Here is a 57671-nt window from a genome sequence, read left to right on the forward strand (position 1 = left end):
TGGACAATGGCGCGGATATCCGCCATATCCAGGCGATGCTGGGGCATGAGAAACTCAACACTACTCAGGTGTATACGCGGGTCGCCATCAAACAGCTCAAGCAGGTGCACAGCCAGACCCATCCGGCCGAGCGGGCAGATAATCAGCCGCCAAACGCTGACACCGAACCCCCGAAGAGCCGCCCATGCCCTGAATCCGCGGAAAGTAGCGTGCCAGACAGCCACCCTGATGCCAGCGGACAGCGCCCCGTCCCCGTTGAGTCCGCGGGGTTCCGTGCAGGGGCAGACCGTGGCCGGCCTGCCCGTCAGCTTCAGTGCCGGCGGGGGTAAATGGGCAATGGTCAGCGGCGGCCACGGTGTCCCCAACCACTCTGTGCCGGCTGCCCAAAGCCCATTTAACATAATGCAGGGAGATTGTGCGAAATTCGCCGTGCGGCCCTGCCGTCGCGCCCAGCCCCGAAGAGCGGCTCACATCGCACAATCTGCATTATGTCTGGCGCCCCCGCTATCAGCATCGCGGGGTGCACCGCACAAGGCTGACGCCTTCTGCTGTCAGCATCGGCGCACCCTCTCGGCAAACCCAGTGCCAATCTTAAGCAGCGTGCCCCGTTCCGGCAAAAACAGCGTCTTCTTTAGCGGCCTTGAGTGGCTCAGGCAAAGACCCCTGTAGGCAGGTCGGCCTGCGGCCTCCGCGGTTTTACCTCCCCCGCCCCGACCCTGCTGCATTGTCTGCGCGCGGCTCGCAGGCCTGCGGTTTGGCTTTGACGTGATGACAGGAATGTGCACAGGGGAATAAGTGCTCTTTTTTTCAACGTAAGCATACGGGTATAACTGACTACCCCCGGGAATTCCTTGTGCAGATAAAGGGTGACATGCTCAAGATAAAAGCCTTTAAAATTCCGGTAATGGCTCATATGAAATAAAATGAGGATCGTCATGACCTCGCTGAGAGAAAGGGAAGAGGAGCGCTTACGTTGACGTCATCCATTCTCGATAAGTTGTTGATGCCAGAGAGGGATAAATTTTTGGCAGAAGTCATCGACACAGCAATAAAGTTCTTCTAAGTTACCTTTACCGTGCTGTGGATTCAGACGGCGATGCGTCAACATGGACAACCCGACGTGGTGACGATGGATAAAAGTGGCGCCAATAAAGCCGCAGTGGACGAATTAAATCAGGGAAAACCTAAGGATAACGACATCATTATCCGGCAAAACAAATACCTTAATAATCTGATTGAACAGGATCACCGCAACATCAAACGGCGAACACGTCCTATGCTGGGGTTCAAAAACTTCAGACGGGCCCAGACCGTGTTGGCAGGAATTGAATTGGTCTGTATGTTGCGCAAAGGACAATACCGACAAAAAGAAGGGTGTCCGATTTCACCCGCGGCATTTTCCTATCAATTAGCTGAGTAAAAATCAATCACCTCATCTTCAATCGTACTTTCTTTGTTAATGCGACAGAACCAGATAGTCTTTATATAGTCACTCAATCAGGATGAAGTGACTAAATCTGATGTTTGTTTAGGAAGTGTTGATGTTTTGTGAGGGATTATTAGACAGCATGATGATTTGGTATAATTACTTTCGCCAAAAAACAACCAGACCTCACCATCATGCCACGAACTATGTTAACAGATCCCCAATGGAATAAGCGATCTGCGTTAATGCAACATGCGGGTTGGATTTATCACAAACCTGAACACCGTTTGACCTTTGAAGGCATTCTTTACCGAATGAGAACGAGCGTTCCCTGGCGCGATTTACCGCCAGAATTCGGCAAAGGGAATAGCATCTTTCAACGTTTCAATGCTTGGTCAAAGAAAGGGGTTTTACAGCTCATTTTCAAGTGGTTATCTGTGTTTGCTGATAGGGAATGATTTATTGATGGCAGTATTGTTCGAGCGCATCAGCACAGTGCCGGAGCGGCTTCAGATGATGATGAGGCTATTGGCAAAAGTTGTGGTGGACGTTCAACCAAAATCCATTTGGCCGTCGATAGTTACGGCTTACCTGTTCATTTTGAATTGTCCAGGGGACAAGTGCATGACATTGTTCATGCTAAAAGTTTAGTCGAACAATCGCCCCCTTCGGACTTTGTGATAGCTGACAAAGGGTACGACAGTCAGGTTTTCAGAAATCATATTGAACAACAAGGAACAACGCCGATTATTCCCTACCGAAAAAATAGCCGAAAATCGGATAAACAGATTGATAAATGTTTATATCGTTATCGTCATTTGGTGAAGAATGCGTTCGCCAGAGTTAAACATTTTCGTGCAATAGCAACAAGATACGATAAGCTTAAACGGAATTACGCCAGTATGTTGGCTCTGGTGTTTATCATTGTCTGGTTGCCCATGTGGGCTGATGAATTATGACCTTAAAACATCAACAGCCCCTAAATGCGACACCAAACCCCAGCTATACAAGCAAGGGGTTTTTCTAAAAACACTGTATTTAATCTTGTATGCTTCAGATATTACCTTAGATAATTTTTATTGAACAATTAGGAGAGTGAAAATGCCTTTTAATCAACCTTTTAGGGAAAAAGTTGCTCTTGATGACATCATTTATGGGTTAGATGGCGCCAGGATAAAATACACTGGAATGGAAAATGGGCCATTTACATTAGTTGAGCTTAGCAGGATTAAGTACAAAGTCAGACCTCACACCATAGATGAGTTTGTCGTTCAAGGTGAGCGAGAAGCGATATACCCAACCTATAACGCCGCAAAGGAAGTCAAGACATTTCTATCAGGACAGCTTCACATCATACCTTGAACGCCATGCAAAATATTACACAACCACACTAAGTCGATATCCACATAGGGGAAGCTTATTCAGCAGAAAAAATAGTAGTGTTCCAGTGCTTCTTTCAGCTTATTTTCGACATAAGTATGCATAAGTAACCACTAGATAACATTAACATTTATTCAGATTTATAGCACAAACCCTTCCTATAATATAAAAATAATCAGAAATTATTAAATTTAAATCACTAGACCTACTGAAGGGAGAAATATCACATTAACTCAGCATAAAACACCAACATAATTAAAATTTAATCATAAAAAACAACATAATGATATAAGGATAAAAAAATGCCATTCAATGCACCGTTTAGGCAAAAAATTCATCCCAATGATCTTATTTATGGACTAAAGGATCAAAGAATAAACTACACTAAAGAATTTCCTGAATTTAAACTCCTTGAACTAGAAATGAGTAAGTACAGAGTACGACCTCGAATAATAGATGAATATGTGATTCCCGTAGATGCTGAGATGAGGAGTGACGGTCAGGAACGAAAAAACAGAATGACCTTAGGGAGAAAACAGCGTTTCCAAAGTAACTTTATGTCATATCTTAGTCAGCATCCTAAATATTACACTACCCAAAAATCCTTGGCAGACATAAAAAAAGAAGAAGAAAGGGAAAAAACAAATGTTGACATAATGTCACAATTTGGTAGGAAATGCAAGGGAGGATTATCTTGGATAACCAGAAACGATGACGAAATGACCAAAGATATGCATGTACATTTTATTCTTGATAAGATAGACATGGAATATATAGTGCAAAAAAAAGAATATCCTGGTTCTCGGGGCTCGTCAGATATAACTGCGCGTGAGTTAAGATGGATTTATAGAAATAGACATTTTTTTCGGGTTCAACAAAAAATACAATTTTGGTTGAACGGTAAACCTACTACTCCACCTTGGGAGAGTAAGGAAGGCGAGGCATTATGGAATCAATACATACCCCAAAATGAGCCATTTTGATGGTCAGTCTCCCCCAAATAGGCTTAACCATTATATGGGAGTATGGCATTCCTATACATGACTACCAACGCTAGCTGTTTATTGAGAAATTATAGTTCCCCTCTATACTGCCATGAAATACACAGAATGAGGTTATTTTATGGCAGATACTCTCGCTTCGGTTCTGTCGCATTAACAAAGAAAGTACGAGTGAAGATGAGGTGATTGATTGTTCGCCGGGTGCTCCTGTTCAATCAGATTATTAAGGTATTTGTTTTGCCGGATAATGATGTCGCTATCCTTAGGTTTTCCCTGATTTTACTCGTCCACTGCGGCTTTATTGGCGCCACTTTTATCCATCGTCACCACGTCGGGTTGTCCATGCTGACGCATCGCCTTTTTAAAGATTTCCCTTTGATTTTGATATAGGTTTCGTCCATTCGCCACCGACGCCCAACAGCAGGCTTGCTCCGCCGATAGCGTTTGACCCTCAACGGGATCAGACGATGAACCCAGCGGGAGAGCGTGGAATGATCGACGGTTATCCCCCGCTCAGCTAGCATTTCCTCCAGGTCACGCAGGCTCAGTGCATAGGCCAGATACCAGCGAACACACTGAGCGATGATATCAACAGGATAGTGCAGGCGTTTGAATGCTTTTCGGATAAGGGACATCGGTGAATCACTCAACAAAAAAACGGCATGATACCCGGACACTGCTTAATACGACAGAACCCATCTATCTCCATCCGATAGATACAAATCTAGTTTGGAATAATAATTCCATTTTTTATGTATGAAAACAGATCTATGTTTAGTCTATTTTTCTAAATTTCTTATATCTATCAGACATTAATGTTCCAATATGCACTATTGCCCCATTGCGGAAAAATATTCGTTTATCCATGTCGTCCATAATAGGTTCAGAACTCATTATATTTTTATTAAAAGATTTGTTCATTTTATCAATTAAATTTTTTTCTTTTTCTTTCCCATGAAAATACATTTTAGTGACGGTAGTGGGTTCATGGCTGGCTTTCAAGATCCTTTTTTTCTTTTTATTAGGATAATTAGGATGTTCTTCACTATCATTTTCTCTTTCTTCTTTGCGATCTTTTTTATATTTCTCATAATTAAAAGGCCTAGAAGCAATATTTGTTATAAAAGCCTCAACGATAACATACTCATTATAATAAGAGGAATATTTCAATTTTCGAGAAAATTCAGCCGCAAAAGATTTTTCGATTTCACCGTATTCAAATCCCGCTGACTGGCAAAAAAACAAACGAATAACCCGATATTTTTTTAAGAAAGTCCCAAAAAATAACGTCAAAATACGTACTAATCTTTCTGGTTCTATATGAGAATATTCCTTTTTGTTGTCAGCAAAAAATTTGTCACCACCAAAAAGCGATGCTAGGAATCCATCATCATTTCCATGCCCCGATATAGTCAGACGTAAATAATGGGGGTATTCAGGCATTTTATCTTCATAAACGTGAAACCCCTCTGGGAAGAACTTAAGAAATTTCAACATAATAAAAACCCTATATCAGTAATTAACATTAAATAGATAATTATCATCTATATGAACTTATATAATAACAATCGGTAATTTTGATTATCATCGTAACTATTTTAGCCATATAAAAAAAAATAAAGTAAATATTTGTTCAATAACTCAAGTTTTGTTTCCTGTACTTTATGGGGTTTATGCTGAAATTTTGGTTCTGTCGTATTAAGCAGTGTCCGGGTATCATGCCGTTTTTTTGTTGAGTGATTCACCGATGTCCCTTATCCGAAAAGCATTCAAACGCCTGCACTATCCTGTTGATATCATCGCTCAGTGTGTTCGCTGGTATCTGGCCTATGCACTGAGCCTGCGTGACCTGGAGGAAATGCTAGCTGAGCGGGGGATAACCGTCGATCATTCCACGCTCTCCCGCTGGGTTCATCGTCTGATCCCGTTGAGGGTCAAACGCTATCGGCGGAGCAAGCCTGCTGTTGGGCGTCGGTGGCGAATGGACGAAACCTATATCAAAATCAAAGGGAAATCTTTAAAAAGGCGATGCGTCAGCATGGACAACCCGACGTGGTGACGATGGATAAAAGTGGCGCCAATAAAGCCGCAGTGGACGAGTAAAATCAGGGAAAACCTAAGGATAGCGACATCATTATCCGGCAAAACAAATACCTTAATAATCTGATTGAACAGGAGCACCCGGCGAACAATCAATCACCTCATCTTCACTCGTACTTTCTTTGTTAATGCGACAGAACCATATTCAAAGCTTTATATCACAAAGCAGGTTTTTCTGACACCAGTACTGTTGCCAGACACTTATAAACGAAAAAACCCAGACAACGATGGCTGGGTCTTTAAAATAGTTTCTTTAGCTTATTATTTACAAAACGCTTTTCGCCAGCTGAACAATATCAATCAGCGGTTGTGGCCAAATACCAAGGATCAACACCAGTAACGCACTGAGCAATACCACAATCCCGCCAGAGGTAAACGCCCAATTGCTTGGTGTATCACGATTCAGTGCTTTCGGTGCCGGCAGGTACAAGCTCACCATCACTCGTAGATAATAGTAAAGACCAATGGCACTACCCACGACAACTGCACCAGTCAGCCACCATAATCTTGCTTCAACACCTGTCGCGATAACATAGAATTTGCCAATGAAGCCAAATGTTAATGGTATTCCCGCCAATGACAACATCATAATAGTCATAACCGCTGACAGAATTGGTTTATGCCAGAACAAGCCACGATATGAGAACAGTGAATCCGCATCTGGCCCTCTGTACGGGCTAGACATCAAACTGACCACGCCAAATGCCCCGATGCTGGCAAGCAAATAACCGACCAGATAAATACCTGCCGTCTCTTCTGCCAAAGTATGATCTTTGATAGCCACCAATACCACCAGCAAATATCCCAAATGAGCAATGGATGAGTAACCCAGTAGTCGTTTGATATTGCTTTGTGTCAATGCCAACAAGTTACCAAATAGAATAGAGGCAATGGCAATCACAGTTAGCAGAATACGCAAGGTTGTGCTTTCAGCCACTGGCGCTTCAATGAATAAGCGCATGATCACCGCAAAGATCGCAACCTTACTTGCCGTTGCCAGAAAAGTTGATACCGGTGCTGGTGCGCCTTGATAAACATCCGGTGTCCACAGTTGGAAAGGCACGAGGGAAAGTTTAAAGCCCAGCCCTACGATCATCATCCCCAAACCAGCCAGCACTAACGGTTCATGCAGTTTGCTATCGCTCAAACTCTTGCCGAGTGATGCGAAAGACAAATCACCGGATTCTGCATACAGCAGTGCAATACCGAACAGCAAGAATGAAGACGCAGCCGCAGACAGCAACATATATTTGATGCCCGCTTCCAACGAACGTTTCTGACGATATGCATAACCCACTAAACCAAATAGCGGCAGGGTGATCAATTCAATTCCGATAAACAGTGATGCCATGTGGTTGGCAGAAGAGAGCAGAATTCCCCCAACCGCCGCAATCATCACCAACAGATAAAATTCTTCTTTATTATCGGGATAATTTTCCAACCATGAGTAGGCAAATGTCGTTGTTGCAAGGCTCGCAATCAGCACAAGGCCAGTATAGAACATTGCAAAACGATCTACATGAATCAATGGCGTGACATCCATTGGCTCCTGCTGTCCCACAAAATAGAGAGAGAACAGAGCCAGGTTTAGGCCAATCACCGTCAAGGTGACATTGGTGAAATGATCGCGTCGCCACGCAATGGACAGCATCACAACCACCACCGTCAATCCGACGATCAATAGCGGCAACAGTGCGATCAATTGTTCAGAAGTTATTGTCATGGCGAATTACGGCCTTGTAGTTAAAAGTGAAGCTGAATACCAATTCTGGATGTTACTCATTGCTGCGGCTGAGGTATCAAGAATTGGCTGCGGGTACACACCCAAAATCACCAATAAGACGACCAACAACAGCAAAATGGAAATTTCACGCACATCCATTCTCTGTAAGGGCTTATCCGTTTTTGGCGTACCGTAATGCGCTTTCTGCATCAAGTACAGTGCATAAACAGAGGCAAAAACCAAACCGAACACGGATACCGTAGTAACCAAGGTAAATTTACTGAAGCTGCCAAACAGGATCATAAATTCCCCAACAAAGTTACCGGTTCCTGGCATACCCAATGTTGCTACCGCAAAAAACAGGGATATCGCAGGCAAGAGTTGAATTCTTCCCCATAATCCACCCATTTGGCGCATGTCTCGGGTATGCAGGCGTTCATAGAGCTGACCACACAAAATAAACAAACCCGCTGCTGACAGGCCATGTGCAATCATCTGGATCACCGCTCCCTGATAAGCTAATTGGCTACCTGTGTAAATGGCGATAAGTACAAAGCCCATGTGGGAAACACTGGTATAGGCAATCAAACGCTTGATATCAGTCTGGCTGAATGCCATCCACGCACCGTAGAAAATACCAATGACGCCCAGCCACATCGCAATCGGAGCAAATTCCGCAGAGGCTTGTGGGAACAGGGGCAAACTGAAACGTAACAAACCATACGCCGCTGTTTTCAGCAAAATCCCCGCAAGGTCAACTGAACCTGCTGTTGGTGCCTGACTATGAGCATCTGGTAGCCAGCCGTGTAAAGGAACAACCGGCATCTTCACTGCGAATGCAATGAAGAAACCCAGCATTAGCAAATATTGAACGGTGTATGACATCGGCGTGTGCAACAGTTTTTCATAGTTGAATGTCCATTCGCCGGTTGCATCATGGTGAATGAAAGCCAATGCCAGAATCGAAATCAGCATCACCAAACCACTGGCCTGGGTATAGATGAAGAATTTCGTTGCCGCAGTAATACGAGTTTTACCTTCCGAGCCTCTGTGTCCCCATAGTGCAATCAGGAAGTACATCGGTACCAACATCACTTCCCAGAAGAAGAAGAACAAGAACAGGTCAATGGCAAGGAAGACCCCCATCACACCGCCCAATATCCACAACAGATTCAGGTGGAAGAAACCCTGGTATGGCTGGTTTTCATTCCACGAACAGAGGATTGCCATCAAACCCAGTAATGCAGTCAGCACCACCATTAGCAAGGACAAACCATCCAGTGCCAAATGAATGCTAATGCCAAAACGTGGGATCCACTGAAGCAAAAACTCGGATTGCCACTGTGGTATGCCCTGTGGGTTGGTGAGTGTATAACCTCCCTGTAACCACAGGTACAGGGAGAGTAACAGCGTCAGTCCCATCGCCAGAAGCGCTATCCAACGCGGCATACGGGTGCCGAAGCGCTCTGCCTGCCAACACAGCAGGCCTCCGATGAAGGGCAGAAGAATTAGCCAAGGTAGTAGCATGGCGCAATATGTCCCTTAATTAAACCAAAAGCAGCAGAGCTAAAACCAGCACTGCACCCAACCCCATAGAGGTAGCGTACCAACGGACTTGTCCGTTCTCACTCCAACGAAGCCCTTTATTGCCCCAACGTGACAATATAGCTGGAATGTTCATCAGTGAGTTCAAAGGATCACTCTGCAACAAACGAGTGATATTTTTGAATGGTTTCACAAATACCCAGTCATACAGTGCGTCAAATCCCCAGGCATGGAACCACCATGTGGAGAAGAAGCGACCTAATGCACTGTTCGCCGTAGCATTAACCACACTACGTTTGCCCAGATACAACGCAGCTGCCAGCAAGATACCGACAACAGCAATCACACCAGAAACGATTTCTAATGTCATTTTGCCATCATGCCCCACCACACTGTTTCCTGATAGAACGCTATCGGGTAAGACTCCCGCCAGCGGTGGCACAATCAGCGCGCCAACAAAAGTGGACAGCACCAGCAACACGGACAATGGCAAGGTATGGGTAATACCCTTGACTGGATGAGCATGGGTATTTTCTTCACCGTGGAACACGATAAAGATCATGCGGAAGGTATACAGTGATGTCATCAATGCTCCAATCAGCCCTGCCAGCATCAGGTTCATATGACCATTTGCCAATGCGCCCCACAGGATTTCATCTTTACTGTAGAAACCTGCTGTCAACAATGGCAGTGCTGACAACGCAGACCCACCCACCAGGAAGCAGAGATAAACAAATGGGATACGCTTGCTTAGGCCACCCATTTTGAAGATGTTTTGCTCATGATGGCAGGCCAGAATCACCGAACCAGAAGCCAGGAACAGTAACGCTTTAAAGAATGCATGGGTCATGAGATGAAAGATCGCGGCATCCCACGCCTGTACGCCCAATGCCAGAAACATGTAGCCAATCTGGCTCATGGTGGAGTAAGCCAGCACTCGCTTGATATCTGTCTGTACCAGTGCTGCGAAACCTGCCAACAGCAAGGTGATCGCACCAATAATACCGACCAAATGCAAAATATCAGGCGCCATCAAGAACAATGCATGACTGCGGGCAATTAGATAAACCCCAGCGGTCACCATCGTAGCGGCGTGGATCAGAGCAGAAACCGGTGTTGGGCCGGCCATCGCATCCGCCAGCCATGTTTGCAATGGTAATTGAGCTGATTTACCTACAGCGCCACCCAGAATCATCAAGGTTGCCCAATTGATCGCGCTAGAACCTGCTTCAATATGTTGTGGCGCCAATACCGCTAATTCGCGGAAACTCAATGTACCAAGCTGGTCGTAAAGGATAAACATGCCAATGGCAAGGAATACATCACCAACTCGAGTCACAATGAAGGCTTTCATTGCCGCCGCGCCATTGGCAGGGGTTTTGTAGTAGAAACCGATCAACAGGTAACTACACAGGCCTACACCTTCCCAACCGAGGTACATCAGCAGGATGTTATCTGCCAGCACCAATACCACCATACTGGCGATAAATAGGTTGGTATAGGCGAAAAAGCGGGAGTATCCCTCTTCACCACGCATATACCAAGAAGCATAGATGTGGATCAGAAAACCAACGCCGGTCACAACACTAAGCATCGTCAGCGACAGACCATCCAGTACCAGATTAATGGGGATGCTGAAATTATCTACCGCCATCCAGTTCCACAATGTTTGACTGTAAACCAGCCCCCCTGCTCCATCCTGAGTAAGAAAATCAATCGCAGCCCAGAATGTGACCAAAGCTGCCAACCCAACAGAACCAATCCCAATAGTGGCTGACAAATTTTCAGACCAGCGGCCACGGGAAAATGCCAATAGCAAAAATCCCAGCAGTGGCAACAGAATTGTTAAATAGAGTAAGTTCATCCGCGCATCTCACTGACTGTATCAATATTCAGGTTTTGGCGACGACGGTGCAACTGTAGTAACAGTGCCAAACCGATGCTCGCCTCGGCTGCTGCCAGAGTAATGGCCAGAATGTACATCACCTGACCATCAGGCTGGAGCCAATAGCTGCCAGCAACGACAAACGCCAGCGCTGAAGCATTGATCATGATTTCCAACCCGATCAGCATAAATAATAGATTGCGGCGGATAATCAGGCAGGTGAAGCCCAATGTAAACAGAATAGCCGCCAGAATGAGGCCATGGTGTAACGCTATCATTATTGTTGATCCTCCGCACGATTGCTGATCACTTCCCCTTGTCGGTTTTCACGGCCGATGTGGTAAGCCACTACCAATCCTGCCAACAGCAGCAAAGATGCCAGTTCAACAGCTAATACATAAGGCCCAAACAGGCTAATGCCCACTTCTTTGGCACTGACCACTTCACCACTGATTTCAGCGGATGACAGAGTACTGATGGCATAAACCAACACAATCAACAGGACGATAGACAAGATTGACGGGCCAATCCAAACTCGGGGCTGTAACCATAGCCGCTCCTGCTCGATAACTGATTTTCCCAGATTCAGCATCATCACGACGAAGACGAACAACACCATAATTGCGCCCGCGTAAACGATGATCTCCAAAGCACCAGCAAAATAGGCACCCATTGAAAAAAACACAACGGACAGTGCCAACAAGGAAATAATCAGATACAACAGTGCATGCACTGGGTTCGTATGGGTTATTACCCTGAGTGTTGCGAGAATAGCAACCAGCCCTGCGACATAAAATGTAAATTCCATGAATATCGCTCCTTACGGCAACAGACTTTTAACGTCGATAGGCTTGGCCTCATTGTCGGCTTCGCCTTTATCCTTGCCGTCAATTGCCATACCTGTCTTACGGTAAAAGTTATAGTCAGGATATTTACCTGGCCCTGAAATCAGCAGATCTTCTTTCTCGTACACCAGATCCTGACGCTTGTATTCACCCAGTTCAAAATCCGGTGTCAACTGAATCGCGGTAGTTGGGCACGCTTCTTCACACAGGCCGCAGAAAATGCAACGCGAAAAGTTGACGCGGAAGAATTCAGGATACCAGCGACCATCCTTATGCTCGGCTTTTTGCAGTGCGATACATCCCACTGGACATACCGCTGCACACAAGTTACACGCAACACAACGCTCTTCACCGTCAGGATCACGCGTCAGAACGATGCGCCCACGGTAACGGGGTGGCAGATAAACTGGCTCTTCCGGATACATTTTTGTTTCGCGTTTATGGAAGGCATGAAGCCCTATCATCCAAATACTGCGTACCTGGGTGGCGAAACCGACCACTAATTCTTTCAATGTCATGGTTCAATCCCCCCTTTATTGAGCGTTGTATAAAATAACTGCTGCTGTCGCTAGCATATTAAGTAACGTTAACGGCAGACAAACTTTCCAGCCAAACGACATTACCTGGTCATAACGAGGACGCGGCAATGCAGCACGGATCAAGATGAACATCATCATGAAAAATGCTGTTTTCAGCGCAAACCAGACGAATGGAGGCAAGAAAAGCCCATTCCAGCCACCAAAGAACAGCGTGACGATCAAAGCAGATACCGTCACAATCGCGATATATTCCCCGACAAAAAACAGACCGAATTTCATACCGGAATATTCAATGTGATAGCCGTCAGCCAGTTCTTGCTCTGCTTCCGGTTGGTCAAAGGGATGGCGGTGGCATACCGCTACCCCCGCAATGGCAAAGGTCAGGAAGCCAAAGAATTGAGGAATGACATTCCACACATGTTGCTGTGAGTTGACGATATCCACCATGTTAAAGGAGCCAGCTTGTGCCACAACGCCCATCATGGACATACCGAGGAAAACTTCATAACTCAATGTCTGTGCGGATGCACGCATCGCACCCAGCAAGGCATATTTGTTGTTACTCGCCCAACCAGCAAACAGCACGGAATAAACCGCCAAACCCGCCATCATCATGAAGAATAAGATACCAATATTCAGGTCTGCGACCATCCATGTCGGGCTTACCGGCACAATAACAAAGGCCAGCAGCATTGAGCAGAAGGCAATAACTGGGGCCAAAGTGAAAATGGCTCTGTCAGAAAAGCGCGGTGCCCAGTCTTCTTTAAAGAACATTTTGATCATGTCTGCGACAAGCTGCAATGAACCGCCCCAACCGACTCGGTTTGGCCCATAACGGTTTTGAAACAGGCCAAGAATGCGGCGTTCAAAGAAACTCATGAATGCCCCGCAGATAACCACGACCAGTAGAATGGCAACAGCTTTCAATACAGCAATCAGGATTTCAATGACCTCGGGAGTAAACCAGCTCATTATGCAACCTCCCGTAAGTTATGGACTGATTTGCCTGCCAGAACCGGCGGTATACCCGACATTCCCAGTGGCAAGCCGATTTGCCCTTGTGCCAGATTGCCGCTCAAACGCACGGCTAAACGCAGTTTCTGCCCTTCACAATCAAATGCCATCACAGCACCTTCTTTCACATTCAAATGCTCCGCATCTTTATGATTGATCATCACATACGGCTCAGGCATACGTGCCTGTATTACATCAGAACGTTGTGACAGTTCTTCACTGCCGAACAAATGGAAATAAGGCGCCACATGCCATTGATCTTTTTGCGCAGTGAATGCTGTCGGGATAGCGTCAAAGTAGTTCAACCCACCATCAACCGTTTCAATCAAACGAACGCCCGGATCGCCGAAACGCAGCTTGCCACCGATTTCAGCCTGAAATTTATTCCACGCTTGTGGTGAGTTCCAGCCTGGTGCCCATGCAAACGGGATTTGCTGACGTGGGGCATATGGGCTGTTGTTCCCTTCCATTGAGAAAGCAAATGCGGTATCGATATCCTGTGGTTGGCGCTGCTCATGGACACTGACATCAGCCAACATCGCTGTACGGCCACTGTAACGATGAGGTGAACGTGCCAATTTTTGGCCACGAATACGGAATGTCGCATCTGGTGCCGCATTGATGATGCCTTTGAATTGCGGCATCACTTTGACACAAGCTGCAATCACATGATCAAGTTGTGTCCAGTCCGTTTCACACTGCGTATAGGTGGTATACAAGGAATGCATCCAGCGCCAGCTTTCTAACATAACGATGGATTTATCATAAAATGCGGGTTCGTAAACCTGGAAATAGCGTTGGGCACGACCTTCCTGATTCACCAACGTACCATCGCTTTCAGCAAAACTGGAGGCCGACAGAATCAAATGCGCCTTATCCATGATAGCAGTACGTTGGTGATCCACGACGATCAGATTTTTCAGACTATCCAGTGCGCGATCAATTTTATCCGCCGGTGCATGACGATAGAGATCGTTTTCCATCACGATGGCGGTATCTGAATCCCCTTTAGCAATACGCTGTAAAGCAGAATCCAATGGCTGCGCCTCCATCATTGCCAGTCCCAGGCTATTGGCATATACAGCAACATAGGAAAGACCCACATCCGAACCTTTATCTTTCAGGGCCCATGCGATATTGGCAGCAGCCTGAATCAAAGCATCACTGCCTGGATTGCTGCCACTGATAATCAATGGTTTTTTCGCATCACGCAATGCATGCGCAATGATTTCTACTTTCGATTTCAGCTCATCCGGCAGATCATTAACGGCAGGTGCGATATTGTTCAAGGCATGTGCCACGGCAAAACCTAAGCGAGCCTGATCATCAACAGGTGCACGGTAGCTCCATGCTGCAATATCATCCAATCGGGTTTCATCGACACTGGTCAAGAAGAGAGGATACTTGGCATGTTGACCAATATTCATAACCGCCGCAATCTGCCAGTCTGCCACTTTCTGGGCGGCAGCCATTTCACGCGCTTTGCCTTTCACTGCCTGGCGTACAGATAACGCCATACGGGCAGCCGTTTGGGTCAGGTCTTCCCCTAACACCAACACCGCATCATAATCTTCAATTTCACGCAGGGATGGCGTATAGACTCCACCTTGCTGGAGAATTTCTAACATCATATCAAGGCGTTGCTGTTCTTCCGCTGAAATGCCGCTGTAGAAGTTTTCCGCACCCACCAATTCACGCAAGGCAAAGTTACTTTCAATGCTGGCACGCGGTGAACCGATGCCAATAGCATTTTTCGCCTGACGCAAAATGTCTGCACCCCCTTGCATAACCTGCTCAGCATTCAATGAAATCCACTGATCACCACGCAACTGTTGGGGCTGGCGAGGACGGTCGTCACGGTTGACATAACCATAACCGAAACGCCCGCGATCACACATGAAGTAGTGGTTAACCGTGCCGTTATAACGGTTTTCTATCCGGCGCAATTCACCATAACGTTCACCAGGGCTGGTGTTACAGCCAATGCTGCACTGTTGGCAGATACTTGGCGCAAACTGCATGTCCCATTTACGGTTATAACGTTCTGAATGTGTTTTATCGGTAAATACCCCTGTTGGGCAAATTTCAACAAGGTTACCGGAAAATTCACTTTCCAATGTGCCACTTTCAGGACGACCAAAATAAACGTTGTCATGAGCGCCATAAACGCCAAAATCTGTTCCATCCGCATAATCTTTGTAGTAACGGACACAACGATAACAGGCGATACAACGGTTCATTTCATGAGCAATGAATGGCCCCAACGCCTGATTTTTGTGAGTACGTTTGGTAAAACGGTATTTTCGGAATGAATGCCCCGTCATCACTGTCATATCTTGCAAATGACAGTTACCCCCTTCCTCACAAACTGGACAGTCGTGGGGATGGTTGGTCATTAACCATTCCACAACATTGGCACGGAACTGTTTAGCTTCTTCATCATCAATGGAGATATACGTGCCATCTGACGCCGGCGTCATACAAGACATCACCAGACGACCGCGCGTATCTTCCGCATTTTGATATTGCTTCACCGCACACTGGCGGCAAGCGCCAACGCTTCCCAGCGCTGGATGCCAGCAAAAATAAGGTATATCAAGCCCCAATGAGAGGCAGGCTTGTAACAGGTTATCAGCCCCGTTTACATCATATTCTTTGCCGTCTACATGTATCGTAGCCATAGTCAGCATGCTTCCCAATGGCCTGCCGTGGCAGGCGTTAATCAAAAATTAGCACTGTTTGTTACCAACGCTGGTTGAGCAGGTTTGGTTGAATACCCGCAATCAGGTTGGTATTGCCATAATCTTTGGTGACAATTCCCGCTTCAAACTCTTCACGGAAATATTTAATAGCACTCTGCAAAGGTTCCACAGCACCTGGCGCATGAGCACAAAACGTTTTGCCCGGGCCAAGAAAACGACAGAGTTGTTCTAATGTTTCAATATCACCTGGCTGGCCTTTGCCACTCTCAATAGCCCTGAGGATTTTGACACTCCACGGCAAACCATCACGGCATGGTGTACACCAGCCACAAGATTCACGAGCGAAGAATTCTTCAAGATTGCGGGTCAGGGAAACCATATTGATCTCATGATCCACCGCCATTGCCAGTGCGGTTCCCAATCGGCTACCCGCTTTGGCGATATGCTCAAAATCCATCGGCAGATCTAAATGGTCTGCTGTCAGGAAATCGGTTCCTGCCCCTCCGGGTTGCCATGCCTTGAATTTCAGGCCATCACGCATTCCTCCCGCATACTCTTCAAGAATTTCACGGGCTGTTGTGCCAAAAGGTAATTCCCAAAGACCTGGATTTTTGACCCGACCAGAAAAGCCCATCAGTTTGGTACCGGCATCTGTACTTTTGCCGGCACTCAAACCGATATACCACTCTTTCCCATGTTCAAGAATTGCAGGAACGTTGCACAATGTTTCGACGTTGTTGACGCACGTAGGTTTGCCCCATACGCCAGCTGTCGCAGGAAATGGGGGTTTTGAACGAGGGTTTGCCCGGCGCCCTTCAAGGGAGTTAATCAAAGCGGTTTCTTCACCACAGATATAACGACCTGCGCCAGTATGAACAAACAGTTCAAAATCAAAACCACTGCCCAAAATGTTCTTGCCAAGCAATCCAGCAGCTTTAGCTTCCTCTATTGCTTTGCGTAAATGGACAGCCGCTTCAACATACTCACCACGTAGGAAGATGTAGCCGCGATAGGCTTTCAATGCAAAGGCACTGATTAACATGCCTTCCACCAACAAATGAGGCAGTTGCTCCATCAATAGGCGGTCTTTGTAAGTGCCCGGCTCCATCTCATCCGCATTACACAACAAATAGCGGATATTCATGCTTTCGTCTTTCGGCATCAGACTCCATTTCAAGCCGGTTGAGAAGCCTGCACCACCACGACCTTTTAAGCCAGCATCTTTAACTAATGCGGTAATTTCATCAGGAGCCATGCCCTTCAGTGCTTTTTCGGCTCCTTTGTAACCATTTTGGCTTCGGTATTCATCCAGCCAGACAGGTTGTTGGTCATCACGCAACCGCCATGTCAGGGGATGAGTTTCCGCTGTGCGGATAATTTCTTTCACTCCTGAATGCGTTGTCATGGATATTGCTCCAGTAATTTTTCAATTTCTTCGGGTTTCACGTAACTGTGGGTGTCCTCATCAATCATCATCGTTGGTCCCTTGTCACAGTTACCCAAGCAGCAAGTGGGTAACAATGTGAAACGCCCATCTGCCGTGGTTTGCCCCGGACGAATGTTCAAACACGATTCTATCGCTGCCTGAACACCCTGATAGCCCGTGATGTGACATACAACACTGTCACAGTAACGGATAATGTGGCGTCCCACTGGCTGCCGATAAATCTGGCTGTAAAACGTCGCTACACCTTCCACGTCACTGGCCGGGATATCCAATACCTCAGCAATGGCATAAATGGCACCATCAGGCACCCAGCCACGCTGCTTTTGTACAATTTTCAGTGCTTCGATTGACGCAGCACGCGGATCTTCGTAGTGGTGTTTTTCCTGCTCAATAGCATTACGTTCGTCAGCACTCAATACAAACTTATCCAGTGTCTGAGCGTCCGTTACGTTAACCACATCAAGGCGTGCTTGCTTGTTTGCGTTAAATTCACTTTGCATCGTTAGCGATCCACATCAGACATAACAAAATCGATACTGCCCAGATAGACGATAAGGTCAGAAACCAGACTGCCGCGGATCACCGATGGAATTTGCTGTAAGTGAGCAAAACTTGGTGTACGGATGCGGGTACGGTAGCTCATAGTGCTACCATCACTGGTCAGGTAATAACTGTTGATACCCTTAGTCGCTTCGATCATCTGGAATGATTCATTAGCAGGCATGACCGGCCCCCATGAGACTTGCAGGAAGTGGTTAATCATGGTTTCGATGTGCTGCAAAGTCCGTTCCCTCGGTGGCGGCGTAGTCAGTGGATGATCCGCCTTAAATGGTCCTTCCGGCATATTTTTCAGGCACTGCTCAAGGATGCGCAGACTCTGACGGATTTCTTCCACTTTCAACATTACCCGGTCATAGCAATCACCGTTGTAGCCTGTTGGTACTTCAAAATCGAAGTTTTCATAACCGGAATAAGGGCGCCATTTACGTACGTCAAAACTAATGCCAGTGGCACGCAGCCCCGCACCAGTAACCCCCCAGTCCAAAGCCTGTTTAGCATTATAGGCCGCTACCCCAACAGAACGCCCTTTCAGGACACTGTTTTTCAGCGCTGCCTTGACATAGGAATTCAAACGTTTCGGCAGCCAGTCCAACAATTCACGCAAGAGTTTGTCCCAACCACGCGGCAAATCATGAGCAACACCACCGATTCGGAACCATGCCGGATGCATACGAAATCCAGTAATCGCCTCGACGACATCGTAAACTTTCTGTCGGTCAGTAAAAGCAAAGAAGACAGGCGTCATCGCACCAACGTCTTGGATAAATGTACTGATATAAAGCAGATGGCTATTAATACGGAATAGTTCGGACAACATGACACGAATTGTTTTCACTCGGTCGGGGACTTCAATGCCTGCTAGTTTCTCAACCGCCAGCACATAAGGCATTTCGTTAACACATCCCCCCAAATATTCGATGCGATCGGTATAAGGGATATAGCTGTGCCATGACTGACGTTCCCCCATCTTTTCGGCACCACGATGGTGATAGCCGATATCGGGAACACAATCGACGATTTCTTCACCATCAAGTTGCAAAATAATGCGGAACGCACCGTGAGCAGAAGGATGGTTTGGGCCGAGGTTAAGGAACATGAAGTCCTCATTATCGGTGCCGCGCTTCATGCCCCACTCTTCTGGTTTGAAAGTCAGCGCTTCCATTTCCAGATCTTCTTTCTGCTTAGTCAATACGAAAGGATCAAATTCCGTGGCACGCGCAGAATATTCCTTGCGCAACGGATGACCTTCCCATGTCGGTGGCATCAAGATACGACGCAAATTTGGATGGCCGTTAAATGTAATGCCAAACATTTCCCACGTTTCACGCTCATACCAATTGGCATTTGGGAAAATCGATGTAGTTGTGGGGATATTCAGGTCTTGTTCAGTGAGCGCGACTTTCAGCATGATGTCACGGTTACGCTCAATGGAAAGGAGGTGATAAAACACCGAAAAATCCGCCGCCGGTAAGCCTTCTCGGTGAGAGCGCTGACGCTCATCAACACCATGCAAGTCAAACAGCATGACATAGGATTTGGGCAATTTTCTCAGAAATGTTATTACTTTCAGTAACTGCTCCCGCTTAACCCAAACAACTGGCATACCGGTACGGGTCGGCTGGATGGTAAAGGCATCCGGGCCAAATTGACGGTTAAGCTCGCTGACAACAGGATCATCAAGATGATCGCGTGTTGTCCAAGCAGGCCGGGCGCTTTCTTGCGCTATCTGATCTGTCATCATTCTTCACCACAACGCTTGATCAGGGTTTTTGTGATCGCAACACATTGCTCTGGTTACGCTATATGGCTAAAAGCCTTAAATTTCGTCTGGAGTACGCAGATTTTTCACTGCAATCCGTTCACCGCGTTTTCTTTCTCTTTCTGATTGCATATTGGCACGGTAAACTCCCTGATCGCCAACCACCCATGACAGTGGGCGTCGTTCTTTGCCTATGGACTCCTGCAACAGCAGTAGCGCCTGCATATAGGCTTCTGGGCGAGGAGGGCAGCCAGGAATATAAACATCGACAGGGATAAACTTATCAACCCCTTGAACTACGGAGTAAATATCGTACATACCTCCGGAGTTTGCACAGGCTCCCATTGAAATGACCCATTTCGGTTCCAGCAATTGGTCGTACAGGCGTTGAATGACGGGCGCCATTTTGACGAAACAGGTTCCGGAAATCACCATGAAATCAGCCTGACGGGGAGATGCTCGCAATACTTCTGCACCAAAACGCGCAACATCGTGAACAGCGGTAAATGACGTCACCATTTCCACGTAGCAGCAAGAAAGCCCGAAGTTATAGGGCCACAGGGAATTTTTCCTCCCCCAATTCACCATATTATGCAGAGCATGTTCCAATTTCCCCATATAGACACTTCGGTGAACATGTTGCTCCAAGGGGTCGCTGACAGTTTCCTGTTTTTGTAGGGGATAACGGTCATTCTCACCGTTCGGATCTATGCGGGTGAGCGTATAATCCATCTTTATACCTCGCTATTACTGCATGTGACTGTTGTTGGTATGATTGCCAGTAGTGTTGATATAAGTATCCGCACTCGGTTTACTGACCTGACGTTTTGAACGTGCTGGCGTCCAATCCAACGCCCCAATGCGCGCCAGATAAACCAAACCTGCCAATAACACCAAAATGAAAATGCTTGCTTCGGCAAAGCCTAGCCAACCGCTCTCTTTGATTGAGACGGCCCATGCATACAAGTAAAGGACTTCAATGTCGAAGATAACAAAGAACATGGCAACCAGATAAAACTTCGCCGACAAACGTAAACGTGCACTGCCGACAGAATCGATACCTGATTCATAAGGTATGTGTTTTGCCCTGGCTTTCGCCCTGCCCCCCATGAAGTACCCACCCAGTAACATGAATGCGCACAAACCAAGAGCACCTATTAGAAAAACCGCGAATGCCCAGTGATGGGCTAAAATTCCAGTGGATGTAGACATACTCGTTGCTTACTCATCAAAAGTGGTGTCAAGGTGTCTGCTCTTTTTGCCGGCAGTGTTGCACCACATCGATTCATGGGAAGGGATAATAACCAAATCTGAAACAACGCTAATCAATGCATCTTATAGCTTGAATCATCTTGGTTTTTATTCCTCTCAACAAAATTTGCCATAACGGCAAAACCACTTGCATATTTGTTTACAAACCACAAACCATTAATTAACGGATTGTGCTGATATGCCGCTAAAACGTGTCAGTCGTACAAAAAACAATCTTCCTGACATAACTAGTCTAACCGATAACTCGACTTTACTACACCATTATCGCAGGAAAAACCTGTCTTTCCACTGTACTGCTCGGGGTATTTTTATGATCAAGTGCACAATTTCATTGAAAAACATTCAACACTTGAATGTAATTTATTCAACCCTTAATGAATTGTTTCTAGAAAGAACGATTAAAGTGTAATAAGCGAGCTATTTCTGAAAATGGTTTTATTTTATCAAGTTAGGAAAATGAAATTTGTTAACAGAGCAACATTCTTTTAACTAAAATTCGAAAGGTATAGGAAAATTAGTAGGGTATATTTCTTATTAGAAATATCAGAAATAGAAATGAAAACTTGGGAGGATTATTAATAAGTAATTAACAACAGGCTAATATTTCCATAAATAAAATGGAAATATTAGCCTATAAAACACATAATACTTATTCGTCTATATTTTCAACGGAATTTTCATCAACTGTTTCAGTTGATTTGATAGGTTCAATCGTGTCGATAGATTCATCCATTTCGTCGGATTCATCAGATTCAACTGCTGTTACAGTATAAGGTGTTTTCTTATTTTCTATTGCATCAAAAACAGTCAGAACAGATTCATTCTGTTCATTACTATTACGATATAAGAAGAATTGGATTTCCGGCAGACGTGGTAATCCTTCAATTTCACCTAAAATTCTCAGGTCCGCATTCTGCATTTCCAGAGGGCGAGCGGTAATACCGACTTCTGCATTCACAGCCGCGCGAACAGCGGACAAGGAAGCAGCTTCATACGCAATACGCCATGAAATACCTGACATATCCAACGTTTCCTGAGCGATCTGGCGGAAAGGGTTGGTTTCATCCATCACTACCAACGGTACAGGTTCATTCGTCTGTAATTGGAAATCTGGTGCACAGTGCCATAAAACAGGCGAAGAACGTAAGAGCGTTTTAGGATGGTGGTTGATTTTTGCTGTGGTTACTGCCAAATCAATCTCATGGTTATCCAACATGCTTTCGATAAACTGAGCGCGCTTAATACGCACATCAACAGCCACACGTGGATAGACAGAGGCAATACGGTTCAATAAGAAAGGAAGCAGTGTATCAACAGCGTCATCTGATACACCTATTCTCAATTCACCGTCTGCATCATTGTAAGTTAATGATGCTGTTGCATCGTCATTGGCACGCAGAATTTGGCGTGCGTAACCAAGAAGTTGAAGACCATGTTCGGTCAGAAGCTTATTGCGGCCGTGACGAGCAAACAACTCTCTCCCCACGAGATGTTCCAACCGCTGCATTTGCTGACTCACAGCTGACTGCGTTCTAGAAACAGCTGCCGCTGCTGCTGCAAAAGTATTTAAGTCAGCAACAGCAACAAAAGTTCTTAGCAGATCGAGATCGAGGTTTATTATCTGACGATTTGCATTTATCATTGTTTATTCATCACTTTTTTTTGATTTTAATTACTAACTAACCTGGTGTTTTTACTTCAGCAGTATCAAATAATACCAATTGTGACATTACTCTACTCTATTAAATAGGGCAAAGGTTTACTGCATTTTTTTACTATTTAAATCATCATGGGTTTTATTTTCTCCTTTCTTAACAAAAATTATGCAATCCCAAAATAAGTCAGAGATAAAACCCTATTTACATCACATAATCACGAATTTCCAGTACAAATATCCTTTTTCTGACTTGCTTCAAAGAATAACCTAATCTGAATCAGGAACACTTAACATTATCAGATAGTATTAGAATTTTTAATAAATTAACATTTTTATTGAATAGGCCCAAAAATGCTATGGGTAAAAACTCAAAAAATTTGTCAAAGTATCCTATGATAAAAACCTAAATTAACTTTAGGTCAATAAAGATAAATTATAAGAATACATTATACAAATCTTCTTACTTTTATTGACAATTTGGGGCTCCTGAAAAAAACGACAAATGAACCCAAAAACCGCGTCAAAATGTCATCTCCTGTCTCTCTTGCCAACTAAAAACCCGTCATTATGAAAAATTTAATTCTAACCTAACACACATAAGTGAAATAAAACACCAATAAAATACAATAATTCAGAGAGCAAACTTATTCATTTATTCTTAAAACAACCATTTTAACCAAAGATATCAAAGCCTCTTCAAAATATAGACTGAGAAGAGTACATTGATCATCATACTTTTTATGCCGGGTAGTATCCATTTTACCAAAGAGGTCAAGGCGCCCTATGTTTTCCATTAATAAATCCAGTAAATTAGATAATGTCTGCTATGACATTCGAGGAAATACCCTCAAAGAAGCTAAACGACTCGAAGAAGAAGGTAATAAGGTACTGAAATTAAACATTGGCAATCCGGCGCCATTCGGATTTGAAGCACCTGATGAAATTTTAGTCGATGTTATCCGTAATCTGCCAACAGCCCAGGGTTACTCTGATTCAAAAGGATTGTATTCAGCGCGTAAGGCAATCATGCAGCATTATCAAGCCAGAAATATGCTGGATGTTACCGTTGAAGATATCTTTATTGGTAATGGTGTTTCTGAACTTATCGTTCAATCCATGCAGGCCCTGTTGAATACCGGGGACGAAATGTTGGTTCCTGCGCCTGACTACCCTCTTTGGACTGCGGCAGTATCACTTTCCAGCGGCAATGCCGTCCACTATCTATGTGATGAGCAACAGGGCTGGTTTCCTGACTTAGACGATATACGCCGTAAAATTACCCCACGTACCCGTGGTATCGTTATTATTAACCCGAATAACCCAACCGGCGCGGTATATAGCAAAGAGTTGTTGCTGGAAATAGTAGAAATCGCCCGCCAGCATAATCTGATTATTTTTGCTGACGAGATTTACGACAAAATCCTGTACGATGATGCCCAGCACCACTCCATCGCAGCATTAGCGCCTGATCTCTTTACTGTTACTTTTAATGGTCTGTCCAAAACCTATCGCGTTGCCGGTTTCCGTCAAGGCTGGATGGCACTGAATGGTCCTAAAAAGCAGGCCAAGGATTATATTGAAGGATTAGAAATGCTGGCATCAATGCGCCTTTGTGCCAATGTGCCAATGCAGCACGCAATCCAAACAGCATTAGGTGGTTATCAAAGCATCAGTGAATTTATTTTTCCAGGTGGCAGACTTTATGAACAACGCAACCGTGCATGGGAACTAATTAACCAGATCCCTGGGATTTCCTGTGTGAAACCCATGGGTGCTCTCTATATGTTCCCGAAAATAGACACCAAACGTTTCAATATTTATGATGATCAAAAAATGGTACTAGATCTCTTACTACAGGAAAAAGTTTTACTGGTTCAGGGCACCGCATTTAACTGGCCAGATCCAGACCATTTCCGTATTGTCACCCTGCCACATGTCACTGACTTGCAAATGGCAATTGAAAAATTTGCCCGTTTTATTGGTAACTATCGCCAATAAGCATAATCTTCCTTATTAAAGCCAATCCCATTAAATATTAATAGATTAATGGGATGGCTCTTCTCCAAAGTAAATAGTTATTTCTTCACTTGCCACTATTTTTTCTATAAATGCATTTTCCAGGAGTGAATATTCCCGTTGTTTTTCAAGTTATAGATACTCCGCTCACAATTAATCATATTATTCCGCTACAATTTTGCTACAAATTAATTGGCTACAAGAGGAAACTATGAGTCATTTTTTCGCCCAATTATCCCGCCTAAAATTAATTAGCCGTTGGCCTCTTATGCGAAATGTGCGTACAGAAAATGTTTCAGAGCACAGTTTACAGGTTGCTTTTGTCGCACACGCTTTGGCAATAATCAAAAACCGTAAATTCAACGGCAATGTCAATTCTGAACGGATCGCCCTGTTGGCAATGTATCACGATGCCAGCGAAGTCATCACCGGTGATTTGCCAACGCCAATTAAGTACTACAATCCCCAAATTGCCCATGAATATAAGAAAATAGAAAAAATAGCCCAACAAAAATTATTGGATATGTTGCCGATTGAATTACAGGGTGATTTTCGTACCATCCTGGATGAGCATCACCATAGTGAAGAAGAAATCCATATTATCAAGCAAGCTGATGCATTATGCGCTTACTTGAAATGCCTGGAGGAACTCTCAGCAGGTAATACTGAGTTTAATCAAGCCAAAAAACGATTGGATAAGACACTGGCAGAACGTCGCAGTGAAGAAATGGATTATTTTATGGATGTGTTTGTACCAAGTTTCAGCCTCTCCCTCGATGAAATTAGCTTATAGATTATTATCCGACCCTAATCATTTGGAGTTATAATCATTACTTATGGAAATATTCAATAATATTAAACTATAATCATAACGCAGCTCCCTGCCATGCGGAGCTGCCCGATAAAAACATTAGAATGGAAAAAGTATTGGGATCACCGCGACACTAATCCCCATTACAATTAACGTAAAAGGCACGCCAAGTTTCACGAAATCGGCAAACCGATATCCCCCTGGCCCCAGCACCAATGTATTAACGGGAGATGAAACCGGTGTCATAAATGCTGCCGAAGCCGCCACACCAATAATCATTGCAAAAGGCAAAGGAGAAACAGCCATCTCATTCGCTGCCGCAATCGCAATCGGAGCCATTAACACGGCCGTCGCAGTATTAGAAATAAACAACCCTATCATGGCGCAAAGTACAAACAGGCACACCAACATCACCCGTGGCCCCATATTACCTGCGATATCTATCAATCCCTGGACAATGAGATCGATTCCTCCCGTCTTCTGCAATGCCAGTGCAAAAGGCATCATGCCAACAATTAAAATAATGCTCGGCCAGTGAATGGAACGATAAGCACTTTCCATATCAATACAGCGGAATTTCCCCATTAGCAGGCAGGCAATTAACGCAGCAATAAAATTCGGGATTTCATTGGTCAGCATCATAGCAACCATCAGTGCAAGGCAAAATAAGGCATGAGGTGCCTGAGAAGCCGCAGGAGCCGCACTTTCCACCTCAACAGGCAGATTTAGCACAATAAAGTCAGGGGTTTTTGTTTTTAACGCGTGGATCAATTTCCAATCGCCAATCAACAACAGTGTATCACCAAGCAACAAAGGTTCATCCACTAACTTCCCTTCTAACGCTTTTCCCCCGCGCCGGATCCCCACTACATTGAGACCATAACGTGTGCGAAATTTCATATCACGCAATGATTGCCCCAAAAGTTCGGATTCAGGGAGCACTGAAACCTCAGCCATACCAACATTACGGGAGTGTTCGGAAAAATATTCCCCACGCAATACCATCGGTTCTAGCTGTTGCTCACGGCAAAATTCCCGCAAATCAATATCACTATCCGACATATCTACCAGCAAGACATCCTGCCCTTGCAATTCCATATCCCCAGTGGCAGCCACCATTACTCGACGGAATTTACGCCAACGTTCAATACCAATGACATTGGCACCATAACGGGCACGCAGCCCTAATTCATCCAATGTGTGTCCTACCAAAGGTGAACCTTGACGGATAGTCAGACGGCGAGCACGACCAGACAATTTATAGTCACGTATCAAATCACGAAATGTCCGATGATAACGCTTGTCCGCTGCCTGGTAGTTTGTCCCCCCTAACCAACGACGAGCAACTAACATGTAAACCACGCCAGCCATCAACACTAATATGCCGATCGGTGTAATGGAGAAGAAGTCAAAACCGCGCAAACCTTCACGCACTAACTCACTATTGACGACCATATTAGGTGGCGTTGCCACCAGGGTCATCATGCCACTAATCAAACCCGCAAACCCTAATGGCATCATCAATCGCCCCGGAGAGGTTTTCATTCTGGCGGCCACGCTCAGGACAACAGGAATAAATATTGCCACAACGCCCGTAGAACTCATGAACGCTCCCAATCCGGCAACTGATACCATTAACCAAACCAACATCTTGGTTTCACTGTTACCTGCGACACGAACCAACCAGTCGCCCATCTGATAAGCAACCCCAGTTCTCACCAACCCTTCGCCAATGACAAATAGGGCAGCAATCAACAATACATTGGGATCACTAAAACCGACAGTGGCTTCACTTAACGTCAGTGTGCCACTCAAGACAAATGTGATGATCAGTAATAAAGCCACAACATCCATTCTGACTTTATTGGTGGTGAAAAGCACAATGGCTATCAATAGCAGGGTTAATACCCACAATAGTTCGCTACTCAATTTGGCCTCTATCAACGATACCTTGCAAATATGACTATCCGCACGACCAATCTGCCAATTAGCAGATTGGCTATATATCAAAAGACTACATATCAAAAGACTACAGGTACAAACGTTAACAAAGTAAGTAGACCATGTTTCTCAGAGAAAATCCCTCGTTCTGATCAAGGAACCTCCTGATTTAGGGGGTCTCAATCGGTATAGATCGATACGTAACTGCCAGATTTGACAATCTCAATATCTTCCAGGTTATTAACCGTCAAATGGATTTCATCGCGGCGTGGAATATCCGGTGAATCGTGGACGACAACAACCTGACAACCCGCATCCAGTCCGGCATTTATTCCCGCAGCAGCATCTTCAAATACCACACACTCTTCTGGCAATAATCCCAGCTTTTTAGCTCCCAACAAATAAGGCTCAGGGTTTGGTTTTCCATTTGTGACAGATTCTGCCGTCACCCAATGGGCAGGTTCCGGTAATTCCGCCACTTTATGACGCGCAGAAGCAAGCGGAACCGTTCCCGATGTCACAATGGCCCACGGAATATCCAACGCGTTCAACTTATCAATCAGGGCTATAGCACCAGGCAAAGCGGTAATCCCTTCCGTATCTTCTGTTTCAATTTTTTCAATCCATTTGAAAGTGCCGGCGATCTCCTCTTCACTCGCATCTGGCATAAAATGCCGGAGTGATAAGATCGCCGGCGTGCCATGAACATAATTCAGCACTTCATCTCTCTCGATACCCATTTTATCGGCAAACTGAATCCATGCTCGCTCAACCGCAGGCAATGAATCAACCAGAGTACCATCCAAATCGAATAAAAAGCCTCTACATTTCAGAACCAAACCCGACTCCTTCAAACGTCACTATTTGTTAATCATCATATGGTAATAAGATACTTACCCCACATGACTCCTGGGGATTAAATATCATCAAGAAAAGAGTTGTCTAATTGCTTAAAAGCCCGTTTAAGCAATTCAGCCAGTGAAAAGTAGGTCGGGGCACTTTCCACTGGTGCCATGGCAATGCCTGCCTGGGCAAATTTTTCCCGAATTTCATAAAACCAATGCAATAATTTTTCCGGCAATGGTGTCGCCGCCCGTTTTCCCAACCACCATAATCCCTGCAACGGCAAACTACAGGCAAACAGTGCTGTTGCCACCGATGGCCCCAATTGACCACCCAGAGCGAGTTGCCATGTCAAAGTAAAAATTGCCAACGGCGGCATAAACCGAATACCAAAGCGAGTTGCCTTAATCACACGATTTTCAGGAAAAACAGGCGCAAGTTGCTTTTCCAGTGGCCAGGTTTTCAAATATTGCTGTCCTAATTGCATACGCTTGAACCAACCCTGGCTAACAGGCGGTGTCGTGTTCATCATGACCTCAATCAATTAAAGGTATAGTTTTTAAAAAATCCCTACAAAAGATAAAATCTTTTTTGTAGTATTAATACTATTAAGTATATTTTGTCTTTATTGCTAGCAAACGGTATCCTACACAGACTTTTATGTTGTTGCAGTAGCAAAACAGGAATTTTGCCCTTTTTCGCAACAATTGGGTTCGGTTTGTTAACAAATTATTTTATTTTTAACATTGTTCTTATTTAAGATTAGATCACAACAAGATAATAGGTATTTCCATGTCAAGTAAGCTGGTACTGGTTCTTAATTGCGGTAGCTCCTCCCTGAAATTCGCTATCATCGATCCTGCCAATGGTGAAGAATATCTTTCTGGTTTAGCAGAGTGCTTTGGCCTGCCTGAAGCCCGTATTAAATGGAAAATGGATGGCGCGAAAAACGAAGCTGCTTTAGGTGCCGGCGCAGCACACAGCGAAGCACTGAACTTCATTGTTAATACTCTCCTGACTGAAAAACCAGAACTTTCTGCACAAATCTCAGCCATCGGTCACCGCATTGTTCATGGTGGTGAGAAGTTCACTTCTTCCGTGGTTATCACCGATGAAGTTATCGCAGGCATTGAAGCGGCTATTCCATTCGCACCACTGCACAACCCAGCTCACCTGATCGGTATTGCTGAAGCGAAAAAAGCCTTCCCTCATCTACTTGAGAAAAACATTGCCGTATTTGACACCGCGTTCCACCAGACTATGCCTGAAGAAGCATACCTGTACGCACTGCCTTACAACCTGTACAAAGAGCATGGCATCCGTCGTTACGGTGCACATGGTACCAGCCATTTCTATGTTTCCCGTGAAGCAGCCAAAATGCTGAACAAATCCGTTGAAGAACTGAATGTCATCACTTGCCACCTGGGCAACGGTGGTTCTGTTTCTGCCATTGTCAACGGTCAGTGTGTTGATACTTCTATGGGCCTGACCCCACTGGAAGGTCTGGTCATGGGAACCCGCAGTGGTGATATCGATCCCGCTATCGTATTCCATCTGCACGATGCAATGGGCATGAGCATTGCTCAGATCAACACCCTGCTGACCAAAGAGTCTGGTTTCTTAGGTCTGACCGAAGTCACCAGCGATTGCCGTTACGTAGAAGACAACTACGAAACCAAAGCTGATGCTAAACGTGCTATGGATGTTTACTGCCACCGTCTGGCTAAATACATCGGCGCATACAGCGCGCTGATGGAAGGCCGTCTGGACGCAATTATCTTCACTGGTGGCATCGGAGAAAACTCTGCGCTGGTTCGTGAACTGACCATGAAGAAAGTCGCTCTGCTCGGCTTCGAATATGATCACGAGCGTAACCTTGCCGCTCGCTTCGGCAAATCAGGCGTTATCACTACAGATAACAGCCGTCCTGCTCTGGTTATCCCAACCAATGAAGAATTGGTTATTGCTCAGGATTCAGCACGTCTGACTGCGTAATCAGCATGATTTTAGAGCCGCCAGCATTGCTATTGCCGGCGGTTTTCTCGAATATATCGCACTGAGTCACATTTATTGACTGACGAGCAACCGTTAAAGAGGTTTCCGTGTCCCGTACAATTATGTTAATCCCTACTGACACTAGCGTTGGTTTAACCAGTGTCAGCCTGGGTGTTATCCGCTCCATGGAGCAAAAAGGCGTTCGTCTGAGCGTTTTCAAACCTATCGCACAACCACGTCACACTGGTTCCCAGGATCAAACTACTTCGATTATCCGTTCACATGCCAGCATTCATGCTGCTGAACCTCTGGATATGGCATATGTGGAATCACTGCTGACCACTAACAAAAAAGACGTGTTAATGGAAGAGATCGTGGCGCGTTACCACGAAAACGCCAAAGATGCGGAAGTGGTTCTGCTCGAAGGTTTGGTTCCGACTCGCAAGCATCCGTTTGCCCAATCCCTGAACTATGAAATCGCCAAAACACTGAACGCTGAAATCGTGTTCGTGACTGCCCTGGGTACTAACACCCCAGAGCAACTGAAAGAACGAATTGAACTGAGCCGTGCTGAATACGGTGGCAGCAAGAACCAAAATATTATCGGTGTTATCGTCAATAAACTGAATGCACCGGTTGATGACCAAGGCCGTACTCGCCCAGATTTATCCGAGATCTTTGACGAATCAACTAAAGCGACGATTACCAACGTCGATCCAAAAACTATCTTTAAAAACAGCCCACTGCCAATTCTCGGTTGCATCCCGTGGAGTTTTGACCTGATCGCTACCCGTGCGATTGATATGGCTAAGCACCTGAAAGCGGACATTATCAATGAAGGGGCTATCGAAAGCCGTCGCATTAAGTCTGTGACTTTCTGTGCTCGCAGCATCCCTAACATGCTGGAATACTTCCGTCCGGGTTCTCTGCTGGTGACTTCTGCTGACCGTCCTGACGTCCTGATCACTGCATGTCTGGCAGCCATGAACGGTATTGAAATTGGTGCCGTATTGCTGACTGGTGGTTACTCAATTGATGATTCTATCCGTGAGCTGTGCGAACGTGCATTCAATACTGGCCTGCCTGTTTTCACTGTGAAAACCAATACATGGCAGACTTCCCTGAACCTGCAAAGTTTCAGTCTGGAAGTTCCAGCCGATGACCACGAGCGCATCGAAAAAGTACAAAACTACGTTGCACAACATATCAGCAGCGAGTGGATCGATTCTCTGGCAGCCGCATCAGAGCGTCCAAATCTCCTGTCACCACCGGCATTCCGCTATCAGTTGACCGAACTGGCTCGTCAGGCTGGCAAGCGTATCGTTCTACCAGAAGGCGACGAACCACGTACCGTCAAAGCAGCGGCTATTTGTGCTGAACGTGGCATTGCAGAATGTATCCTGCTGGGCGATCCAGAAGAGATCCGTCGTGTAGCTGCGGCTCAAGGCGTTGAACTGGGTGCAGGTATTGAAATCATCAACCCAGCATCAGCACGTGAACGTTATGTGCCACGCCTGGTTGAACTGCGCAAAAACAAAGGCATGACCGAAGTTGTTGCCCGCGAACAACTGGAAGACAACGTGGTTCTGGGCACTATGATGCTGGAACAAGGCGAAGTTGACGGTCTGGTTTCCGGTGCAGTACACACCACAGCGAACACGATCCGCCCACCATTGCAGTTAATTAAGACAGCACCAAATAGCTCTCTGGTTTCTTCTGTCTTCTTTATGTTGCTGCCAGAGCAAGTGCTGGTTTACGGTGACTGTGCCATCAACCCAGATCCAACCGCAGAACAACTGTCCGAAATCGCGATCCAATCTGCGGATTCTGCCAAAGCATTTGGTATTGAGCCTCGTGTTGCGATGATCTCTTACTCCACCGGTAATTCTGGTGCAGGCAGCGATGTTGAAAAAGTGCGTGAAGCAACCCGTTTGGCACAGGAAAAACGCCCAGATCTGATCATCGATGGCCCATTGCAGTACGACGCAGCTATCATGGCAGATGTAGCGAAATCCAAGGCACCAAACTCACCAGTTGCAGGTCAGGCAACCGTGTTCATCTTCCCAGATCTGAACACGGGTAATACCACTTACAAAGCAGTACAACGTTCAGCGGATCTGGTTTCCATCGGGCCAATGCTGCAAGGTATGCGCAAACCAGTTAACGATCTGTCCCGTGGCGCGCTGGTTGATGATATCGTTTATACCGTTGCACTGACTGCAATTCAGGCAACTCAGCAAGAAAACGCATAATTTTCTGGCTGTATAAACATGAAATAGCCCTATGCTGTTAGCGTGGGGCTATTTTTTATAACGACTAATTTACCATTTCATCCCGCATGCCCTGCTGTTCGCGATTTTTCCGCATGCGCCACAAAATTTCCAATATCACAAACCACACTGGCGTACCATACAGTGCAATACGGGTGTCATAATCAAACACCATGATCACCACCGTAAAGACAAAAAAGATCAAGGTACACCATGTCATGGGAATACCCATTGGCATTTTATAGATAGATTTTTTATGCAGATCAGGACGTTTCTTACGATAAGCCAGATAAGCAATCAGTATCATACACCAGCTATAAATAACCATGATGGCTGCCACGGTCGTAACAATAGTAAATAATTTCATGACATTGGGAATAATAAACAGCAAGAATACGCCACTTGCCATGCAAAGCACCGAAAATATCAAGCTAAAAATGGGAACGGCACTGTTGATTGAAAGTTGCCCAAATTTGCGGTGCGCCAGCTTTTCCGTGGATAAACCATAAAGCATACGGGTACAGGCATATAATCCACTGTTGGCCGAGGACATCGCCGAAGTCAGGGCTACAAAATTAATCACCGCAGCCGCTGCCGGTAGTCCTGCCAATGCAAACAGTGTCACAAAGGGGCTAACTTCCGGTGAAATCTGTGGCCATGAGGTAACAGCGATGATGCACATCATGGAAAGCACGTAAAAGATAATGATCCTGATCGGAATATTGTTGATAGCTTTTGGTAAAACTTTCTCTGGTTCTTTGGTTTCAGCCGTCACTGTGCCAACCAGTTCAATGCCGGTAAAAGAGAAAATGGCAATCTGAAAACCGGCCAGAAATCCAAATACGCCATTGGGCAGGAAGACTTCTGGCTCCGTCAAATGGCTTATAGAAGCGGTCACACCATTCGGTGAAGTCCAGCCCACAAAAACCATGCCAATGCCAACGACAATCAAAGCAACTATCGCCACCACCTTAATCATGGCAAACCAGAATTCCGCTTCACCAAACAGCCGTACTGAAAAGAAATTACACAGGCACATCAAGCCCAAAATAAACAGTGCCGTTAACCAAAGCCAACTGTCTGGAAACCAATACTGAATATAGCCACCACATACCACAACATCTGCGATGCAACTGACGATCCAGCTCATCCAATAAGTCCATCCCAGAAAATAGCTGGCCTTATCCCCAAGATAATCTGCGACAAAATCAGCAAACGTTCTATAGTCCAATTTAGTGAGCAATAGTTCGCCCATTGCTCTCATTACCATAAAAGCAAAAAAGCCAATCAAAAGATAAGTCAGGATAATTGAAGTCCCTGATACTGCGATGGTTTTCCCTGCTCCCATAAACAATCCTGTACCAATAGCGCCACCAATTGCGATCAACTGAACATGGCGCTTACCCAATCCACGGTGAAGTTTCTGCTCACCGGCGGATTGTTCCACAGGTGTTTTTAATGATCTCGTCATCAATAACCTCTACGGCTTGCTGTTTTATGAATTGATTTAGGTTAATTTCTCTAACAACAATCCTGCCCGTAGCCCAATAGCAACACGGGCATTAGGAAACAGGATAAAATTTGCTGGAGACCCGATTTTCCAGGATTGATTTTGCTGGCGGGCGATTTCAAAACCTTCCGGTAATTCAGTAAAGTTTTTCGTATCTTCTGGAATATTGAGCTGAAAACTATCATGTTGTTTGATAATTGCATCAACCACATGATAACGTTTAAGCGCCGGTTTAGCTCGTTTGCCGCAAGACAAACCGGCGATCAAATCCTGCAACGCTATGGTAATATTGCTGAATCTTGCCAGATCGTTTTGTCCAAAAGGCAGTGCCTTACCGATTTCTAACGTGCAACTATCCATATTGAAATGTTCGCTGGTAAAGTTACTGAACGTTCCCCCTACGGTGTTATGAAATACCAAGGAATCGAGATCGCTATCTTCCAGCCATTGTAAAAAATCCGCAGCATATTCACGTGTCTGGTATGGCAATAGCGCGAACTGTTCATGGTAGGAACCTCGGATTGCAGTGTGAAGATCGAGGTGCCGATGTTTCGTTGATGCCATCACCGCAGGTTCATGAAAAAATCGACGGATAACAGACTCCAATTCCATTGCACGCTTCGATTCATTCCCCAAAGGAAAATTTTGATAACGACCACCAAACATGCGGTTGAGATCATTATCAATATACCGCTGCCCTGCCCGCATGGCAGGTAAGTTGCCAAATATCAGCAAAAGGTTATGTTGCAATGGCAATTTTCCCTGAGCCAGTTGTGACAATAACTGGATAAGTATTTCCACAGGTGCCGTTTCATTGCCATGAATTCCAGAGGAAATAATCAATGTATCGGCGGGTTTTGATGATCTTTGCGGTAATAACTGCAATACGCCTTCTGCCAACCATGATGACTGAATAGCTGATGGAAAACACAAGTTATTTTCGATTTTGTTTTCAAGCAATAAAGTCAGTAAATCCATTTCATCTCCTGATTAATTCTGAAACTCATAAATCGAGCCCAACTTGAGGATCTGCGTCAGTTCATCAAGGGCAGAATAGACTTCCCTTAATAGTTGCGGATCAGCAAGATCAGCCGCATACAAGGAATCCCGATAATGGTGTTCAACCCATGTCGTCAGGCGTTGATACAGTTCTGGTGTCATCAAGGTAGCTGGATTTACCGCAGCTAACTCTTGTTCGTTCAAAACAACCCTGAGTCGCAAACAAGCCGGCCCGCCGCCATTGCGCATACTTTCCCGCAAGTCAAAAAAATGGAGTTTATTGATGGGAGAATTTCCTTTCACAATCAACTCGTGCAAATAAGCTGAGACATTGTGATTTTGACGGCACTCTTCCGGTAAAATCAGCATCATGTTGCCATCTGGCTGGCTCAACAACTGGCTGTTAAACAAGTAAGACTCGACCGCATCCTGAATAGTGACTTGCTCCATAGGCACTTCAATTGCCACCAAGGTGTGTCCAATCCGAGCCATTTTTTCTCTCAACTCAGTCAATACTGATTGCTGATTTAAGAAAGCCTGCTGATGATAGAAAAGGACATTACGGTTGCTAACTGCGATAACATCGTTATGAAACACACCACTATCAATGGCAACGGGATTTTGTTGGGCAAATACGATCCTGGATCCTTCAAGCTGATGTAGACGAGCAATTGCCTGACTTGCTTCCAATGTCTGCCGGGCGGGATAACGCTTAGGTGTAATTCCTTCCTGCAATGCCTTGCGACCATAGACAAATAACTGTACGCCGGCTTCATCATATTCGCCGCAAAAACGATTATGGTTTGCCGCACCTTCATCTCCCCAATCCGCATGTTGTGGCAGAGGATCATGATGAACAAAATAATTTTGATCAGGAAAAGTCGCTTTCAAAGCCCGTGAAGTCGTGGGGTTTTCCAGCGAACGATGCAGCTTGTTATTTAAATTAGCCACCGTGAAATGGACACATTGATCCGCACTATCTGCTGAAGGGGAAACCGTTGCCGCATTTGCTGTCCACATAGAAGAGGCAGAACTGAGGTTAGACAGCAACAACGGAGAATATTGTGCGGCTTTATTTAATACTTGTTCGTCACTGCCGATAAACCCTAGTTGGCGCAATGCAGGCAGGTTAGGACGCTGTTGCGGGGGTAAAACCCCCTGTACTAACCCCATATCAGACAACGCCTTCATTTTCATTAATCCCTGAAGTGCGGCTTTGCGAGGATTAGATTCTTTACCCTGATGATTCATGGAAGCTTCATTACCTGTTGATAGCCCAGCATAATGGTGAGTCATTCCCACCAAACCATCAAAATTTGCTTCAACTCCTGACATAATCACCTCTGCCATCCTATTGATTGATGAAAAAATTAAGCCCTGGTGCAGGTGTTTCAGGCAAAACCAAACTTTCAGTAGTCAGGGAAGCCATCGGCCAGGCACAATAATCCGCTGCATAATAAGCGCTGGGGCGATGATTACCGGATGCCCCAATACCACCAAACGGTGCCTTACTGGATGCGCCTGTCAGCGGCTTATTCCAATTCACAATCCCCGCTCTCGCCTCTTGCAGTAACTTCTCAAACAGGCTGGCGTCAGGAGAGATTAGCCCAGTTGCCAGCCCAAATCGGGTATCATTTGCCATTGAGATGGCTTCATCGAAAGTGGTATAGCGCTTCACTGTTAACAGAGGGCCAAAATATTCTTCATCAGGAATATCTTTGACATCGGTGAGATCAATAATGCCGGGTGTCATAAACGTTGAGTTCGGATCAGGCTGGGTTAAGGTGAGCAAAGATCTCCCCCCTAAGGCTAATAACTTAGTTTGGGCTTCCAGCAAACTTTCCACTGCCGCTAAAGAGATGACCCCTCCGATAAAAGGCTGAGGATCAGCATTCCAATGGCCTGGCACAATCTGGCCTGTGGCATCAACTAACCGCTGGATTAACGCATCGCCTTTCTCTCCCTGCTTCACCAGCAATCTGCGGGCACAAGTGCAGCGCTGCCCTGCGGAAATAAATGCCGACTGGACGATGGTATAAACTGCAGCTTCAATGTCATCATAATCGTCCACAATCAGCGCATTGTTGCCTCCCATCTCCAGAGCCAGCATTTTTTCTGGCTGACCCGCCAATATACGATGGAAGTGGAACCCTGTTGCCGCACTGCCTGTAAACAGCACACCATCAATTTCGCGATTATTCAGCAAAGTACCGCCAGTTTCTTTGCCCCCCTGAACCAAATTCAGCACACCTACAGGCAATCCCGCCTTAATCCATAACTCCACCGTTTTCTCCGCCGTCATTGGCGTCAATTCACTGGGCTTGAACACCAATGTGTTACCGGCAATTAGCGCAGGGACAATATGTCCATTCGGTAAATGCCCCGGAAAATTATAGGGACCGAAAACAGCCATTACTCCATGAGGACGATGCTGTAATATCGCTTTCCCGTCTGGCATCAATGTTTCGGAATACCCCGTTCGTTGTTCCCATGCTTCAATTGAAATGGTGATTTTACCTATCATAGATTGGACTTCTGTCCGTGTTTCCCACAAAGGTTTACTGGTTTCCTCACTGATCACTTGCGCAATCTTTTCTTTTTCCTGGGCCAGCAAATCAGCAAATGTCTGAATAATTGCAATCCGTTTTTCAATCGCCAATCCAGACCATGCAGGAAACGCTTTGCGGGCGAATTGGCAGGCTGCATCTACCTGATCGGCAGAAGCGCCGTTTGCCTGCCATAAAACTCGCTGATCTACAGGAGAGTATTTAACGACAGGTAGACCTTTCCCTGCTATCCACTCACCGCCAATGTAATTTGCTTGATGATTCATTACGAAATTCCTCAATTGCAACAGCGCTTAATGACAAAGCCTTTAATTGTGAAAACACTTAAGAAAAAAGAGAAACGAAGCGTACCAGATCGCCATCATCCACATGCAACACCTCCATTTCTGCGGAGGTAAGCAGCAATTCATCGCTATCTAGCGGCTCAGAAACAGGCAGAAGGAGTGCTTTAAATGCCTGAAAATTCAGGTTAGAAACAATACATTGTACGCCACCCTGTGATCGGGAAACCTGGTCGTCTCTTTTCACATGCACAAGCCGGCTGGCTTTGATTGTACGTACATTGTCAATCTCGGCATCCAAGATAGCGCCCGCATCAAAAATATCGACCGCATCGTGATAAGCAAATCCCTCTTTTTCCAAAATAGCACGGGCGGGCAGCGTATTTTCATGTACCTGGCCAATGGTCTGGCGTGCTTCTTCTGGCAACAAAGGCACATAAATCGGATGAAATGGCATCAATTCTGCAATAAACGTTTTGGAGCCAATGCCAGTCAGATAGTCAGCTTCAGCAAAGGGAACATTGAAGAAATGTTTCCCCAGGGCATCCCAAAATGGCGATTCACCCTGTTGATTCGCCACGCCACGCATTTCCGCAAAAATGCATTTCGGGAAGAGATGCCTGAATGCGGCAATAAACAAAAAGCGGCTGCGGGAAAGAAAAACACCATTGCCTCCCCCGTGATAATCGGGATCAAGGAACAACGTACACAATTCACTGCATCCGGTATAATCCTGCCCAACAGTCAGCGTTTCAAATGTGTTATAGACGCCCAATTCGCGGGAAGCTCGCACTGATCGATGTATGCGAAAATTGTAGAAAGGTTCCTCCAGCCCAACAGCAACTTCCAGCGCACTAACACCAACAACACGATGCTTTTCCGTGTCTTCCAAGGTAAATAAAAATCCTTGTTGTGCTCGTCCCTTTGCATTGTTGAAAGAATCAATACTGCGTGAAATCCGTGCCGTCAGATATTCCTGATTATTGGGTAATGTCGTCAGGCCAATTCCTGCACGGGACGAAAGATTGAGGATATCCTCTAAATCTTCATATTGAACGGATCTAAATAGCATCATGATATCACCTCAAATCGGCTTTATTCCTGAACAAATCGCCTGAGGGCGTTTTCAAGGCGGCTGAAACCGTCATTGATATCCTGCTGTTCGATATTTAACGCAGGAGCAAAACGCAACACATTGGGGCCAGCTATCAAAGCAATCAGTCCCTCTTCCGCAGCAATATTGGTCAGGTTTTTCGCCTTACCCTGATATTTTTCAACCAACTCTGCTCCCAACAATAGCCCTTTACCACGCAACTCACTAAATACCTGATAACGCTGATTAAGCTCAGACATCCGCCGCATAAATTCATGGTGACGCTCTTGTACCCCTGCAAGAAACTCCGGTTGGTTCACCAACTCAACGACTTTGTTAGCAACGGCTGCCGCCAGCGGATTGCCGCCAAATGTTGTGCCGTGTGACCCTGGCTGGAAAGCCTCTGCGATATGTTGCCTAACCAACATGGCGCCAATTGGGAATCCACCACCAAGCCCTTTGGCACTGGTCAAAATATCCGGCTCTACCCCACCCCCCTCGTAGGCATACAAATACCCAGTACGACCAATACCCGTTTGAATTTCGTCAAAAATCAGTAACGCTTGATATTGATCACATAACTCCCGTAATACTTTTAAAAATGCCGGTTCGGCAGGGATCACCCCCCCTTCGCCAATGATCGGCTCAACGATCACAGCGCAGGTTTTTGCTGATATATGAGCCTTGATAGCGTCGATATCGTTAAATGGCAGATGAGTAATTTGCTGCGGTAGTGGAGCAAAATCTTGAGAATATTTAGGTTGCCCTCCGACAGTCACAGTAAATAATGTTCTGCCGTGGAAGGAGTTCTCAAATGAAATAATTTCGTTCTTATGATTTCCATATTTATCCAGCGCATATTTTCTGGCAATTTTTAATGCCGCTTCATTCGCTTCCGCTCCGGAATTACAGAAAAAAACCTTATCTGCGAATGTATTTTCAACCAGAGATTTCGCCAGTTTTAAAACAGGTTCATTTGTATAGCCATTACCGATATGCCACATATTCTCCATTTGAACATTTAATGCATTCTTTAATTCATCATTGGCATGGCCCAGTGAATTCACAGCAATTCCACCAGCAAAATCAACATATTCCTTACCATTCTGATCCCAGACACGCGAGCCTTTAGCAACGACTGGGATAAAATTTGCAGGTGAAAAACAGGGAACCATATACTGGTCAAACCAATTTCTTTGAATCGTGTTTAACATTTGTTTTTCCTCAAATGATTAAGGTATAAAAAAATAAGAATAATTTTATATATTATTAAATTTAACCTTTAATAATTGGTCTTATTTAAGTTATCAATTCATTGTTTCGATAAGCTCTCAATGAATTATTTCGATCTTGTTTGATCATGAATTGACCTCATAATTCCTTTGATATTTAACAAAGTCAACACAACTGAATCACAATTGATTTACTTTATGATGTTTTTCACAATTTATAAAAATGCATTTTTTTCAATTTATGCATCGTTTATGCATAAAAAAATAAATAAAAAGAAGTATGGAATTGAAGATAGTGGAGAGGGAGTATTATTGTTTAATAATTATTCAAAAATAATGGTTATAAGTTATTCCCATAAACTAAAAAATGTATTTGCAATTAGTAATTTTTATCCTATAAAAAATATTATTGTTTAAAATCAATCAATTAATTTTATTCTATCCGTTTTTAGTGCTTTAGAGTGAAACCCAACCTAAACCTCTTTGTACTATACCTATGCTATCTCCTATCCCTTAAAAGGGGAGCGATTTCTGAAAAAATAGTATTCCTCAAAATCCTTCAAATTATTCACCTGGTTAGTTACATGTAGTTATCATTAATATTGCTATTAATCTTTATCACAATTATATTTATTAATATTGCCATACCATAAATCACACTTGCAGTTTTATAAGAAAAAAATAACCATAGTGGATTGAGTAAGCAGATATATGAATTTTCATATTAATTATAACCTTCGACAATGGCTTGTTTTTTATGACTCTAATAGCTTATTTATATCGTCAATCTTGGGTATTACTGTTGGTATCGACAATAAGCGCATTAATTAGTGGGTTTGCCGGTGCTTCGATAGTCGGGATGATCAGTCAAGGAGTAACAGAAGAAATTAATCTAATTACATTTCTTTGGAGCTTTTTTGGCGTCTGTTTTATCTTTTTTATTACTAAAACCGTGTCAGAAATTACATTATCTCACTTAGCCCAATCCACTATTTTTTCATTACGTCTAAGTTTGAGTAATAAAATTTTGCGGGCACCACTCAAAAAACTGCATAAACTTGGACGGCACGGTTTATTAGCAGTTTTAACCAAAGACGTCGATGTTTTCGTCCATTCCTTTATGTTGGCCCCTTCTGTTTTTGGCAATATCACCCTAATCATAGCCTGTTTCGGTTATTTAGCCTGGATGTCCTGGCAACTGTTTCTCATTTTAGCGGCACTCAGTCTTATCGGCATGTATGTGTTTTATCTGTGGGAAAAATACCCATTACAATTAATGACAGATATGCGTGACCAAATAGATAAAATATATCTTAATTTCCAAAGCCTGATTGATGGTAGTAAAGAACTGCAACTCAATAAACAAAAAGGAAATCTTTTCATTAATAAAGTGATTGCTCCTGCCGCCAAAGTATTCCAGGAGATCTGTATTAAAGCCAACTCCAGCTATGCCTGGGTTATTAATGCCAGTTCTGTTACATTTTATGTCATGATTGGTATCATTATTTTTGTTGTCCCGATTTGGCTTCCCCAAGAACCATCAACATTGGTTACTGTATCGCTGCTTGTTCTCTTCTTATCAGGCCCAATCAGTGAAGTTATTGGCGCAATCCCAGAACTGAGAGAGGCGGAAGTTTCATTGAATAAAATGCGGCGTCTTGATAGCCAACTGGAAGAAGCCCTGTCAGTACAAGTTGAAGGCACGAACCCATTTAACCAGCAACAATCACTCGAGATTGAACTGAAAGATGTTGTCCACCATTACACAACGGATAAAGAAGATCGCCAATTTGCACTCGGCCCATTAAGTTTGAAAATATCGCAAGGCGAAATTGTTTTTATTGTCGGTGGGAATGGCAGTGGGAAAACAACCCTCGCCATGTTGCTTGTTGGCCTGTTTGAGCAAGAATCCGGCACTATCTCACTGAATGGTGTACAAGTAACACCAGCAAATAATGAACATTATCGTCAACATTTTGCTGCCGTTTTTTCTGACTACCATCTATTTGAGCAGTTACTCAACAGCGATGCGAATGTCACTGAAAAAGCAACACATTATATTGAAGCATTAAACATGGCACACAAAGTTAAAATCGTTGATGGCGGATTTTCCACCACAAATCTTTCCGCAGGCCAACGGAAACGACTGGCTTTGGTTTCAGCTTACTTAGAAGACCGTCCTATTTATCTGTTTGATGAGTGGGCAGCCGACCAGGATCCCATGTTTAAACGCTTATTCTATACTGAGCTGCTGCCAGAATTAAAAGCCAGAGGTAAAACTGTCCTGGTTATTAGTCATGATGATGCTTACTTTAATATAGCTGACCGCATTATTAAATTAGAGGATGGTCATATTAAAGAAGTTGATCATAAGGACCATTATATTCAATAAAATGAAATAACGCTTATAGCAAAGAGCCTGATAAAACAGGCTCTTATTTCACTTTATATACCCCAAAAAACTTGAGCAACAAAGTGAACAAAAAAATCACCAATGGCAATAAAATTTATCACATAATACCTATAATAAAATTAGACACATTAGAAAAACATTATTAGAAATGTGTAACAAAATCATTTAATGTAAAATTATCTAATTTTGTAATAAACATAAAAAATAAGACTGTTCTTTTTTATTAGAATGGTCAGTTATTTTTATTGTTTAAACCTAAGTGTGATTTTTGTTTTATCAGTTCTCATGTTTTTATTTTTTAATGTACCCATAAAAAGGGATCTATAGAATGAATTACCCTGAAAAATTGAAATCATTCCCTTTATCAGAAGCTCAACGCAGCCGCTGGTTTCAATATCAAATTGCCCCTGACAAACGCGGTCAGAATAATAGTGCATTTTGCGCTCACATTAAAGGATTAACGGCTAAGCGTTTAGAAGAGGCTCTCAACAAATTGGTACAAAGACATCCAATGCTGCGGGCAAGTTTTGGACTATACCACGGCGAATTAGGCTATTGCATCGCAGACAGCGCTAAAATCACACTTACAGTACATGATGCCCAACATCTTAGCGAAGAAACGCTTAAGCAGCGTGTTCAAGATGATTGCTGGCATATGTTTGATCTAGCCCATCCGCTGCGGGTTTATGCCAGTTGGTATCAGCGCAATCAACAAGAAAGTGTAATGGTCTTGACTTTTGATCATCTGGCCGTTGATGGCTGGTCTTATTGGATACTGTTAGATGAACTTGATGCTCTGCTCTCTGCAAAACCCCTGAAACCCGCACCAGAAAATAGTTTCCACGATTATGTGGAATGGCAACAACAATGGCTAAAAAGTGCCAGCGCTAAAAAACAACAACAATACTGGCAAAATACATTGGCGGGTGATTTGGCTGTCTCGCAATGGCCGCCTAAAAACAGCACTCTGCCCACCACAGGAAAAATATCGTTAAAGAAAATAATTAACAAATCACTGACACATAAGCTGCAAGCACTGGCCCTAAAATATGATAACAGCCTGTTTGCTGTTTTTCTGGCCGCCTACCAAATTCTTCTGAGCCGCTATACCGAAGTGGATGATGTCATTATCGGTTCTATCTTGCCGGGAAGAGGCCGTGCTCGTTGGGGAAAATTAGTTGGTGAATTTATCAATCCGGTTGCTTTACGCTGCCAGATAAACGGTGATATGACAGTACAGGAACATATCACACAAGCGACTAAGACCATCCGGCAGGGTATTGAAAACCAGAAATATCCGTTCACCAAGGTACTGGAACAACTGAAACTGCAACGCAATGCAGATACTCATCCCGTTTTCCAGACAGTCATGATATTCCAAAAAGCCAGATATATCGGTGACCTGACCACCCTCTGGATGGCGGAAGATGACGATGTCACGGTACAGTGGGGAAATGCAGAGTTGCGGTCTTTCTCATATCCTCTCTATGCCGATGTTCCCGTTCCATTGATGATAAATGTCTTAGAATCCGGCGATCATATCGGTTATACCTTTTATTACGATACTGCAATATTTGATGCAGCATTCATTTCCCAGCTTATGCAGAACCTCTTAACTCTGCTGGAAGCAATAGTCGATGATGAACAGCAAACAATTGATCGTTTGCCATTGATGGATGAACAGGCACGTCAGCGAGTCCTTCATGATTTTAACAACACGGATAAACCCTTCCCACAACACGCCTTAATCCATCAATTTGTTGAGCAACAAGCAGCACGCAACCCAACTGCAATTGCACTGCTGTATGGAAATACTCAACTCAGTTATATGGAATTGAATCAGCAAGCTAACCAGCTAGCTCATGCCCTTGTCGCAGCGGGAATTCATCCAGATGATCGCGTCGCCATTTGCATGGAGCGGAGTTTGGATATGGTCATTAGTCTGTTAGGGATTTTAAAAGCGGGGGCTGCTTATGTGCCACTCGATCCTGAATATCCCACAGACAGGCTCGCTTATATCCTGTCAGACAGTGAACCTGTGGTTCTGCTGACCCATCATAGCTTGCAAAAACAATTGCCCGTGACCGAACTTCCTGTTTGGTTTTTAGATAATCCAACCATTCAGGCCAATATTGCCCGTCAAGACGATGATAACTTAGAGGCTTCTCATTTAGGGCTAACATCGCGTCATCTGGCTTATGTACTCTACACTTCTGGCTCAACGGGATTACCCAAAGGCGTGATGAATGAGCACCGCGGTGTGGTTAACCGTTTGCTCTGGGCACAGGATACTTATCAATTAACCCCGCAAGATCGTGTCTTACAAAAAACGCCGTTTAGTTTTGATGTTTCTGTTTGGGAATTCTTCCTTCCCCTGATGTTTGGGGCTAAATTAGTGATGGCTCGCCCCGGCGGTCACAAAGAACCGCATTATTTATTGGAAGAGATAGAAAACCGTCATATCACGACGATCCATTTTGTGCCTTCCATGTTGCAAAGTTTTCTCCATTACATTCCGGCCGGACGCTGCCTTTCTCTGCGCCAAATTTTATGCAGCGGGGAAGCGTTGCCCTATGCCTTGCAACAACACTGTCTGTCCCATTTGCCTCACAGTGAACTGCATAATTTATATGGACCCACGGAGGCGGCCATTGATGTCACTGCCTGGCAATGTGTTCCGGATCGCTATATCGGGCAAGTGCCGATTGGGCATCCTATTGCCAATATCCAAATCTATATTCTCGATACCTACGGAGAACCTGTTCCAACTGGTGTGGCGGGGGAAATTTATATCGGGGGCGTGGGTGTTGCCCGTGGCTATTTGAACCTGCCTGAGTTGACTGCTGAACGTTTTATTAACGACCCATTCAATACCGATCCTGCTGCTCGTCTGTATAAAACTGGCGATCTGGGACGTTGGCTACCGGATGGCAGTATCACTTATCTGGGACGCAATGATTTTCAGGTCAAAATTCGCGGATTACGCATTGAACTGGGTGAAATTGAAACCCGCCTGACCCAATGTGCCGGCATTCGTGAAGCTATAGTTGTTGCCCGTGAAAATGGAGCCAATGACAAGCGACTGGTTGCCTATTTGATCCCAAATCAGGATAGCACACTGAGCATTTCTCAACTGCGTGAGCAATTAAGCCGAAATCTTGCCGATTACATGATACCGAGTGCCTTTGTAGTGATGGAGGCGTTTCCTCTCTCTCCAAATGGCAAACTCGATCGCAAGGCTCTGCCTGCTCCCGATCATGCTGCCATATCAACCCGTGAATATGCAGCTCCAGAAGGCGAAACCGAAGAGCAGTTGGCCGCCATTTGGCAAGCGTTACTGGGACTGGATCGGGTAAGCCGCTATGACAACTTCTTTGAATTGGGCGGGCATTCACTGTTAGTGCTACAGCTACAGTCACAAATCAAACAAACATTTGATGTTGAATTATCTATTCATCAACTGTTTTCCCACCCAACCCTCTGTCAACTTGAAGAATGCATTATCGACTCTCTATTACTGCAATTTGATTCAGAGTCTCTGCAAGAGATTTATAAATCAATGAATTAGATTTTAATTTACCTTGTTTTAAGTGGTGATAATCAAATGAATAATAACGAGCTTTCATCTCTACCATTAGCGGAACGCAGAAGACTACTTGAGTTAGCCACATCAGCAAAACTAACCCGCCAATCGACGCAAAAAACAACAATCACGGCTCAGTCGCGTGATAACGGTGTGCCTTTATCCTGGACACAACAACGCTTATGGTTCCTTGCTCAATTAGATCCTGCTGCACAAACGGCATACCATATGTCAGCGGGGTTAAACCTAAAAGGAAAACTGAATCTGAATGCCTTGCAAGCAGCCTTGGATCATATTGTGGCGCGCCATGAAATTTTACGTACTACCATCGTGACGGTAGAAGGTGAAGCACAACAAATCATTCATGATGCAGATTGCGGTTTTCCCCTGCTACAAGAAGATTTCAGCCAGCACTATTCAGAACACAGAACTGCGTCAGAACAACAAGCGGCAATTGAAAGAGTGGCCTATCTTGAGGCAAATCACCCCTTTGATTTTGTTAACGGCCCATTAGCACGGGGACGCTTGCTAAAACTGGCAGAAGAACAGCATATCCTGCTGTTAACTCAGCACCATATCATCTCTGATGGCTGGTCAGTCAGTATCTTTATGCAAGAACTGTCCACACTTTATCACGCATTCTGTCAAGGACAGCCTGACCCGATGCCAGCCCTGACAATTCAGTATGCTGATTATGTTCTCTGGCAGAAAAATGGGCTACAGGGAGAAGTGCTGGCAAAACAGGTCGAATTCTGGCGTAACACCCTGCAAGGTGCTCCCGCACTTCTGGAATTACCCACCGACCGTCCGCGTCCTGCAAAGCAAAGTTATCTCGGCGGACGCGTCAATATTGCTCTGCCTCCCGCATTGCAGGCAGGTTTAAAAACACTCAGCCAACGTCACGGAACAACCTTCTTTATGACGTTATTGGCTGGATGGGCTATATTGCTCAACCGCCTCAGTGGTCAGGATGATATTGTAATTGGCACTCCCATTGCTAATCGTCAACAACCTGAATTAGCGCCTTTAATCGGCTTTTTTGCCAATACATTGGCATTACGCGTGCAATTACACGATAACCCCAGTGTCAGTGAACTCCTGGCACAAGTGAAAAAACAAGCAATCAATGCATTTGCCCATCAAGACCTGCCCTTCGAACAATTGGTCGAGATCTTACAACCTCCGCGCAGCCTAAGTCATAGCCCAATTTTTCAGGTTATGCTGGCAACCAATAATACACCGGGACAACGGCATTTCGAGCTGCCGGGATTGGTATTGAATGAGCGGCCATTAATCAGGGATAGTTCTTACTTTGACCTGACATTAACCCTGGATGAAACAGAAAATGGGTTAGTGGGTGATCTGGAATATGCCCGTGATCTGTTCGATCACACTACGATTGAACGTATGCTAAGTCACTTAAACACGTTGCTGGCGGCAATGGTGGCTGATGATAGCCAGCGCGTGGCTGAACTACCACTGATAATCCCCCAACAGCGCCAACAATTGTTGGTGGATTTTAATGACACTACCCTCACCTACCCACAAGACAAATTGATCCACCAGCTATTTGAACAACACGCAGAGTCGATGCCTGATGCTATTGCCTTGGTGTATCAAAATACGCAACTGAGTTATACAGAGTTGAACCAACGCGCCAACCAACTGGCCCACAGACTGATTACCTTTGGTATACGCCCAGATGACCGCGTGGCACTGTGTGTCGGGCGCAGCCCGGATATGATCATTGGCATGTTGGGCATTCTCAAAGCAGGGGCAGGTTACGTTCCATTCGATCCAGAATATCCTGCCGAACGGCTGGCTTATCAGTTATCAGACAGCACCCCAACGTTATTGCTGACCGAAAAACATTTACAGGCGAGTTTACCGCTGACGGAGGTTCCGGTCTGGTTACTGGATGATGAAAATTATCTAAATATTGTGGCACAACAGCCAATCCATAATCCTGATGCCAGCCAGTTAGGGCTTCTGCCACATCATCTGGCCTATATTATCTATACCTCCGGTTCGACCGGAGTGCCTAAAGGTGTGATGCTGGAACACCGCAATGTTGTCAATTTTATTCATGCTCAACATCAAATCAGCCAACCCCAACCAGGGGATCGCATTCTGCAATTTGCGACTATGGCATTTGATACCTCCGTATCGGATATTTTTCCGACACTGGCTGCGGGCGCAACTTTAGTCCTGCGCCCTGCCCATATCCGTGTGCCGGATACGGAATTTATTGACTTTTTACAGCAGCAGAAGATTACCATCATGGATGTGCCGACTGCGTTCTGGCATCAATGGGTACAGGAGATGAAAGCCGATCGTACAGGTTTCAGCCCTTACCTGCATACGGTTATTGTTGGTGGTGAGAAAGCGGAATACCGCTATTGGGTAGATTGGCAATCATTGCCAGAAACGCAATCTTGTCGTTGGATCAACACCTATGGCCCAACTGAAACCACCGTTATCGTCACTTCACTGATACTAAATGGTGGCTCTTCCAACGAAATTGTCAACAACATTCCCATTGGTCGCCCCAATGCTAATTCGCGTATTTATATTCTCGATCCCTTCGGACAACCTGCTCCCATCGGGGTTAGTGGGGAGATTTATATTGGCGGTGCCGGTGTTGCTCGTGGTTACTTGAACCAACCAGAACTGACAGCAGAACGTTTCGTCCCCGATCCATTCAGCAAAGAACCTGATGCTCGCCTGTATAAAAGCGGTGATCTGGGACGCTGGCAGCCAGACGGCAACATTGAATATTTAGGGCGCAATGATTTTCAGGTCAAACTGCGTGGCTTCCGTATTGAATTGGGCGAAATCGAAGCGCAATTGGCAGCCTGCGACGGAGTCAAAGATGTTGTGGTCATTGCCCGTGAAGAGACGGCTGGCGACAAGCGTCTGGTCGCCTACCTGATACCACAACCTGGTGTTACGCTTACACCTTCCCACCTGCGTAAACAATTAAGCATCCATCTGATGGAACACATGATCCCCAGTGCATTTGTCATACTGGATGCATTTCCTCTGACCGGTAGCGGTAAATTAGATCGCAAGGCCCTGCCTGCACCAGATCATACGGCAATCGCCAGCCGTAAATACGAGACCCCTCAAGGGGAAATTGAGCAGAAACTGGCGGAAGTCTGGCAATCTCTGCTTGGGCTGGAGCAAGTGGGACGTCATGACAATTTCTTTGAGTTGGGTGGCCACTCTTTACTGACGGTACAAATGGCTACCCGCTTACGCCAAGTTTTCAACAGCCAAGTGGACTTGCAAGATCTCTTCACCCATCCAATTTTGTCAGATTTGGCACACTCACTGGATACAGCCAATCAGCCAGCACAGCATTCTACACAACCGGTGATATTACCCGCCGACCGGCAACAAGTTCTGCCCCTCTCTTGGGCACAACAACGCCTGTGGTTCTTGGCACAGTTGGATCCTGCCGCCCAGACGGCATATCACATCTCTGGCGGATTGCGTCTGAAAGGAGAGCTAAACCTGAATGCCCTGCAAGCAGCTCTGGACAGGATCGTTGCCCGCCATGAAATTCTGCGCACAACTATCAAAATGGAGGATGGTACAGCCCAGCAAGTGATTGCCAATGCAAATTGTGGCTTCAATTTGACCATTAAAGATCTCAGTCAATCAGATGAGGCAGAAAAACGGGCTGCTATTGATGCAACCGCTCAATTTGAAACTGACCATCCCTTTGATTTTGCTCTGGAGCCATTAATTCGCGGGCAATTACTGAAACTCACCAATGATGAACATGTTCTGTTGTTGACCCAGCACCACATGATTTCGGATGGCTGGTCATTAAACATCCTGATATATGAATTGACCACCCTCTACCGTGCTTTCATTCAGGGACAAGACGATCCACTGCCTGCACTGACAGTGCAATATGCTGATTATGCTCTCTGGCAGCGGCAATGGCTACAAGGTAAGGTGCTGGAAAAACAGGTCAATTTCTGGCGAGAAGCACTGCAAGGCGCCCCTGCGTTACTGGAATTGCCGACAGACAGAGCACGTCCTGCGGTTCAGAGCTACCGTGGGGATCAAGTGGCATTCACCCTTCCACCTGCATTAAGTGACAGCTTAAAAGCATTGAGCCAGCGCCATAGTTCCACACTATTTATGACCTTATTCACTGCATGGTCAATCTTGCTTGCCCGCATCAGTGGTCAACAAGACATTGTTATTGGAACGCCTATCGCTAACCGACAGCACAGTGAATTAGAACCGTTGATCGGTTTCTTTGCCAATACGCTAGCGCTCAGGGTGAAACTGGAAGATAACCCCACCGTTAGCTCATTATTGGCACAAGTCAAAGCCCATGCACTGGCAGCCTATGTACACCAAGACTTACCCTTTGAGCAATTGGTCGAAGCATTGCAACCGCCACGTAGCTTGAGTTATAGCCCGATATTTCAGGTCATGCTCGCGCTGGATAACACGCCAATACAACAATCCCTTGAATTACCCGATTTAGTGATAGATGAACTGCCGTTAACCCGAAAAAGCACTCATTTCGATCTGTCACTTTCCATGAACGATACCGATAATGGGTTGGTCTGTGAATTGGAATATGCCAGTGATCTGTTTGATCGTGCCAGCATTGAACGACTCGCAAGCTACCTGCAAACTCTGTTAGCAGCGATGGTTGCTGATGATTCTCTACGTGTACAAGATTTACCGTTACTGCAACCACAACAACGCAAGCAATTATTGGTAGATTTCAACAATACCGCTCAGGCCTATCCGCAAGATAGGTTGATCCACTCACTGTTCGAACACCAAGTCACGCAGACACCGAATGCCACTGCGTTGATATTCGGTGAAAACATATTGAGTTATACCGAACTGAATCACCACGCCAACCAGTTAGCTCATTATCTGATGGCATCCGGTGTGCGCCCTGATGATCGCATCGCAATCTGTGTTGAGCGTAGTCTGGATATGATCATCGGCATGTACGCTATCCTAAAGGCAGGTGCCGGTTATATTCCGCTTGATCCGGAATATCCCACAGAACGGCTGGCCTATCAGTTGTCAGACAGCCAACCTGTTTTATTGCTGACCCAGCGCCATCTACAGGCACATTTACCGATACAAGGCATACCCGTCTTGCTGCTGGATGATGACAACCACCGTAACGCGGTGGCACAACAATCCGGCCACAACCCTGATGCCCAGAAAATGGGTCTCCAACCACACCATCTGGCCTATATCATCTATACCTCCGGTTCCACCGGTCAGCCCAAAGGCGTCATGCTGGAACACCGCAATGTAGTGAACTTTATCCATGCCCAATGCCAAACCAGCAAACCCAAATCGGGGGATCGTATCCTGCAATTTGCCACCGTGGCATTTGATACATCGGTATCAGATATTTTCCCGACCCTGGCATCCGGCGCGACACTGGTTCTGCGCCCGCCACATATCCGCATACCGGATATCGCGTTTGTCTCGTTCCTGCGTGAGCAGAAGATCACCATTATGGATATGCCGACTGCTTTTTGGCACCACTGGGTACAGGAGATGGTGGCAGGCCGCAGTGGTTTCAGCCCTTATCTGCACACCCTTATTGTAGGTGGTGAAAAAGCGGAATACCGCCATTTAATGAATTGGCTGTCCAGTCCAGAAACCCAATCCTGCCGCTGGATCAACTCCTATGGTCCGACGGAGACCACCGTTATTGCCACAACTCTAAAACTGGACAACCAAAATCTACCGTACCTCGAAAATATTATCCCGATTGGTTATCCACTACCCAATACCCGCATTTATATTCTGGATGGACAGGGACAGCCAGTTCCCATTGGGGTAAGTGGAGAAATCCATATTGCCGGTGACGGTGTTGCCCGTGGTTATCTGAACCGCCCCGATGTGTCGGCAGAGAAATTTATTCCTGATCCGTTTAGCGAACAAGCAGATACCCGTATGTATAAAACGGGGGATTTGGGACGCTGGTTGCCCAACGGCATGATTGAATATCTGGGACGCAATGATTTTCAGGTCAAGATCCGTGGCTTTCGCATTGAGCTGGGAGAAATTGAAACCAGACTGGTTGCTTGTGAAGGTGTCATGGATGCTGTAGTGATCGCCCGTGAAGAAGAAACCGGTGATAAACGCCTGGTTGCTTACCTCATTCCACAATCGGGAGTCACACTCAACCCCGCCTGCCTGCGTGAGCAATTGAGTTCCGGTTTGATGGAACACATGCTCCCCAGTGCCTTTGTCATACTGGATTCTTTTCCGCTGACCACCAATGGCAAGCTGGATCGCAAAGCCCTGCCCGCACCGGATAGCTCTGCCATAGTCAGTCGCAAATACGAAGCGCCGCAAGGAAAAACTGAACAAACCCTGGCCGCAGTTTGGCAATCCCTGCTTGGCTTGGAGCAAGTGGGACGCCATGACAATTTCTTTGAACTGGGTGGGCACTCTTTACTGGTAGTCAATCTGATCGAGGAATTACGCCAGCATGACCTACTCCTTGATGTTAGTACGGTCTTCTCTGCACCAACATTGGCAACCATGAGCGCTCGTTTAAATCAAAAAACCGCTCAAGGTGTCACAGAATTGATGGTTCCACCAAACCTGATCCATGAAGACAGCCAGATGATTACCCCAAACATGCTGCCTCTGGTGGAGTTAACACAAAACCAAATCGAGGAGATTGTCAATCTCGTTCCTGGAGGTGTTGCCAATATTCAGGATATCTACCCACTGGGGCCATTACAGGCAGGTATCCTGTTCCACCATTTGTTGCAAACCGAAGGCGATATCTATCTGGACAATCAGCTTATGGCGTTTGATAGCCGAACACGTTTAGATACTTTCTTACAGATACTTCAACAAGTCATTGATCGGCACGATATCCTGCGCAGTGCTGTGCATTGGCAAGAATTGCCAGAACCTGTTCAGATTGTCTATCGTCATGCACCGCTGCCGATTATTGAACACACGTTGTTAACAGAAGCGCAATTACGCCATCTCACTGATCCACACACGGTGCGAATGGAGATCACTAAAGCACCACTTCTAACGGCACATATTGCTCAAGATCCTGAATCTGGACAGTGGCTGCTCTCCTTATTGCACCACCATTTAGTTTGCGATCACATCTCATTAAGCATGATCTTCAATGAGATTAATACGCTGATCTTGGGAGAAAGCGACAGCCTTCCGGTTCCCCTGCCTTATCGTAATTTTATCGCCCAGACCCGTAGTGTGCCGCAGGAAGTCCATCAAGCCTATTTCCGCAAGCAACTTGGGGATGTTGAAGAACCTACTTTGCCCTTTGGATTACTCGATGTACAAGGCAACAACCTCAAAGAAAACGATCTAAAAGAAACAAACCGCAATAAAATCGTAGAAAATACCGTCACATTGGATAGCGAACTCGCCCACACCTTGCGTAACTGTGCCCGCCAACTCGGCATGAGTGCCGCAGTGCTGTTCCATGTCGCATGGGCGCAAGTATTAGCCCGATGCAGTGGGCGAAGCGATGTGGTGTTTGGCACGGTCCTACTGGGACGCTTACAGGGCGGAGTCGGTGCTTCCGAAGTACTGGGTATGTTTATCAATACCTTGCCTATCCGCATTCGGTTACAGGAGCGTACAGTTAAGCAGGCAGTCCGGGAAACCCATCAACAACTCAGTGAATTGCTCGATCACGAGCAAGCATCATTGGCCGTTGCCCAGCGTTGCAGTGGCATCCAGGCACCATTACCATTGTTTAACAGCTTGCTGAATTTCCGCCATAGCCCACGTAATGCATCTCAATCTGCATCGTTGGCATGGGAAGGTGTACAGATACTCAGAGGTGAAGAACGCAGTAACTATCCACTGTCACTGGATGTAGATGACTTTGATGATGGATTTGCACTCACCGCACAGTGCAGTCAGCAGATTAATCCGGCGCGTATCAACGCCTATATGGATATGGCGTTAAGAGGAACTATCGCAGCCCTGCAACACACGCCGGAACAGAAAATTGAATCGCTCGATATTCTGTCCTCGGAAGAGCGCATTCAAGTATTGGAAACATTTAACGATACTGCCGTCGATCTTACGCCAGATGTTTTAATTCACCAATTGTTTGAACAGCAAGTGGAACGGACACCTGATGCCACCGCATTAGTGTTTGGTGAAAATCAGGTGACTGGTGAAAGCCAATTGAGCTATGCCGAACTGAATCACCATGCCAATCAACTGGCTCATCATCTGATTGCATCCGGCGTACGCCCCGATGACCGTATCGCTATCTGTACCGATCGCAGTCTGGATATGATCATTGGCATGTATGGCATCCTTAAAGCAGGTGCAGGTTATATTCCCCTTGATCCAGAGTACCCCACAGAACGACTGACTTATCAGTTATCAGACAGTAAACCCACCTGGTTGTTGACTCAACGCCATTTGCAAGCACGTTTGCCGGTACAGGATATTCCAACCCTATTGTTGGATGATGACGGCTATCGTAACGCGGTAGCACAACAACCTATTCATAACCCCGATATTGGTCAAATGGGGCTTCAACCACACCATCTGGCCTATATCATCTATACCTCCGGTTCCACTGGACAACCCAAAGGCGTGATGCTGGAACACCGCAATGTGGTGAACTTTATCCATGCTCAACGCCAGACCAGCCAACCACAATTGGGTGATCGTATTCTGCAATTTGCCACCGTGGCGTTTGATACTTCGGTATCCGATATTTTTCCAACCCTGGCATCCGGTGCGACATTGGTTCTTTGCCCGCCTCATATCAGAGTACCGGATGCGACATTTGTCGCCTTCTTACGCGAACAGAAGATCACCATCATGGATATGCCCACGGCCTTCTGGCATCACTGGGTACAGCAGATGATGGCGGGTCGCAGTGGTTTCAGCCCCTATCTGCACACCCTTATTGTGGGTGGAGAGAAAGCGGAGCATCGTCATCTAATGAGCTGGTTGTCTCACTCGGAAACGCAATCCTGCCGCTGGATTAACTCCTATGGCCCGACTGAAACAACTGTTATTGCTACAACGCTGACGATAGATAACAAGCAAATTCCATATATCAATGACAATATTCCGATTGGTCGCCCATTGCCCAATACCCGTATCTATATTTTGGATACCCTCGGTCAACCGGTTCCTATTGGTGTCAGTGGTGAAATTCACATTGCTGGTTTAGGTGTCGCACGGGGTTATCTAAATAAGCCGGAGATGACAGCGGAGAAATTTGTTGCCGAGCCATTCAGCGCACAGCCAAATGCGCGCATGTACAAAACCGGTGACTTAGGACGCTGGTTGCCAAACGGCATGATTGAGTATCTGGGACGCAACGATTTTCAAGTCAAGATACGCGGCTTCCGCATTGAACTGGGGGAAATTGAAGCACAACTGGCCGCCTGTGAAGGTGTCAGAGATGCTGTGGTCATCGCCCGTGAAGAAGAAACCGGCGACAAACGTCTAGTGGCATATGTCATTCCACAATCCGGTTTCACAATAGAGGCCAATGGTCTGCGTGAACAACTGAATCACCGTCTGGCTAGCTATATGGTGCCTGGCGCGTTTGTTGTACTGGAAACCTTCCCGCTCACCGGAAGCGGCAAACTAGATCGCAAAGCACTGCCAGCGCCAGATCGTTCAGCCATCGCCAGCCGTGAATACGAAGCGCCCCAAAGTGAAATCGAACAGCAAATTGCCGCTATCCTACAGAATTTATTGGGGTTAGAACAAATAGGACGCCATGACAGCTTCTTTGATCTGGGTGGAAATTCCCTATCAATCATTCAGTTAATGGCAAGATTGCGTGATGCATTCCATCTTGAAGTGTCTATTCAAGACATATTTACCCATCCAGAACTTTCTGAACTCGCCGAGCTTATCGCATCAAGACAGATTGAAACCTTTTTCGCACAAGAAGATATCGAATTGCTGCAAAAAGAATTGGAAAACTTGTCCGAAGATGAACTGCGTGCCCTGTTAAATGGAGATAATTAATTAAATGAGTAACGAAGAACTAAGCCTACTTGAATTAAGACAAGCGGTACTCCAGAAAAAAATTAAAGAACGCATTAAAAACAGTCAGATTGGGGAAAACAAGCAGATCGGAGAAAAAAGGCAAATTATACCGAGAAACGCTGATCAGCAAACGCTTCCCCTATCCTGGGCACAACAACGCTTATGGCTCCTGGCACAGTTAGATCCAGCAGCACAAACGGCATACCACATTCCAGGTGGTCTGCGTCTGCAAGGTTATCTGAATTTAGATGCCCTGCAAGCAGCATTAAACAGAATTGTTGCTCGTCATGAAATTTTACGTACTACGATCAAGAGAGCCAAGGGCATCAAGATGGCCGAAGGCCAGGCCCTACAAATTATTGGTAAACCAGATAGCGGCTTCTCTTTGGCAGTGGAAGATCTCAGCCATCTGCCTGCGGAAGAGCAACAAACTATCATCGAAGAGACAATCCAGCGTGAAACCAGCCAGCCATTTGACTTCGCACAAGGTCCCCTAATCAGGGGACGCTTGCTGCGACTGGCTGAAAATGAACATATCCTGCTATTAACCCAGCATCATATTATTTCCGATGGTTGGTCTCTTAATATCCTGATGCACGAGCTATCCACGCTTTATCATGCGTTCAGCGAAGGACAGGGTGATCCCTTGCCCGCGTTGACACTCCAATATGCTGACTATGCCCTTTGGCAAAGGGAGTGGCTACAGGGAGAACTATTGGAAAAACAGGTGAATTTCTGGCGCGATGCGTTACAGGATGCTCCTGCACTTTTGGAACTACCGACAGACAGGCCACGTCCAGAGAAACAGAGTTATGCCGGAGGGTATGTTGATATCACTCTGTCACCGGAACTGAGTGCCGGATTAAGAAACCTTTGCCAGCGTCACGGGACAACATTATTTATGACCCTGATGGCGGGATGGGCAACTTTGCTGTCCCGTCTTAGCGGGCAGAAAGATCTGGTGATTGGCACACCTGTCGCTAATCGGCAATATAGCGAATTAGAGCCGTTAATTGGATTTTTTGTTAACACACTGGCTCTGCGAATTCAAATAGATGACAATCCAACGGTCAGCGCTTTGCTAGCCAGGATTAGGGCCCATACACTGAATGCCTACGCGCATCAGGATCTGCCATTCGAACAGTTGGTGGAAGTACTCAAACCACCACGTAGCCTCAGTTACAGTCCGATTTTTCAGGTTATGATGTCAGTGGATAATA

At 45.4% G+C, this 57671-nt stretch carries 36 protein-coding genes and 4 pseudogenes (1 of these 40 running past the window's edge); 13 read left to right on the forward strand and 27 right to left on the reverse strand.

Going from position 1 to position 57671, the window contains the following annotated elements; genetic code table 11:
• Both Xets_RS27690 and Xets_RS21605 read right to left on the reverse strand, forming a co-directional pair.
• The coding region (locus Xets_RS27690) for a hypothetical protein (protein WP_222941509.1) at positions 1-224 on the reverse strand (224 nt) is incomplete at its 3' end.
• Positions 225-979: 755 nt separating this feature from the next.
• On the reverse strand, positions 980-1108 hold the full coding sequence (locus tag Xets_RS21605; protein WP_255430568.1) for a hypothetical protein: 129 nt from the start codon (positions 1106-1108) through the stop codon (positions 980-982).
• Between Xets_RS21605 and Xets_RS04220 the strand changes: the two are divergent.
• The 4 genes and pseudogenes from Xets_RS04220 to Xets_RS04235 all read left to right on the forward strand — a co-directional run.
• Positions 1082-1420: pseudogene (locus Xets_RS04220) on the forward strand (DDE-type integrase/transposase/recombinase); the annotation flags it as partial. The gene Xets_RS21605 and the pseudogene Xets_RS04220 overlap by 27 nt on opposite strands.
• Positions 1421-1620: 200 nt before the next feature.
• Positions 1621-2385: pseudogene (locus tag Xets_RS04225) on the forward strand (IS5 family transposase).
• Positions 2386-2527: 142 nt separating this feature from the next.
• Positions 2528-2788: a hypothetical protein gene (locus Xets_RS04230; RefSeq protein ID WP_187651206.1), complete on the forward strand. Its 261-nt coding sequence runs from the start codon at positions 2528-2530 to the stop codon at positions 2786-2788.
• A gap of 320 nt (positions 2789-3108) precedes the next feature.
• Positions 3109-3789 carry a hypothetical protein gene (locus Xets_RS04235; RefSeq protein WP_099131982.1) on the forward strand — a complete coding sequence of 227 codons (681 nt, stop codon included), beginning with the start codon at positions 3109-3111 and terminating at the stop codon, positions 3787-3789.
• 219 nt (positions 3790-4008) lie between these two features.
• Here Xets_RS04235 and Xets_RS04240 read toward each other — a convergent pair.
• Positions 4009-4442: pseudogene (locus tag Xets_RS04240) on the reverse strand (transposase); the annotation flags it as partial.
• A gap of 139 nt (positions 4443-4581) precedes the next feature.
• A complete protein-coding gene (locus Xets_RS04245; protein ID WP_099131983.1) occupies positions 4582-5304 on the reverse strand; it encodes a hypothetical protein in 723 nt (240 codons plus the stop codon).
• 250 nt (positions 5305-5554) lie between these two features.
• On the opposite strand from Xets_RS04245, the pseudogene Xets_RS04250 reads away from it, so the two are divergent.
• A pseudogene (locus tag Xets_RS04250) lies at positions 5555-5988 on the forward strand (transposase); the annotation flags it as partial.
• Positions 5989-6172: 184 nt separating this feature from the next.
• On the opposite strand, the gene nuoN reads toward Xets_RS04250, so the two are convergent.
• From nuoN to hexA, 14 genes are all read right to left on the reverse strand, one after another.
• Positions 6173-7630, reverse strand: coding sequence for an NADH-quinone oxidoreductase subunit NuoN (gene nuoN / locus Xets_RS04255; protein ID WP_099131984.1), 1458 nt, complete (start codon positions 7628-7630; stop codon positions 6173-6175).
• Between the two features lie 6 nt (positions 7631-7636).
• A complete protein-coding gene (nuoM, locus tag Xets_RS04260; protein WP_099131985.1) occupies positions 7637-9157 on the reverse strand; it encodes an NADH-quinone oxidoreductase subunit M in 1521 nt (506 codons plus the stop codon).
• A gap of 19 nt (positions 9158-9176) precedes the next feature.
• Positions 9177-11039, reverse strand: a complete 1863-nt coding sequence (nuoL, locus tag Xets_RS04265; RefSeq protein WP_099131986.1) for an NADH-quinone oxidoreductase subunit L — start codon at positions 11037-11039, stop codon at positions 9177-9179.
• On the reverse strand, positions 11036-11338 hold the full coding sequence (gene nuoK, locus Xets_RS04270) for an NADH-quinone oxidoreductase subunit NuoK (RefSeq protein WP_074018590.1): 303 nt from the start codon (positions 11336-11338) through the stop codon (positions 11036-11038). The genes nuoL and nuoK overlap by 4 nt, the downstream gene beginning before the upstream one ends.
• The gene (gene nuoJ, locus Xets_RS04275) at positions 11338-11868 is read right to left on the reverse strand and encodes an NADH-quinone oxidoreductase subunit J (RefSeq protein WP_099131987.1); all 531 of its coding nucleotides are present in this window, start codon (positions 11866-11868) and stop codon (positions 11338-11340) included. The genes nuoK and nuoJ overlap by 1 nt, the downstream gene beginning before the upstream one ends.
• A gap of 12 nt (positions 11869-11880) precedes the next feature.
• The gene (gene nuoI / locus Xets_RS04280; protein WP_099131988.1) at positions 11881-12423 is read right to left on the reverse strand and encodes an NADH-quinone oxidoreductase subunit NuoI; all 543 of its coding nucleotides are present in this window, start codon (positions 12421-12423) and stop codon (positions 11881-11883) included.
• A gap of 15 nt (positions 12424-12438) precedes the next feature.
• A complete protein-coding gene (gene nuoH, locus Xets_RS04285) occupies positions 12439-13416 on the reverse strand; it encodes an NADH-quinone oxidoreductase subunit NuoH (protein WP_187651207.1) in 978 nt (325 codons plus the stop codon).
• The gene (gene nuoG / locus Xets_RS04290) at positions 13416-16139 is read right to left on the reverse strand and encodes an NADH-quinone oxidoreductase subunit NuoG (RefSeq protein WP_099132147.1); all 2724 of its coding nucleotides are present in this window, start codon (positions 16137-16139) and stop codon (positions 13416-13418) included. The genes nuoH and nuoG overlap by 1 nt, the downstream gene beginning before the upstream one ends.
• A gap of 61 nt (positions 16140-16200) precedes the next feature.
• On the reverse strand, positions 16201-17565 hold the full coding sequence (gene nuoF / locus Xets_RS04295) for an NADH-quinone oxidoreductase subunit NuoF (protein WP_099131990.1): 1365 nt from the start codon (positions 17563-17565) through the stop codon (positions 16201-16203).
• Positions 17562-18107 carry an NADH-quinone oxidoreductase subunit NuoE gene (gene nuoE, locus Xets_RS04300; protein WP_099131991.1) on the reverse strand — a complete coding sequence of 182 codons (546 nt, stop codon included), beginning with the start codon at positions 18105-18107 and terminating at the stop codon, positions 17562-17564. The genes nuoF and nuoE overlap by 4 nt, the downstream gene beginning before the upstream one ends.
• A gap of 2 nt (positions 18108-18109) precedes the next feature.
• Positions 18110-19909 (reverse strand): NADH-quinone oxidoreductase subunit C/D, encoded by a 1800-nt coding sequence (gene nuoC, locus Xets_RS04305; protein WP_187651208.1) that lies wholly within the window; start codon positions 19907-19909, stop codon positions 18110-18112.
• Positions 19910-19984: 75 nt separating this feature from the next.
• The gene (locus tag Xets_RS04310) at positions 19985-20659 is read right to left on the reverse strand and encodes an NADH-quinone oxidoreductase subunit B family protein (protein ID WP_047769419.1); all 675 of its coding nucleotides are present in this window, start codon (positions 20657-20659) and stop codon (positions 19985-19987) included.
• Between the two features lie 15 nt (positions 20660-20674).
• Positions 20675-21139 carry an NADH-quinone oxidoreductase subunit A gene (locus Xets_RS04315; protein WP_074018583.1) on the reverse strand — a complete coding sequence of 155 codons (465 nt, stop codon included), beginning with the start codon at positions 21137-21139 and terminating at the stop codon, positions 20675-20677.
• Positions 21140-21848: 709 nt separating this feature from the next.
• On the reverse strand, positions 21849-22841 hold the full coding sequence (hexA, locus tag Xets_RS04320; RefSeq protein WP_099131994.1) for a transcriptional regulator HexA: 993 nt from the start codon (positions 22839-22841) through the stop codon (positions 21849-21851).
• 798 nt (positions 22842-23639) lie between these two features.
• On the opposite strand from hexA, the gene Xets_RS04325 reads away from it, so the two are divergent.
• Together Xets_RS04325 and yfbR are read left to right on the forward strand one after the other, a co-directional pair.
• Entirely contained in the window at positions 23640-24854 is a 1215-nt protein-coding gene (locus tag Xets_RS04325; protein WP_187651209.1) for a pyridoxal phosphate-dependent aminotransferase, read from the forward strand.
• 229 nt (positions 24855-25083) lie between these two features.
• Positions 25084-25665: a 5'-deoxynucleotidase gene (gene yfbR, locus Xets_RS04330; RefSeq protein ID WP_099131996.1), complete on the forward strand. Its 582-nt coding sequence runs from the start codon at positions 25084-25086 to the stop codon at positions 25663-25665.
• A gap of 117 nt (positions 25666-25782) precedes the next feature.
• On the opposite strand, the gene Xets_RS04335 is transcribed toward yfbR, so the two are convergent.
• The 3 genes from Xets_RS04335 to yfbV all read right to left on the reverse strand — a co-directional run bounded on the left by Xets_RS04335 (position 25783) and on the right by yfbV (position 28996).
• The gene (locus Xets_RS04335; protein WP_099132148.1) at positions 25783-27612 is read right to left on the reverse strand and encodes an SLC13 family permease; all 1830 of its coding nucleotides are present in this window, start codon (positions 27610-27612) and stop codon (positions 25783-25785) included.
• A gap of 191 nt (positions 27613-27803) precedes the next feature.
• Positions 27804-28463, reverse strand: coding sequence for a sugar phosphatase (locus tag Xets_RS04340; protein ID WP_099131997.1), 660 nt, complete (start codon positions 28461-28463; stop codon positions 27804-27806).
• 77 nt (positions 28464-28540) lie between these two features.
• A complete protein-coding gene (gene yfbV, locus Xets_RS04345; RefSeq protein ID WP_099131998.1) occupies positions 28541-28996 on the reverse strand; it encodes a terminus macrodomain insulation protein YfbV in 456 nt (151 codons plus the stop codon).
• A gap of 263 nt (positions 28997-29259) precedes the next feature.
• Here yfbV and ackA point away from each other — a divergent pair, with 263 nt between their 5' ends.
• Both ackA and pta read left to right on the forward strand, forming a co-directional pair.
• On the forward strand, positions 29260-30462 hold the full coding sequence (ackA, locus tag Xets_RS04350; RefSeq protein WP_187651210.1) for an acetate kinase: 1203 nt from the start codon (positions 29260-29262) through the stop codon (positions 30460-30462).
• 107 nt (positions 30463-30569) lie between these two features.
• Positions 30570-32714, forward strand: coding sequence for a phosphate acetyltransferase (gene pta, locus Xets_RS04355; protein ID WP_099132000.1), 2145 nt, complete (start codon positions 30570-30572; stop codon positions 32712-32714).
• 64 nt (positions 32715-32778) lie between these two features.
• On the opposite strand, the gene Xets_RS04360 is transcribed toward pta, so the two are convergent.
• The 6 genes from Xets_RS04360 to Xets_RS04385 are packed head-to-tail and all read right to left on the reverse strand — an operon-like array spanning position 32779 to position 40396.
• Entirely contained in the window at positions 32779-34203 is a 1425-nt protein-coding gene (locus tag Xets_RS04360; RefSeq protein WP_099132001.1) for an amino acid permease, read from the reverse strand.
• A 36-nt stretch (positions 34204-34239) separates the two neighbouring features.
• A complete protein-coding gene (gene astE, locus Xets_RS04365) occupies positions 34240-35220 on the reverse strand; it encodes a succinylglutamate desuccinylase (protein ID WP_187651211.1) in 981 nt (326 codons plus the stop codon).
• A 12-nt stretch (positions 35221-35232) separates the two neighbouring features.
• Complete coding sequence (astB, locus tag Xets_RS04370; RefSeq protein WP_099132003.1) at positions 35233-36576, reverse strand: N-succinylarginine dihydrolase; 1344 nt, start codon at positions 36574-36576, stop codon at positions 35233-35235.
• Positions 36577-36592: 16 nt separating this feature from the next.
• On the reverse strand, positions 36593-38074 hold the full coding sequence (gene astD, locus Xets_RS04375) for a succinylglutamate-semialdehyde dehydrogenase (RefSeq protein ID WP_187651212.1): 1482 nt from the start codon (positions 38072-38074) through the stop codon (positions 36593-36595).
• A 58-nt stretch (positions 38075-38132) separates the two neighbouring features.
• The gene (astA, locus tag Xets_RS04380) at positions 38133-39161 is read right to left on the reverse strand and encodes an arginine N-succinyltransferase (RefSeq protein WP_244208834.1); all 1029 of its coding nucleotides are present in this window, start codon (positions 39159-39161) and stop codon (positions 38133-38135) included.
• A gap of 23 nt (positions 39162-39184) precedes the next feature.
• Entirely contained in the window at positions 39185-40396 is a 1212-nt protein-coding gene (locus Xets_RS04385) for an aspartate aminotransferase family protein (protein ID WP_099132006.1), read from the reverse strand.
• Positions 40397-41171: 775 nt separating this feature from the next.
• Between Xets_RS04385 and Xets_RS04390 the strand changes: the two genes are divergently transcribed.
• The 4 genes from Xets_RS04390 to Xets_RS04405 all read left to right on the forward strand — a co-directional run.
• A complete protein-coding gene (locus tag Xets_RS04390; RefSeq protein ID WP_099132008.1) occupies positions 41172-42806 on the forward strand; it encodes a cyclic peptide export ABC transporter in 1635 nt (544 codons plus the stop codon).
• Positions 42807-43155: 349 nt separating this feature from the next.
• A complete protein-coding gene (locus Xets_RS04395; protein WP_187651213.1) occupies positions 43156-46395 on the forward strand; it encodes a non-ribosomal peptide synthetase in 3240 nt (1079 codons plus the stop codon).
• A gap of 36 nt (positions 46396-46431) precedes the next feature.
• Positions 46432-56430, forward strand: a complete 9999-nt coding sequence (locus Xets_RS04400; RefSeq protein ID WP_187651214.1) for a non-ribosomal peptide synthetase — start codon at positions 46432-46434, stop codon at positions 56428-56430.
• Between the two features lie 4 nt (positions 56431-56434).
• Positions 56435-57671 carry part of the coding region annotated (locus Xets_RS04405; RefSeq protein ID WP_187651215.1) for a non-ribosomal peptide synthetase on the forward strand (this coding region is incomplete at its 3' end). Its footprint extends 3359 nt past the window's final position, so 1237 of the 4596 annotated nt are shown.

This window comes from Xenorhabdus sp. TS4, from assembly GCF_014467265.1.
In the GTDB taxonomy this organism is placed as follows: Bacteria; Pseudomonadota; Gammaproteobacteria; order Enterobacterales; family Enterobacteriaceae; genus Xenorhabdus; species Xenorhabdus ehlersii.

What these genes read in the sequence shown, in the direction of transcription:
- Xets_RS21605 (WP_255430568.1), bottom strand. Translation starts at nt 1,108, where the DNA reads ATGTTGACGCATCGCCGTCTGAATCCACAGCACGGTAAAGGTAACTTA.
- Xets_RS04230 (WP_187651206.1), top strand. Translation starts at nt 2,528, where the DNA reads ATGCCTTTTAATCAACCTTTTAGGGAAAAAGTTGCTCTTGATGACATC.
- Xets_RS04235 (WP_099131982.1), top strand. Translation starts at nt 3,109, where the DNA reads ATGCCATTCAATGCACCGTTTAGGCAAAAAATTCATCCCAATGATCTT.
- Xets_RS04245 (WP_099131983.1), bottom strand. Translation starts at nt 5,304, where the DNA reads ATGTTGAAATTTCTTAAGTTCTTCCCAGAGGGGTTTCACGTTTATGAA.
- nuoN (WP_099131984.1), bottom strand. Translation starts at nt 7,630, where the DNA reads ATGACAATAACTTCTGAACAATTGATCGCACTGTTGCCGCTATTGATC.
- nuoM (WP_099131985.1), bottom strand. Translation starts at nt 9,157, where the DNA reads ATGCTACTACCTTGGCTAATTCTTCTGCCCTTCATCGGAGGCCTGCTG.
- nuoL (WP_099131986.1), bottom strand. Translation starts at nt 11,039, where the DNA reads ATGAACTTACTCTATTTAACAATTCTGTTGCCACTGCTGGGATTTTTG.
- nuoK (WP_074018590.1), bottom strand. Translation starts at nt 11,338, where the DNA reads ATGATAGCGTTACACCATGGCCTCATTCTGGCGGCTATTCTGTTTACA.
- nuoJ (WP_099131987.1), bottom strand. Translation starts at nt 11,868, where the DNA reads ATGGAATTTACATTTTATGTCGCAGGGCTGGTTGCTATTCTCGCAACA.
- nuoI (WP_099131988.1), bottom strand. Translation starts at nt 12,423, where the DNA reads ATGACATTGAAAGAATTAGTGGTCGGTTTCGCCACCCAGGTACGCAGT.
- nuoH (WP_187651207.1), bottom strand. Translation starts at nt 13,416, where the DNA reads ATGAGCTGGTTTACTCCCGAGGTCATTGAAATCCTGATTGCTGTATTG.
- nuoG (WP_099132147.1), bottom strand. Translation starts at nt 16,139, where the DNA reads ATGGCTACGATACATGTAGACGGCAAAGAATATGATGTAAACGGGGCT.
- nuoF (WP_099131990.1), bottom strand. Translation starts at nt 17,565, where the DNA reads ATGACAACGCATTCAGGAGTGAAAGAAATTATCCGCACAGCGGAAACT.
- nuoE (WP_099131991.1), bottom strand. Translation starts at nt 18,107, where the DNA reads ATGCAAAGTGAATTTAACGCAAACAAGCAAGCACGCCTTGATGTGGTT.
- nuoC (WP_187651208.1), bottom strand. Translation starts at nt 19,909, where the DNA reads ATGATGACAGATCAGATAGCGCAAGAAAGCGCCCGGCCTGCTTGGACA.
- Xets_RS04310 (WP_047769419.1), bottom strand. Translation starts at nt 20,659, where the DNA reads ATGGATTATACGCTCACCCGCATAGATCCGAACGGTGAGAATGACCGT.
- Xets_RS04315 (WP_074018583.1), bottom strand. Translation starts at nt 21,139, where the DNA reads ATGTCTACATCCACTGGAATTTTAGCCCATCACTGGGCATTCGCGGTT.
- hexA (WP_099131994.1), bottom strand. Translation starts at nt 22,841, where the DNA reads ATGATAAATGCAAATCGTCAGATAATAAACCTCGATCTCGATCTGCTA.
- Xets_RS04325 (WP_187651209.1), top strand. Translation starts at nt 23,640, where the DNA reads ATGTTTTCCATTAATAAATCCAGTAAATTAGATAATGTCTGCTATGAC.
- yfbR (WP_099131996.1), top strand. Translation starts at nt 25,084, where the DNA reads ATGAGTCATTTTTTCGCCCAATTATCCCGCCTAAAATTAATTAGCCGT.
- yfbV (WP_099131998.1), bottom strand. Translation starts at nt 28,996, where the DNA reads ATGAACACGACACCGCCTGTTAGCCAGGGTTGGTTCAAGCGTATGCAA.
- ackA (WP_187651210.1), top strand. Translation starts at nt 29,260, where the DNA reads ATGTCAAGTAAGCTGGTACTGGTTCTTAATTGCGGTAGCTCCTCCCTG.
- Xets_RS04360 (WP_099132001.1), bottom strand. Translation starts at nt 34,203, where the DNA reads ATGACGAGATCATTAAAAACACCTGTGGAACAATCCGCCGGTGAGCAG.
- astE (WP_187651211.1), bottom strand. Translation starts at nt 35,220, where the DNA reads ATGGATTTACTGACTTTATTGCTTGAAAACAAAATCGAAAATAACTTG.
- astB (WP_099132003.1), bottom strand. Translation starts at nt 36,576, where the DNA reads ATGTCAGGAGTTGAAGCAAATTTTGATGGTTTGGTGGGAATGACTCAC.
- astD (WP_187651212.1), bottom strand. Translation starts at nt 38,074, where the DNA reads ATGAATCATCAAGCAAATTACATTGGCGGTGAGTGGATAGCAGGGAAA.
- astA (WP_244208834.1), bottom strand. Translation starts at nt 39,161, where the DNA reads ATGCTATTTAGATCCGTTCAATATGAAGATTTAGAGGATATCCTCAAT.
- Xets_RS04385 (WP_099132006.1), bottom strand. Translation starts at nt 40,396, where the DNA reads ATGTTAAACACGATTCAAAGAAATTGGTTTGACCAGTATATGGTTCCC.
- Xets_RS04390 (WP_099132008.1), top strand. Translation starts at nt 41,172, where the DNA reads ATGACTCTAATAGCTTATTTATATCGTCAATCTTGGGTATTACTGTTG.
- Xets_RS04395 (WP_187651213.1), top strand. Translation starts at nt 43,156, where the DNA reads ATGAATTACCCTGAAAAATTGAAATCATTCCCTTTATCAGAAGCTCAA.
- Xets_RS04400 (WP_187651214.1), top strand. Translation starts at nt 46,432, where the DNA reads ATGAATAATAACGAGCTTTCATCTCTACCATTAGCGGAACGCAGAAGA.